We start from the raw sequence: 42,334 nt of genomic DNA on the forward strand, positions 1-42,334 counted from the left end.
GCCACGACCCGATCACCGGAGCCGACGCCGTCCACGCCACCTGCGATCCCATCGTGCACCCCGACGGCAGCCGGACCGCCGGACTCCGCCTGACCGACCCCCGCGCTCAAGCGCTGCTGCACCTGCTGGTGCTCTTCCGGCTGCAGATCAACGGCTTTACCAACGCCGACCTGCGAGCGCTGCTCGCCGAGCTGCTCCACCGCCCGCACATCACCGCCGGCCAGGCCACCTACGACCTGCGCCGGTTACGCCACCACGGCCTGATCGAACGCATCCCCCGCAGCCACCGCTACCGCGTCACCGACCTCGGCCTACGGCACGCGATCTTCCTCACCGCAGCCCACGACCAGTTCCTCACCACCGGCATGGCCGAACTCCACCAGCCCAGCCGACTGGCCAACGCCACCCGCACCTACCAAAGCGCGATCGATGACCTGGCCCAGCGCGCGGGCATCGCCGCCTGACCAGGCAACCCCACCTCAACATCCACAAACTTGACTCGATCTTCCCGGCTTCGCCGAATCAAGCCGGGCTAGAACCTGCCCGCCCTAAGGGGGTCAGTTTTTGCAGCGTCGCCGACACAGGTGTCCACACGATGAAGTTGATCGTTCTGAAATCTTTGACGCAGGGCTCCATCCGGTTGTATCTCCAGGTTCACCAAGCGGCCGTAAGCAGCTTGGAGAGCTCGTACAGTTGGAGCTTTCTTTTGATCGCCCTCAATTGTCGGATCTCGCCGATACCATCTGATCAGACATTCGGCCCAGTTCAGCGGCCGACGAGGCAGCACCGATTGGCGGAGTGGGCGCATGCTCGAAGGCCGGTGGACCACCGTCACCGAGTCCGAGTTCGACCATGAGCGCCGCGGCCTAGAGGCCATACGCGAAAGGTTGCCGGGCGCCGAACCATGGCGGGCCTGGTCGAACTTCACCTTCACCGCGCAGGCCGGTCATGTACGCGAAGTCGATCTCCTGGTCGTCTCCCCTGGTGGCGTCTGCATGATCGAACTCAAGGATTGGCACGGCAGTGTCACCGCGGAGAACGGTACTTGGGTGCAGACCACCCCGAGTGGCCGTCGCGTTCCACACGGCAACCCGCTTCACCTGACCGACAAGAAGGCGAAGGAACTGGCCGGGCTGCTTGGGCAGAGCGGCAAACGCGTGTGGGTCAGTGCGGCCGTTTGCTTTACCGACTCCTCGCTTCGGGTGCGTCTGCCGGCCCACGACCAGAACGGTGTCTACACCGTCGATGAGCTCGTCGAGATGCTCCGGCAGCCCGCACGTACCGATAGAGACCGGATCAGCCCAGCCAGGTCCCGGGAGATCAAGGCCGCGTTGGAGCGGGTCGGCATCCGCCGCAGCGACGCCGAGTACAAGGTCGGCCCCTATCTGCTGGAGCGCAAGTCCTTCGACACCGGCCCAACCTGGGCCGACTACCTGGCCCGGCACAGTGAGCTCCCCGAGGCGACTCGCGTCCGTATCTACCTGCGAGAACGCGGCTCGGACGCGTCGATCCGCCAGTCGGTGGAGAACGCCGCCCGGCGTGAGGCGGCCATTCTGCGCCGGTTCCGCCACCCGGGCGTCGTCAACCTGAAGCAGTACGATCCCTCCGGGCACTCGGCCGGTCCTGCGCTGATCTTCGACTACCACCCTCAGACCTTGCGGCTGGACGAGTATCTGGTCCAGTACGGGGACAAGCTCGACATCCTCGGTCGGATGGCCTTGGTCCGCCAGCTCGCCGAGACGATGCGCTCCGCGCACTCCAGCCGTATCCACCACCGTGCGCTGGCCGCCCGGTCCGTGCATGTCATCCCCCGTAACCGGGGTCCGGAGGGTCAGAGCCTCGGCGAGGAAGCCGCCTGGCTGGTGCCTCATCTGCAGATCTCGGATTGGCAGATCGCCACCCAGCGCAGTAGTGGCCAGTCGCAAGGCGCGACGCGGTTCGCCCCGACGGCCCTGTCGGCGATCCATCTCGCCGAGGACGCGGACGCGTATCTCGCGCCCGAGTTGACCGCGATGAACCCCGACCCCATCGCCCTCGATGTGTACGGGCTCGGCGTACTCACGTATCTGCTTGCCACGGGAAAGGCTCCGGGTGCGAGCCAGGCCGAACTGCTGGCCCGGCTGGAGGCCGGGGAAGGGCTCCACCCCAGCGCGGTTGTGGACGGGCTGTCGGAGGACATTGACGAACTGGTGCAGGCCGCCACCGCCTACCAGCCGACGCGACGGCTCGCCACCGTCGATGAGTTCCTGGAGATGTTGGAGTATGTAGAGGACTCGCTGACCTCTCCCGCGGTTCCCGGCGACACCGATGAACCGCAGGCACAGAGTTCAGAGAAGGACCCGGTGGATGCAGTCGCCGGCGATGTGCTGGCTGGCCGCTGGGAAGTACGGCGCAGACTGGGCACAGGTTCGACGAGCCGTGCCTTCCTCGTGCGTGACCTTCGAGCGGACTCGAGGGCGCGTGGCGCCCGCGTCCTGGCTGTGCTGAAAGTGGCCCTGTCTGACACTCGCGGCGAGGTTCTGGCCCGCGAAGCGGAGGTGATGGGTCGGCTGCGCCCCGACTCGCGCGTCATCCGGCTGGTCGAGCCGGAGCCGCTACTCATCGGCGGGCGCACGGTCCTCGCCCTGGAGTATGTCGGTGATGAGCGGGACTCCGGCGAACAGGCGGAAGCAGGCACCGGCACGCGCCGCCGCGAGGAGACGGTTGCCCGTCAACTGCGCGAGAGCGGCCGACTCCAGGTCGACCAGCTTGAGGCATATGGCGACTATCTGTTCGGCGCGGTCGACTTCCTGGAGGGTGAGGGCGTTTGGCACCGCGACATCAAGCCGGACAACATCGCTATTCGAGTGCGGCCCAACCGGACCCGCGAACTCGTCTTGATCGACTTCTCACTCGCCGGGTACGCGGTGCAGGAGACAGACGCGGGCACTGAGGGCTATCTCGATCCATTCATCGGGTCGCTGACCCGCTCGGTCTACGACGCCCAGGCCGAACGGTACGCGGTCGCCGCCACACTCCACGAGATGGCCTCCGGCGAGCTGCCCAAATGGGGCGATGGCAAGGTGTCGCCCCGGCAGACCGACCCGGACCAGTGGCCATCCCCGACGATCGCGGCCGACGCTTTCGACCCCGCTGTGCGCGACGGTCTCGTCGCCTTCTTCCAGAAGGCGTTGCACCGTGACGCCGCCCAGCGCTTCGCGAACCTCAAGCCGATGCGGGACGCCTGGAAGAAACTCTTCCTGGACATGGCGGAGACGACGCCGTCCACTCCTCGCGCCAGCCGCCACCCCGAGCCCGCGTCTGAACAGGCGGCCCCTGTGGCGATTGCCGCAGCTGAGCCGGAGTCCGCCGAGCAGCAGCGCGACCGGCTCGCCGCGGAAGCCACCCGCGACACCCACTTGTCAGCCGCGGGCCTCACCCCCGCCGCCGAGTCCTTCCTGTACGGCTTGAGCGTGACGACGGTGGGCCAACTGCTGGAATACAGCCAGCGCTATCTCGTCAACGCCCCCGGCCTGGGCGCGAAGACCCGCAACGAGATCCAGCGGCGCCAGCGCGAGTGGGGCGAGCGGCTGCGTCAGGCTCCTGTCTTCCCGCTCACCCCTGAGGGCCGCCGCGAGGCGGAACAGGAGCTGGCACAGCTCAGCGGCACGGAGTCCGCTCTCGTGAACATCCTGGCTACCGGCGAGGACGCGGAGTTGCTTCCTCCGCGTACCCTGCGCTCAGTCAGTCTGGACACCCTGGCCACGCTGTTCGTGCCGGAACTGAAGAAGAACGGCTCCAACCGCAGCGAGGTCGACATGGTGCGGTTCCTGCTGCGCTTGCCCGACGAGCGTGGCGAGCTGCCTGTCATCGGCGCGTGGCCGAAGCAGAAGGACGTCGCCGACGCATTAGGTCTGAGCCCAGGCCGAATCCCGCAGATGCTGAAGGGCCAGCGGACGCGCTGGAAGAAGCTCCCGGCCGTGCGGGCGCTCCGGGAGGAGATCCTGGAGCTGCTGACCGGGCTCGGCCGGGTGGCCTCCGCCGCCGAGATCGCCGACGCGCTGGCCGTCCGGCGTGGCACTCGCCTGCAGGGTCGCGAGCGTCGCCGGGCCCTTGCGCTAGCCGCCGTCCGGGCCGTGGTCGAGGCGGAGCAGCTCGTACCGGAAGAGGGGCCGTTCCGGCACGCCGCCAACCGCGAGGCCACGCACGAGGCGATGGGCGCGGGACTCTTGGCCTTGGAGGTCGGCGAGGACGACGCCCCTGACACGCCATCCGCTCCGGGCCTGCTCGACTATGCGCATCGTCTGGGGCGGGTCGCCGACCGTCTCGCCAAGTTCGAGACGTTGCCAACCGCGACGATCGTGCTGGGGGAGCTGGGCGCGATCAACCCGCCATCCGGCGTGGTCGAGTGGGACGAGCGCCGCATGGTCGAACTCGCCGCCGCCGCCTCCAAGAACGCCGCCGCCACCCCGCGGCTGGAGATCTACCCGCGTGATCTGCCATTGGTGCGGGCGCTCCGGCTCACTCAGGCGGGCCTGGTCCGGTTGATTCCCGGCGTGCCCGAGGAGCGTCAGCCTGGGCTGACTGGCGAGGACATCCATGAGCGGGTGCGGGCACGATTCCCAGAGCTAACGCACGGTGGACAGGATCTGCCTACCGGCGGGCCGTTGACCAGGGCCCTGCGTGAGGCGGGTTTCGATCTGACCCTGTCCACCCGCGAAGACACCAGAACCGTGCGCTACCTGCCCACGCGGATGGATGGGGCCTCCAGCTACCTGTCGGTGGCTGCCTGGCGGCAGGCCACCCAGCTCAGCGCAGCCAACCGATACGCCGATGACCCGCAGCTAGCTGGCGCGGTACGCGCGGAGGAACGGCTCACCGCATCCGCGCGGCGGGATGGATTCCGGGTCCTGACTGTGCGTGCGGGGCTGAGCCAGCTGGCGGTGGCCGAACTCGCGGGCAGCAGGTTCGGGTCCGAAGTGGTCTCGGTGACCAAGCTATTCCTGGCGGCCATGCACGACCTGGTGCCACCGGGGACGAAGCCGACGTGGGACACCATCCTGCGGGCGGATATCGCCGAACCCGGTACGCGAGCAGCATTGAAGTTCGCGGAGTACGCTCGTACGGCTTGGGGCCGGATTGAGCCGCGAATGCGGGATTCGCTCAGCGATGGTGCGGGCCCAGTGCTGATGACGGACGCGGGGGTGTTCGCCCGGTACGACGCGATGGGTGTCCTGGATCGGCTGGCGGCAGCCGCCCGGCTGGGCAGGCGTGGCCTCTGGCTGCTCTGCCCGCAGGGCGATCCTGCCCGCGAACCGATACTCGGCACGGTCGCCGTGCCGTACCAGGCGGGCCTGGGTGAGTGGATCGAGCTGCCGGATTCGTGGGTGACCAACACCCACCGAGCCGGCGGGAACGTTGAGACGATGCGACCAGGAGACACCAAATGATCAACCGCAAGCTTCTGCTCAACGACCTGAAGTCGCGGGTCAAGGCGGTTGAGATCGACCTCGGCAAGCAGATCAAGGCCGTACCTGAGGTCGGTGTACGGCTACGCGCCGAGTACGACCAGGCACGCAAGCTCGGGCGGACCGCGGCGACCTGGGGCTCCTGGCTGGACGAGCGCGTGACACAGGTCGCGGTGGCGTGGGTGCTGGGCACGGTGTTCGTGCGCTTCTGCGAGGACAACCGGTTGATCCCCGAGCCCTACCTGACCGCTCCGGACACCGAGCGGCGTGATCTGGCGCAGGCGCGCTATGAGGCATACGTCGAGGAGGATCCCGACCCGACGTATCGCGGCTGGCTGGAGCGGTCCTTCGCGGAACTGGGCGAAGGGCAGGCCGGAGAACTACTGTTCAACCGCAGGCACAACCCGCTGTTCCAGATCCCGCTGTCGCATGACGGAGCGGGCGAACTCGTCGAGTTCTGGCGGAATCGCGACGAAGCGGGCGCGCTGGTTCACGATTTCGTGGATCCGTTGAAGGAGGACGGCACGGAGGGATGGGACACGCGGTTTCTGGGCGACCTGTATCAGGACCTGTCCGAGGCGGCGCGGAAGACCTATGCGCTGCTCCAGACGCCGGAGTTCGTGGAGGAGTTCATCCTCGACCGGGCGATGGACCCGGCGGTGCGGGAGTTCGGCTACGAAGAACTGAAGATGATCGACCCGACCTGCGGATCGGGGCACTTCGTGTTGGGGGCGTTCCGGCGGCTGGTACGGCTGTGGGGGGAGCGTCAGCCCGGGCGGGAACTGCACGAGCGGGTGCGGGCGGCGCTTGACTCTGTGCACGGGGTGGACCTGAACCCGTTCGCGGTTGCGGTCGCCAGGTTCCGCTTGCTGGTCGCGGCAATGGCGGCCTCGGGCGTGCGGACGATGAAGGAAGCCGCCAAGTATGACTGGCCGATCCACCTCGCCGTTGGCGACTCGTTGATCAAGGAACGGCAGCTCCCGCTGATGTTCGGTGACGATGTGCCGAGCGATCCGCTGGTGGAGTTCGCGTACGCCACGGAGGACGTGCACGAATACCCGCGCATCCTGGAACAGGGTCGCTATCACGTCGTAGTCGGCAATCCGCCGTATGTCACGGTCAAGGACAAGAAGCTCAACGAGCTGTACCGGGACCTGTACAAAGCCTGCGCAGGGACCTACGCCTTGTCAGTGCCGTTCGCTCAGCGTTTCTTCGAGCTGGCGACGCGGGGGGACGCCGATGGGCGTGGATACGGCATGGTCGGCCAGATCACGGCGAGCTCCTTCATGAAGCGAGAATTCGGCACGAAACTGATCGAAGACTACTTTGCCCATCAAGTCGAGTTGACCGAGGTCATCGACACCTCGGGCGCCTACATTCCCGGGCACGGAACTCCGACGGTCATTCTTATCGGAAAGCGCCGCGAGGGAAACGGACGTTCTGAAAATGTTCGCACAGTCCGAAGCGTTCAAGGTGAGCCGTCCGCACCTGAGAACGGCGAGGATGGGTTGGTCTGGAACGCGATCCTGAGCCAGATCGATAAATCTGGGTCCGTCAGCCAATGGGTCACGGTGGATGATCTGAGCCGCGAAAGATATTTCGGCAAGCAGCCATGGATCTTGGCCGATGGCGGTCTGGAGCTCAATGAGCGGATCAGCAGGGCTGGCTCTCAGACCATGGGCATCGCGATCGATGTCATCGGCCGAACTACTCACACGGGTATGGACCCGGCTTACTTCTTGCCAGCTTCAGCCGCAAGGACCAGAGGCATGGCAGAATCATGCGTTCCAGCAGTGCTCGGTGATGGTGTCCGTGATTACACCATCGAGGCACCCGATTTCGCCTATCTGCCGTATGACGTTCAAGGCAACTCATCGGACCCGGGCACCGACGTATCGGTAATGTCTTTTCTGTGGCCCAATCGGACTGTTCTGCGGCAACGCATCGACTTCGGCCAGACCCCCGAGCAGCGTGGTCTCCGATGGTTTGACCACAGCATGTTCTTTCCGAAGCGATACCGTGCTCCGATGTCGATCGCGTTCGCGTTCGTGGCGACACATAACCACTTTGTGCTCGACCGAGGTGGAAAGGTATTCAATCGATCCGCGCCGGTGATCAAGTTGCGCGAGGGGGCGAGCGAGGAGGAGTACGTGGGACTACTCGGACTGCTCAACAGCTCCACCGCTGGTTTCTGGCTCAAGCAGGTGAGTCACAACATGGGAAGCACTATCGATTCAAAGGGGGCTCGGCAGAGCACGATCCCCTTTGACGACTTCTACCAGTTCAACGGGACACCGATGGGCATGTTTCCTCTTCCATCTGGCCGTCCCACCACCCTTGCCACGGCTCTCGACGCTCTGGCCCAACAGCTCGCCGCCACAAGTCCTTCTGCCATCATCGCGTCCGGCATCCCTACGGCGACCACCCTTCGCGAGGCGAAGGCGGAATGGGAATTCACCCGTGCACAGATGATTACCCTTCAGGAGGAGCTGGACTGGCAGGTCTACTCGCTATACGATCTTCACCCCGAAGATCTGCGTGCCGCAGACACCACGGAGGTGCCAGCGCTCGTTCTCGGCGAACGGGCTTTCGAGATTGTGCTCGCTCGCCGCGTGCATACAAATGAGGCGTCTGATGAGTGGTTCAAGCGACACAGGTCCACCCCGACCATCGACATACCTGCTCATTGGCCTGAGCCATACAAGGAGATAGTCCAGAGGCGCATTGACGCCATCGAGTCATCCCGTGCGATCGGCATGGTGGAGCGGCCCGAATACAAGCGTCGTTGGGCGACCGAGGGCTGGGACGTTCTTCAGGAGAAGGCGCTTCGCTCCTGGCTGCTGGACCGCATTGAGGCTCGCGAGCACTGGTACGAAGAGAACGAATTGCCTACTCTTCTCACGCTTGCCCGGCTTACCGACGCGCTCTCGCGTGATGAGCACTTCGTCTCCGTCGCCCAGCTCTACGGGCCCCGTAAGGAACTGGCGGCTGTCGTTGCAGGCCTTCTCGCTGACGAACATATTCCCCTCCTCCCAGTCCTGCGCTACAAGCCTTCCGGGCTGAAGAAGCGCGCTGATTGGGAACACGTCTGGGACCTCCAGCGCCAGGAGGATGCCGCCCCGGATGAGCCCGCCAAGCGGAAGATTCGGGACTCCATCCCCGTGCCGCCGAAGTACGCTTCGGCGGACTTTCTGCGTCCCTCCTACTGGCGGGCACGCGGCAAGTTGGACGTGCCGAAGGAGCGCTTCATCTCCTACGCATCGACCAATACCCTCACACCCGATCTCTATGGCTGGGCGGGCTGGGATCACCGGGAGCAGGCGCAGGCGTTGGCGACGTACTTCACCAACCATGCGCTGTCGACCGAGGAGATCACCCCGTTCCTCGCTGGCCTACTGGAGCTCCAGCCGTGGCTGGACCAGTGGCACAACGAGTTCGACCCGATGTACAGCGGTTCGCCCGCCGACTTCTTCGCGGGTTACCGGCAGCAGATCCAGGGTGAGCACGGTCTGACCGACAATGACCTGCGCTCGTGGGTTCCTGCCGCGCCCGCTCGCGCTGGCCGTACCAGCAAGAAGCAGTAAGCGAAGAGGAAGTGAAGGAGATCGAGCACGTCATGGCACAGCAGCCCCCCCCGCTCCGGGATGTCATCGACATCAAGGAGTCGATCTCCACTTCGGACTTTGTGCTGAGCTTGGCCGAGGCGGTAACGCCTGAGGGGGCTGAGCACGCGCTCAAGGACTACGTGGTCACCGAGCGACTGCTGGACAACTTCGACGAGGCGCTTGGGCTGATCAAGTCGGCGCTTGATGGGCGCGCGTCGAAGGCGGCTTACCTGCACGGTTCGTTCGGTTCTGGTAAGTCGCACTTCATGGCGGTGCTGTACGCGCTGCTCAGTGGTAATCATACGGCCCGGGCCAGGAAGGACTTCGACCCGGTGTTGACCCGGCACGAGTGGCTGGTCAGCGATGGCAAGAAGTTTCTGCTGGTGCCGTACCACATGCTTGGCGCGAAGGCCCTGGAGCAGCGGGTGCTCGGCGGTTACGTCAGCCACATCAAGAAGGTGCACTCGGATGCGTCGACGCCGCAGGTCTACCGCACGGACTCGCTGTTCACCGACATCCGGGCCATGCGGGCGCGGATGGGAGACGCGGCGGTCATCGGCGGCCTCGGCGCTGAGGATGGCGGCGAGGACGACGAGTGGGGCGAGTCGTTCGCCTGGACGCCAGACCTGCTCGACGCCGCTCTCTCCGCGGAGGAGGCGCACGATGGCGGTGAGTCGCTGAACCTGGTGCATCCGACGACTCCGGCGGAGCTGCGGGCCAAGCTGGTGCAGGACGCGAGCACGAACCTGCTGCCCGGGTTTGCGAAGAACGCAGTCGAGGACGAGCACGGCTTCGTGTCCCTGGACGCCGGTCTGTCGGTTATCGCCCAGCACGCCAAGGCACTCGGCTACGACGGGCTCATCCTGTTCATGGACGAGCTGATTCTCTGGCTGGCGACGCTCATTCACGACCAGAAGTTCGTGGCCCGGGAAGCCAGTAAGATCACGAACTTCGTCGAGGGAGGGGACGCGCGGCGGGCCATCCCCATCGTGTCGTTCATCGCGCGCCAGCGTGACCTGCGTGAACTGGTCGGCGAGGAGGTGTCGGGCGCGGCGGAGGCGTCGATCCAGGACACGCTGAACCTGGCCTCCGGACGGTTCGACAAGATCACATTGGAGGATCGCAACCTTCCGCAGATCGCCCACGCCCGCCTGCTTACTCCGAAGGACGGCAAGGCGGAACTGGTCACCGCGGCCTTCGAGCAGACCAAGAAGCTCGGCCCGCAGGTGTGGGACACCCTGCTCGGCTCGGACAGCGGGACCACGGGCGCGGATGAGGAGTCGTTCCGGCTGACATACCCCTTCTCGCCGGCCTTCATGGACACCCTGGTCCACATCTCCTCGGCCTTGCAGCGCTCCCGCACGGGCCTGAAGCTGATGGGGCAACTGCTGGCCCGCCATCGCAACGACCTGCGACTCGGACAGCTGATCCCGGTCGGCGAGCTGTACCCGGTGATCGCCGACGGCGGTGACAAGCCGTTCGTGGACAGCCTGAAGGTGGTCTTCGAGGCCGCCGACAAGCTGTACAAGACCAAACTCCGGCCCTACCTGCTGACCGCCGCGAACCTCACCGAGGACGAGGTCGAGCAGTACCTCCACCGGCCCGAGACCATCGCCGACCCCCAGCTCGCTCAGCGCTGCAAGGTGTTCGTCGGCGAGAACCAGCTCGTTTGCACCCTGCTGCTGTCGGCACTGGCGCCCAGTGTCCCCGCGCTCAGAGACCTGACGATTCGTCGTCTTGGCGCGCTGAACTACGGCTCGGTGACCGCGCCGATCCCGGGCAGCGAGGTCGGCATCATCAAGAGCAAGGTGGCCGAGTGGGCCGCCCGCTTCCCCGAGATCAAGGAGACCGGCACCGACGTCAACCCGGGCGTGCGGCTGGAGCTCGCGGGCGTCGACGTCGACTCGGTCATCGCCAACGCGGCCGTCAACGACAACCCGAGCAACCGGATCGCGCTCGCCAAGCGGCTGCTTATCGAAGAACTGGGAGTGGACCGTACCGACGGGCGACTCGGGGCCGACGAGCTGCGCCTGGTGTGGCGCGGCTCAACCCGTTCAACCGAGGTGATCTTCGGAAACATCGCGGACGAGGACGAGTTGCTCGATCATGATCTGCAGCCACAGATCGAGGGACAGTGGCGGATCATCGTCGATCTGCCCTTCGACGAGAATGACTACGGTCCTGTGGATGACATCAACCGTCTTCGGGGCCTGGGTGAACGGCAGCGCGAGCGGACCCGGACGGTCGCCTGGGTGCCGACCCATCTGTCCGCCCAGCGACTGGCCGACTTCAAGCGGCTGGTCATCATCGACAAGGCGCTCTCGGACGACAACCGGTTCGCCACGCAGTACGCGGCGCATCTCAATGCCGACAACCGGGCCCGCGCCAAGGGCCTGTTGGAGACCCAGAAACTGGCGTTGCTCAAGCAGGTAAAGGGCGCCTTCAAACAGGCCTATGGGCTGATGACGAAGACGACCACCGACGTCGAGTTGGGCTTCGACGAACATCTCGTGTCCCTGCGCGAGGTCAGCGGCCTGCGGGTCTCGTTTGGGCAGTCGATGCACGAGGCAGTGCGAGGGATCGCTGGCAAGCTGTTGGCTGCCCAGTTCCCGCAGCACCCTAATCTCGATCCAGATGGGACGCGGGTCGCGGTGAAGGCGGCCGACGCGAGGATCGTCTTCACGCACGTCCGAGGAGCCGCCGAGGCCCGCGACGGACGGGTTGAGGTGCCGGCCAAGGACCGCAAGCTGATGGAGCGAGTAGCCGGGCCGCTCGGCCTCGGGCAGCAGAAAGAGGCGTACTTCGAGCTGTCCAACCGCTGGGCCGATCACTTCCGGAGGCTGGCGCAGACCGAAGGCATAACCGGGGACCTGAGCCTGATCCACCTCATCGACTGGATGGACAAGCCGGAAAAGCGCGGTCTGGAAGCGTTCCTCGCGAACCTGGTGGCCGCCTCGTTCGCAGAGATGGACGACCGAGTGTGGGTGCGTGGGGGTGTCCCGCTCGACCCCGCACCCGAGTTGGCGCAGATCAAGCCGGGTGACGCGCTGCGCAGCCAGCCCTTGCCGGGGGAAAGCAACTGGAACACGGCCAGGGAGCGGTTCGAGACCATCTTCGGTGAGAAGGCGCCGACGCTTCGGCGCGGCAGGATGGTGCACCAGCTCGCCCGTCAGATCCTGACCACTGCGCGCTCCTACCAGGAGCACGCGGCAGGACTGGTCGGGCAGTTGGAGGATCACGCCGCGTTTCTCGGCTTGGACGAGACCGACGAGAGCGGACGTCTCGTGGTCGCCCGGCGGTCGCTCGAACTGCTGAAGGCGCTGGTGGACACCGGGCAGGCCGGTGCCGGGGCGTCCTCGGCGAAGAAGACCATCGAGACGCTGGCCCGCTTCGCTCTCGACCCGGTGAGTCCTGACCGGTATGGGACCTCCATTAAGAAGGCTCAGGCGGTCGCCCAGGCTCTCGCCGGGGCAGCCTGGGACACGCTGGACCTCGCGGAGGGGCAAGGGCCCGACGGCAAAGCCCTGCTGGAGTCCCTGCGCGGGATAGCCCGCGCCGACCAGCGTACGGCCGACCTCATCGAGGCGCTGGACCACACCCGTCGCGACGTCACCGCGCTGATCAAGCGCAACCAGAGGGACCCGCAGCCCTCGCCGCCCTCGCCCGGTCCCACCCCACTGCCTCCTGGACCGGAAAATGTGGACCTGGACACGGTCACCAGCGACCCGCGAGTGCCGGTAGACGGCCCCGCGCGCCGGTCAAGCGGTCGCCGCACGACTACGGCGGCCAGGGCGGTGGCCGATCTCCGGGCCGATTTGGCGGAGTTGGTGGCTCAGCAGCCAGGCGTCACCATCGAGATCACTTGGCGGGTTGTGGACGAATGAGCATCACAGCCACCGCGGGTACGGCGCGGTTGAACGTCGCGACCGTCACCCAGTACCTGTCATCGCAGTCGTCTTTGGCCACGTCCTTGACGGGCGGTGGGAAACGACGTGTCGTGCTCCTTCGATCCGCGCCCCAGTGGGACGGTCCCAGCGATCTGGCCTGGGGTGACGGGCGGCAGGCCCTGGTGGCGACGGCGTCCTCGCCGCTGGCCGTACACGAACTGGTGCTCGGCCATGAGGCGGTCGGCTCCCGGACACCAGCGGTGCTGGTCGTGCTGACCGACCGTGAGCAGCCAGAACTCGACCCGGCGATTCTTTCCCGCGTGCACAAGCAGCGCATCGACACCGTCGACAGCTGGAACGTCGTCAGGGAGGCGTTTGGCGCTGAGCAGGTCGATGCCCGGTTGCGGGATGCCAACTGGGCGGCCGAGGCACTCCTGGACGCCGCTCCCCCAGGAGGTTGGCCTCCCCTGGCCGGTGGGGTGCTGTCGCGCCGGGCCGCGCTCTCGGCGCTCGTGATGCGTCGCCTGCGACTCGGGCGCTATGCCACAGACGACAATCAACTGCTCGATGACGACCTGAACATTTACACCTTGCTGGCGTGGTCCCTTAGCCCGGGAGGCCCGGAGCGGCTGCTCGCGCTGCGCGGGCCGGAACGGGCGGGCTTGGCAGCTTTCCTCGGCGAGGAGGACCAGGCTGGGGCGTCCGGAAGGGCGTTGCTCGCGCTGGTCGAAGCCGAGCATGGAGCGGACGCTGTGCCATACGGGCTAGTGTGCGCGGCACTGTGGCTGCACGCCGAGGCTGACGCGCAGACTAACCGGGCGCGCGGACGGGCCGAGCGGTGGCTCGGTGAGGGACCACCCGCAGTCGGCGAGGCATTCGACCTGTTGATGACGGCATTCGCGCTGGACTGCGAAGAGTTCGTGTTGAGGTTGCTCGGCGCTGGCCGTACGGAAGGGGACGAAGAAGCGGCGCGCGAAGCGCGACGGCTCACCGGCACGGTCCTGGATCGAGCGGGTTCCCTGGCTCGGCAGCTCGGCGCCGAGACCGCGGTCGAGGCCAGCCCCGTACTGGCCGCCGGTCTCAGGGCACGGTTCGTGACGGCTGGCCAGGCGCTGGCAGCCGGAGAGCCTCAAGAGATCGCGAAGGCCGTCCGGAAGCTGGACGCGCACCACCTGGCGGTCGACCCAGACGCGCGAGTGCGGATCGAGCGGGCCAAGATGGGACAGCGGCTCGCCCAGTGGCTGGCAACGGACCCCGCCGTGGAGGCCGAAACCGTCGCGGCCGCGGTGGAACGGCACATCGCCGAGACCGGCTGGGCGGATCAGGCGCTGGAGCACGTCGAGGCGGGGGGCGACCCCGATCCTGTGCTGAAAGCGGCATACGACACTCTGGGTACCCGCGCCCGCAAGCGGCGGCACGAGATCGACCGATCCTTCGCCCGGACACTGGCCGCGTGGACGGCGGCAGGTACGGACCCCGGCTCGATGCTGACCGTAGAGTCCTTCCTCGTTCGCGTGGTCCGGCCGCTGGTGACGCTCAGGGCGGGGCGACGAATCTTGCTGCTGGTTCTGGACGGCATGAGCGCCGCGATCGCCGCCGAGCTGAGCGAGGAAATGCGCCGACACTGGGCGGAGTACGACCCCATACCGGACATCGAAAGTGCGCCGGCGCGCCGGCGCGGGATGGCTGCGGCGATTCCAACTCTGACCACGGTGTCCCGAACTTCACTGTTCGCGGGGAAGCTCTCGAAGGGCGGTCAGGTCGACGAGAAGCGGCACTTTCCCACGCACCGCTTCTGGGGAGGGGCTCCGGCCGCTGTCTTCCACAAGGACGACCTGCGCGGCGACACGGTCGGTGACCCATTTGGGCCGGAGCTGACCGAGGCGCTCGCGGATCAGCGTACGCATGTCGCGGTTGTGCTGAACACCATTGATGACCGGCTCGCCAAGGAGCAGAAGCTCGGTGACGGCGCATGGCGGCTCGACCAGATCGGCAAGCTGCGAGAGCTGCTGTGGATAGCCGCCGAGCAGGGGATGGCGGTGATCCTCACCAGCGACCACGGACATGTCGTGGACCGCCACGGGGTGAAGGTCGAAGGCGAAAGTGTCGGCTCCGCCCGGCACCGCGCGCCCGGCGGGCCGTTGGGCGAAACCGAGATCACACTGTCCGGGCCGAGGGTGGTGTGGCCGGAACCAGGAGCTGAGATCGTGGCGCTCTGGGACGCCGACTCCCGCTACACGATGCAGAAGGCCGGTTACCACGGGGGGGTCTCGCTCGCCGAGTTCACCATCCCGGTCCTTGCCTTCTTGCCCTTTGGCGCAGAGCCTCCCAGAGGCTGGCGTGAGCTGGGTGATCAACGTCCGGCGTGGTGGTCCCTGGATGTGGCGCCCCCGCAGATTGATGCGGCATCCCCGCAGATTGAGGTGGCTGCCGCGCCGAGGAAGCGGACAGGATCGTCGAAACCACCGGTTGAGATGACGGGCGCGCTCTTCGATGTGGCCCCCATCCCTGCCACTCCCGTTGTGCCTCAGCCGGGTCCGCCCGATGACGATTTGGCCCGTCAGCTTCTCGGCTCGGATATCTTCCAGGCGCAGGTTGGTCTGCTGGCCAGGAAACCTCCACTGGACAAGATCGAGACCGCGCTGCGAGCGCTGCTCGACACCAGCACTCTCCCTGCGACCGCCTTGGCGCAGCGCGTCGGCTACCCGGCGACTCGCGCTGACGGGTTCGCGGCCGTCCTGCGCCAACTTCTCAATTACGACGGGGTTCAGGTCCTGGAGACTCTCCCAGACGGGCGCACGTTGCGACTCAACATGGGATTGCTCAGGGATCAGTTCGAGCTGAGGTAAGGGGCCGCAATGGGAGACTCGAAGGCGTGAGTACCGCTCGATCGTCCCGCCCCGCGCAGGTCAGTGCCGCGCGTCGCCGTGCTGTGATCGACGCGTTGCGGCGCGGTGCCGTGCCAGAAAGCGGGCTCGATCTGCTCGCTACGGGACTCGACCGGTTCGAGTCCGCCCTGGACGCCGAGCTGGACGCGGTCGCCTCGGGTTCGTCGGTGTTCAAGGCAGTTCGGGGAGAGTACGGATCCGGCAAGACCTTCTTCACCAGGTGGCTCGGGGAACGGGCTCAACGGCGGAACCTCGCCGTCGCGGAGATTCAGATCTCGGAGACCGAGACTCCACTGCACAAGCTGGAGACCGTATACCGGCGGTTGACCGAACGTCTCACCACTGCCAGTTTCCCGCCGAGCGCGCTGCGGCCGGTGGTGGACGCGTGGTTTTACGCGCTGGAGGAAGACGCCCTCGCCGCTGGCGCTGCGGAGGACGAGCTACCCGCCAAGGTGGAGAAATTACTGACCGACCGGCTTGCCGAGGTATCGCGGCATGCGCCGTCCTTCGCGACTGCGCTGCGCGGCTACCGGGCCGCGCTCCTCGAAGAGGATGAGACTACGGCAGCGGCAGTGTTGTCCTGGCTCGGCGGACAGCCGCACGTTGCCGCAGCAGCACGCCGGGCGGCAGGTGTACGCGGAGACCTCGACCACTTCGGGGCGCTCGGCTTCCTGCAAGGACTCCTCACCGTCCTGCGCGACTCCGGGCACCCGGGGCTTCTCGTCGTCCTGGATGAGGTCGAGACCCTCCAGAGAGTCCGCTCTGATGCACGCGACAAGGCGCTCAACGCGCTCCGGCAACTCATCGACGAGGTGCACTCGGGCCGCTTCCCCGGCCTGTACCTCGTGATCACCGGCACCCCGGCCTTCTACGACGGGCAGCAAGGGGTACAGCGCCTCGCACCACTAGCGCAGCGACTGGCGACCGACTTCCAGACCGACCTGCGCTTCGACAATCCTCGTGCCGTCCAAGTTCGGCTGCCGGGGTTCACATTGGATTCGCTGGTGGGTCTTGGGGTGACCATTCGGGACTTGTACGCCGCCGGAGCGTCTGAACGAATCAAGGTCATCGTCGATGACGCCTATGTTGCTGATTTGGCGCAGGCGGTCGGTGGAGCGCTCGGCGGCAAGGTCGGAGTGGCGCCCCGGCTGTTCCTGAAGAAACTCGTCGGTGACGTGCTCGACCGCGTCGACCAGTTCGAGGACTTCGACCCCAGGCAGCACTACGCGCTGACCGTTTCACCCAGCGAACTCACTGCCACCGAACGGAACCTCGCCGCCTCCGCCGATGACATCGACCTGGATGTGTGATGGCGGATCCGTTGGAGCGACTCGATCCGGTCGTCCTCCATCACATCGTCAACACACTCGGCTGGCCCGATCTACGCTCCCTGCAACGGGCGGCAGTCGAACCGCTGATGGACGGCCAGGACGCGATCCTTCTCGCGCCCACCGCGGGCGGCAAGACAGAGGCGGCCTGCTTTCCGCTCCTGTCCGCGATGGCGAGGGAGCGATGGACCGGCACATCGGTGCTGTACTTGTGTCCGCTCAAGGCGCTGCTCAACAATCTGGTCACCCGGATCGACTCGTACGCTCACTGGCTTGGGCGCAGAGCCGCACTCTGGCACGGGGACATACCGGAATCACAGCGTCGGCGGATTCGCTCCGATCCGCCGGACATCCTGCTCACCACGCCCGAGTCAATGGAAGCGATGTTGATCGGAGTGAAGACCGATCACTCACACCTACTCGGAAACATCCGGGCGGTGGTCGTGGATGAGGTGCATGCCTTCGCTGGCGACGATCGCGGCTGGCACCTGCTGGCAGTTCTGGAGCGCCTGGAGCGCGTGACCGGCTCCCCAATCCAGCGGATCGGCCTGTCGGCGACCGTAGGCAACCCTGATCAACTGCTTTCCTGGCTGCAAGGATCCGGGACTGGAAAAAGGGCTGGGCATGTGGTGGCGCCGGACTTAACGCCTTTGGCGGATTCTCGTCCGGCAGGAGAAATCGAACTCGACTACGTCGGCTCACTCGACAACGCCGCCAAGCTGATCGCAACGTTGCATCGGGGCGAGAAGCGGCTGGTGTTCTGCGACTCGCGCCGACAGGTCGAGCAGCTGAGTGCGGCCCTCCGCGCCCGCGATGTGACCACGTTCCTATCCCACGCTTCGCTCTCCGCCGACGAGCGCGCGAGGTCGGAGCGAGCCTTCGCGGAAGCGCGTGACTGCGTCATCGTCTCCACGTCCACCCTCGAACTAGGCATCGATGTCGGTGATCTGGATCACGTGATCCAGATCGATTGCCCCAGTACGGTGGCGTCCTTTCTACAACGCATCGGGCGAACCGGGCGTCGTCGCGGCAGCGTGCGCAACTGCTTGTTCCTCGCGACGCGGAAAGAGACCCTGCTCCAGGCCGCGGGCCTGCTGGTCTTGTGGGGACGCGGCTGGGTCGAGCCGGTCACCCCGCCGCCCGAGCCACGCCATCTCGTCGCACAACAGCTACTCGCTGTCACCCTCCAGCAGCGGAAGATCGGCGATCAACTGTGGCCGGAAGAATGGAACGGCCTGGCACCTTTCGACCGATCAGCTGCCCCGATCCTGCGTCACCTGGTTGGTCAGGGTTTCCTCGACGAAGACGGCGGGCTGCTCTTCATCGGCCCCGAGGCCGAACGACGCTTCGGGCGACGCCATTTCATCGATTTGACCGCCTCCTTCACTGCTCCACCGCAGTTCACGGTGCTGGCAGGTCGTCAGGAGATCGGGCGAACCGACACGTCAGTGCTGACCGAGGAGAGACCAGGGCCACGACTGATCCTGCTCGCCGGCCGGAGCTGGCGGGTTACCTTCATCGATTGGGGACGCAAGAGAGCCTTCGTCGAACCCGCTGACAGCGGGGGCGTCGCCAAATGGACAAGCAGCGGCATTTCAGGACTGTCATATGCCTTGGCCCGTGCCATGCGGGACGTACTGCTCGGCGCAGACCCTCCGGTGTCACTCACCCGTCGGGCTCAGGCTGTTCTGGCCGAATGGCGCGAGGATGAGGCGCCCAGCATCGTGCATCCTAGTGGGACGCTGGTGACTCGGGTAGACGACGATGTTCGCTGGTGGACCTGGGCTGGCTATCGCGCGAACGCGACGCTTGCGGCAACGCTCCCGTCGATCGCCGATCCGGTCCAGCGGCCAACCGATTTCTCCGTACGGCTCCGCCAAGACTTGACTCCTCACGCCTGGCACGAGGCCCGCGCAAGCGCGGGTAACGGTGAAGTCCTGGTGTTACCCGACGTAGATCGTCGTGCGGTTCACGGACTGAAATTCTCCGTCGCGTTGCCGGAACGACTAGCGGTGGCAACGGTCGCGGCTCGATTGGCTGATTTCGACGGTGCTCGGGCTGCCCTTCTCGAGCCGATTCGCCTGCAGCTCAGGTCTCCTGTTGATGGATAGAGTAATTTACCCGCCTGCCCGGAGGCGTGGCTGATGGCTGTGGTGCGCCGCATGTCTCTGTGTGCACGCGACCGCAGGGAGGTCCTCTAAGTTCACCCTGGCCCAGGAGGGACTTATTGGTCAGCGTGAAAGCATTAAAGCCCCTGCTCAGCGGGCTTTCTTCATGTCGGGTGGCTATGACGGTTCGAAATGGGATCTGACCCACATTTCGTGTGGGCTTGATCCGGTTTGACGACACTTTGGTCCTGCCCTGGCGCAAGCTCAGTAACTGAGTGAGCAGCGGTTAGTGAGCCTGGGTATGCGGAGGTAGCGTCGGTTGTCTGGCCGTCCCCACCGCGTACGACCGGTCAGGGGGAGTTCGGCACGGATGGGTGGAGCGACTCGGGGATGTAGTGTTCGTAGCTCGCCACCAGGTGCTGAGTCACGCGCTCATCGGTGGCCTCGTAGTTGAGCTGGCGCTGGAAGAACGACAGCTTTCGTTCCGCAGTGTCGAATATCTCTCCCCAACTCTTTACCCACACCTCGTACTCGGGCTGATCATCTGCAAGGCCGTCCGGCTTGCCTTGTTGCCGAATGTCGCGAAGGATCGCGTGATCAAACTCATACGTGACCAGGTAGAACCGCCACTTGCACTTCGTTCCTCGATACTGAGGGTTATCAACAATGGCACGGGCGTAGGACTTCACCTGGTCCAGCTCCTTCCTCCCAATGATCACGGAAGGGCGCTTGAGCTCGACGACAAGTCGCTCATTGGAGCGTTCGTCGCCAATGCCGCGGAACAGGACGATGTCCACTCTGCCGGCCCGGCCATCCTCGCGTCGCACGGTGTTGAGTTGGTTCTCCAGAACAGCATCTTCGCCAAGAAGATCGAGGTGTGTTCTAAGGACTGCCGTGAGGCCGACCTCGGGACGAGCGAGTGTCCACTCTTCGCCGAAGAGCCATAGATTCTGGGCAATCATGGGATGGAGTTGATCGACCTCTCGGAGCTCCTTGCGTAGGAGATCACTAGCAAAGATCTTCCGCAAACCGCCGATGAAGTCGAGGCGATTGGCTACGGTGGCAGCCGCTCCGATGACGTCGGACAACTCGGTGCGATCAAGAAGCCGGGCCAGGTTGCCGCGATCTTCGTCGTTCAAGGACAAGACGCTTTCAAGGATCTTCTGGAGATCTCCGGGTCCACGTTCCAGAGCGGTGCGAATGAGATTGACAGATAGCTTCCTCGCGGCGCCGCGCTGGGGTAGCGCATTTCGCGCGACAGTAACGACAACATCGAAAGTGCGGCGTTCGATGATCTCTGTGGCGCTGGGGTTTTCGGTTTTGTAGGGGTAGATGCCCTCGTCCTTCAACTGGCGGACGACTTGGGTCTCGATCGCCCTGCTCCGCTCGCGAAGGTGATCCCGGATCGCCTTCGTCGCTGCATCGAGGAGAGCGCTGTGTGTCATCGTCAGCATGTGCAACTCAGCGACAGCTAGATCGTTGAACCGATTCGAGCGCAGGTAAGGCGTGAAGTTGACCACGGCGTCTGACCAGTCGTCGCCATATTCGGCGAGAGCGATGCCGTCGGAGTTGCAAACGAGCATCTTGCGATCGCTCATCCGCTCCTTCCATTCCACGAAGGTGATGAACGGGGGAGGGGCGTCCTGGGCGTACTCCTCGGGCAGATCCAGCATCAGATCCCGCGAATCCTCAATGATTTCGTCCGGATCTAGGCGCACTCCATCGAACTCGACTGTGGCCTCTGGATACGCCTTGAGGTAGAACGCGAGCTTCGCGGTGAGGTTGGCGGCAGCGTCACTTGCCTCCAGCGGACGGAGCCGCTTGTCATCAGGTACATGAATGTGGACGGTTGTCCCAGGCGCCGCCGAGGTCGCGGTGGGCTCTTCGACATGCCACTTCGTTGCGCGACGGACGTCGGCCGTGATGCGTGTCGCAACGGGCTTGCCCTCAACAAGGGCAACGCTTTCCCAGACGAACTCCGTGCCTAGTGCGAAGACGTACAACCGGCCCTCGCCCAGGCGGCCATGCAGAATCCGCCTGTTGCCCTCTGTGTGGGTCTTGCTCGACTTCCATGATGCGCCGTACTGGCGGAAAGACTCACGCGCGCGTTCCGGGGTTATCCCGTGGCCATTGTCCGTTACGACGATCTCTGTGATGGCGTCGGTTACGCTGCGGCGGAGTTCAACCACCACCGATGTCGCATTGGCGTCAAGCGCGTTCCATACGAGTTCGGCGATAGCGGGGATTTTTTGCTTTTGGGTGAATTGGAGGATTTTGGGTTCGCCGACCTCAAGCAGAATCTCCGTAGCATGTGGAGGTGCAGGCCGAGGAACCGGAAGGACGTCGCCCTCTGCCGCCCCCTGGGGGGCGTTAACGGCGTCTGCAGCCACATGCTGGTCAGTCATGCGCCTGACGGTACATCTCATACTGCTCATCAGTCACACGGACACAAAGGTTGCCGATCATCCAATCTCAGGACTGCGCATGCCGCGAAGCTGGATAGTTCAGATCAGCGCGACGATGCTCGAAACCACAGCGTGACTACGACGGGGTGATACTCGCTGATCACCAGCGATCACGGGACGGTCGGCGACGCGGTTATTCGACATCGCCTCGGCTACACCCCCGATCCGATGACAGCAACTGATCATCTGGCCCTGATGTTTCGTGATGCTGGTCGGGTCGCGTGACGAGTCGACCAGCTGATGCCTTTCGCTGGCGGGTCAGCCTGGCGGCCCGACTTTCGCGTCGGGTGAGCGGGTTCCACGAGGCCCGGCCTGTACTCCTTCCTGGGGTTGTCGGGACGGGATCTGCGATGATCAGGGTGGCAGGGTCTGCAGCCGGGTGATCACAGCGGGGATCAGACCGGCCCATCGCCAATGCCTGGGCCAAGTGGAGCCGGACACGTCTGCCACGCGGAAATCTCGAAGGCCGAAGCCGCCGGATCCAGGTCCGGGTTTGCGCCGCGATGGCAGCCCAGACCGAGCTCGAAGGGCGGTTCCTGGGCGGGCGGCGGCCGTACGGCTACTGCCTGGCCGAGGCCGGACCCCACCCCAACCCGCACAAGGTCGCAGCGGGGGAAACGGATCTGTCGGCTGATCCTGGATCCGCCGGCGGCCGCCGTAATGAAGAAGATCTTCATGCTCCGGCTCTACGGGCTGGGTGCCGGGCGGATCGGTTGCCGTGGTTGGGGATCCCGCGATCGGCAGCCACGGCCGGGATGGGACTTAGGTGGACGCATGCCCATTGACAGACTCGGCGGGCACGTTCAGGCCAGCCGCTATCACCGTCTCGCTCGTCTTCACGGCTGAGAAAAGGTCGGATATCAACGGGCAGGGATGGCGCCAAGTCCGAGCCCGGCATTCTGTACCGCTGAGCTGAGTTCGCGCTGCTCGGCAAAGCTGAGCAGCGCCCTGGCCCGCTTGTGGGCCAGGACTTCCCGCGCTGCGTACCCGTCCGCCGCGGTGATGACGTCAATCACCGGCCAGGAGGGATGAGGTGAAACATCGAGCTACGACGTCGTGGCGCTTTCGTCATCGTTGTCGGGCAGCGCCGAACGGAGTTCCTCCATCACCTGGGTGATGACCGCGCGAGCGCTTGCACCGTAGGCCGCGACGGACGCCATCGCCCCAAAGACCTTCTCGTGCAGGTCTATCTCCTGGGCCTGGGTCAACGTCAATTCGGCCGAGAAGATCTCCACGAGTACCTGACGGTCATCGAAGACCCAGAAGCCGCACCCAGGGGCAATGATGAACGGCGTGCCGAACGGGATGACCCCGAGCCGCACGTTGGGCAGCGTCGAGGCGGCTACCAGCCGATCGAGCTGGGGCAGCATCAGCTCTGGCGGGCACAGTCGGTACCGGAGAACGGCCTCAGTGATCACGAAGTGGAAGCGTTTCCGTGGATCGTAGAGGATCTCTTGACGGGCCAGCCGGGCGCGAACGGCGTCGTCGATGTCATTCGTGATCCCGAACACGGTGATGGCCTGAGCCAGCCGATGACGGGCGTATCCCGCTGTTTGAAGCAGCCCGGGAACGAAGGCGGGCTCGAAGACTCGAATCCGAGTAGCCCGCCGTTCCATATCGGCCCACGTGCCCTGATGATGCCGGGTGCCCGCGCTCAGGAGACGCTGCCACTCCGCGTGCGCAGACTCCATCGTGCGCAGCATGGCCAGCACCGAGGCACTGTCCTGTTCGTCGCCGGTCGTCGCGCCGACCCAGCTGATGACGTCGGCCTCGGTGGGGGTCTGCTTCCCCGTCTCCAGCTTCGAGATCTTCGAGGCAGGCCAGGAAAGACGCTCGGCAAGTTCACGGCCGGTCAAACCGACGGACGCACGCAGGGTGCGCAGTCTGTTTCCGAGCGCCTCTCTGGCTTGCTGGACGCTGGTCACGCCCCCTTTTTTACTCAGCCGTCCTACTCTCGTGCCAAGTCGGCGAGGAACTGCTCGCGAGTGACCGCCCGATGCCGGGCGTCGTCACGAGCCGCTGCCAGCTCGACCACGGTGGCTGGGTCGGTGACGATCTCGGCACCGAGCAGTACATCATTCTCGTCGAACTCCAGCCGAGCGGCCCACTTGGAGTCGAACAGCCAATAGTCGAACTCCGGCAGACCGGCCGCCTGCGCCCGGTTCAGATAGCGAATGTCCTCCCCGGCCTCGATGGCGAACTCCGCACACCATAGGCCGAAGCGGGAGTAATCCGACAGCGGGACGGAGACAACACGCACGCGGTGGACGAACTTGCCCTTGGCCGCGTGCTCGGCCATGAGATCGAGCCAGGGCCGATTCCAAGCCAGGTCGTCGGGCTCACCGGCGATGAATCTGCGGAGCGGCTCGTGCTCGCCCGAGGAGTTGTAGCGCTCCCTCGGCTCCAGCCGGAACGCGGTGTGCTCGAAAGACCTGAACAGATCCCCGAACGCGTCGCCGGAAACCAGGGTCAACGCCCCTCCCCGGCGCTTTCGTCGGCCTCAGCGGTCGTAGCCGCGTCGTGAGTGGCGGGGGCCTGGTAGAAGCTCAGGAGCTCCAGGGGGATTTCGATGTCGGCCTCACCGGAGGGCACCTCCCCCAGATCGGCGAGTGCCTGCGGGTCAGTGATGCGGTAACCGCGCACCACGAGACTGCCCCGGTCTGTTGCGTACAGCGTGGGGGAGCCGCCGTTCTGCGAGGTCGAACCGAGGAACGTAACCCTCATACCTGCCTCCGCGGAGAAGATTTCGAGAACATTCACCATGAGGGGACTACGACTCGACGTGGCCATCAACCCTCCAGACGCGATCGCTCTAGGGCGTCGTACATGGCCATCCGGGAAGTCAACTCCACCATCTGGCGAGTCATGATGGCAGCGCATCGCATCGGCTTCCCCTCGGCTTGCGAAAGGGAGAATCTCAAAGTCCTAGTGACTTGCCGCTGATCCATTCGGCGAGCCGGGTTCGGTCGATCATGACGACGTGCCCGTGGCCTTCCTCGATCGTCGGGCGGGTGAATCGGGCAGAGGTGACCGAGACTGCCTGATGGCCGGTGTAGGCGCAGCGTACGGTGCCGATGAGGTTGCGGATGCGGTCTGCTCTGACGGGGCCGTGCGAGTCGCCAGAGCTTCTGCCGCGCTCCACGGCCGGTCAGGTGACGGGCACGATCTTCACCTCTGTGAGCGTGCCGTTCTCGATCTGCAGCAATCCCAGCGTGCCGTGCGGCTGGCGCCTGGGGTCGGTGGGTGAGCCCGGGTTGAGGATGCGCAATTGGTCGGTGCTCTGGTCGATGGGGATGTGGGAGTGGCCGAAGATCACCAGTTTGGCTTCGGGGAATCTGGCCCGCATTCTGGCCAGCCGCCCTTTGGCCTGGCCGCTGTCGTGGATCATGGTCACGCGCAGGCCGCCGAGCGTCAGTTCCAGTGTCTGCGGGGCGTGGACGTCTGGGCCGTCGTTGTTGCCCTTGACGGCGTGGACGGGTGCGTAGGCGGCCAGTTCGTCCAGGACCCGGCCGACGCAGAGGTCACCGGCGTGCCGGATCGCGTCGGCGCCGCGCAGGTGCTCGGCCACCCGGGGAGGACACGTCTTCCAAAAGCGCGGCGCGTGCGTGTCAGACAGAACGACGACCTTCATCACTTCCATGATGCGGCAGAAGGCCTGCGGTCAGGACGGTGAGGCGGCCGACCTCCTTACAGTGTTTGGGCGTTGGCGTCTGGATCGGACTGTTTGGCGGGTTGCAACCTCTGATGCAACCCTGCGAGCGACCCCGAATGTGGGCCAGTCGTCGATCGGCCGTCAGCGTCGCGGAAGAGCGAGAACCTTCTTCGCGCGTGCCGATGGGGCTGAATTAGCACGGATTTAGGCCACGCCCACGACGTCTAGGATCTCCTCCACATGGGCTAGGTAGGGATTCTGGCGCAGTTCCTGGTGCGCGGTGTACAGCATCGACATGGCCCGAATCGAAGCGAGCCGGTGGAATTCGAGAAACTCCGTGAACAAGACCCGGGCTTCCTCCGGCTGACCCTTAGCCCGGACCAGCACGTGTTCCCCCGCAAGCCGGCAGACGAGCGTGATCTGATTCCTTGAGGCTGTGGCCTCGACGAACCCTTCTCTGATCAATGATCTCCTGATCAGCTCAAACGTCAGTATGAGGTCAACCACCGGGATAGTGAGGTACCTGCGCTGAATGCTCAGTTGCGCAATGGCTAGGTCCACTGCCACGTGGAAGTAGTCGAACAGGAACGCGTACTGGTCCACCTCCTGCGGGGGCACGTTCCTGCCGTTGCTACGCGGACTCCATTTGTCAGTCCATGAATCATCGGAAGCAGATGGGGTGTATTCGAAGGTGATCACGTCAGGGGGCTTCCTAGTAGCCGCGTGTGGGAAATGCGCTCCTCATTCTCCCCTAATCGTCCACGGACACACGCAGGCCGTATTGGTTGTTTCGGCCGACTGCGTCGTCGAAGTGTGTCCTCCGCGGTCGTCGTCCCTGCTGCGGTCGACCGGCTCACCGTTATCGAGAGTTTCCTGGATCATCCGGAATTGATCCTCTCTGTCCGCTGGCTCAGGGGTGATCAGGAAGCGGGCAACGGGCACACCGCAGGCGGTCCGCTCCATCCTGAGCGAACGTCTCGTCTCTTCAAGGCGAGGATTGCCAAGCATGGGCTGCCAGACGTACGGCTGCACGATCTCCAACACACCTGGGCGACGCTCGCTCTCAAGGCGGCGTGCCCGTGAAGGTCGTTCAGGAACGGCTCGGACATGCCAATTTGTCGATCATGTAGAAGATCTACGCGCACGTCATCAAGGGCATGCAGGCGGAAGCCGTCGAAACCGTGTCCGCTCTCTTCGTATGACGTCGATCAGGCTGCGTTGCAACCTCGACATGAAGAAAGCCCCGCTGAGCAGGGCTTTTCATGGTGTCCGAGGGGGGACTTGAACCCCCATGCCCATCACTGGGCACTAGCACCTCAAGCTAGCGCGTCTGCCTATTCCGCCACCCGGACGTGGTGCCTGCACGCGGGACCGTCATCCCGCGTCGGCTGTTAAAGGTTAGCACTCGCGGGCCTGTGGTTCATCCCGCTATCCGATCGGCCAGGATGGGAGGCGCAAGCCGTACCGACTCTGGAGGAAACAGGATGGCCGGCCTTGGTGAGGATGAAGTTGCAGGCCTGTGCGGCGATCTGATCCGGATCGATACGCGCAACGCGGGGGACAACGCGGGGCCGGGTGAGCGGGTCGCCGCGGAGTATGTGGCGGAGAAGCTCGCCGAAGTAGGGATCGAGGCGCGGATCCTGGAGAGCGATCGGGGGCGGGCCAATGTGGTGGCCCGGATCGCGGGGGAGGATTCGACGCGGGACGCGCTGGTGCTGCATGGGCATCTGGACGTGGTGCCCTTCGATCCGGGCGACTGGCGGGTGCATCCGCTGAGTGGAGAGATCGTCGACGGGTGCGTGTGGGGGCGCGGGGCCGTCGATATGAAGGATATGGACGCCATGATCCTGGCGGTCGTCCGGAAGCGGCTGAGCGAGAAGCGGCGCCCGCCGCGGGATGTCGTGCTCGTGTTCACCGCCGACGAGGAGGCGGGCGGGCGTTACGGCGCGCAGTGGCTGGTCGAGAAGCACGCGGACGTCTTCGAGGGATGCACCGAGGCGATCGGCGAGGTCGGCGGGTTCAGCGTGACCGTCGGGGAGCGGCAGCGGGTCTATCTCATCGAGGCGGCCGAGAAGGGCATCGCCTGGATGAAGCTGACCGCTACCGGTCGCGCGGGGCATGGATCCATGCTGAACAGCGAGAACGCGGTCACCGAGCTGGCCGAGGCGATCGGGCGGCTGGGCCGCTATGAATGGCCGGTACGGCTCACGCCCACGGTCCAGGCCTTCTTCCGCGAAGCGTTCGACATCGAGATCAAGGCCGACGACGCGGAACAGGCCGTCGCCAAGCTGGGACCGCTGGCCCGGATGGTCGGGGCGACACTGCGGAACACCGCCAATCCCACCATGCTCGACGCCGGATACAAGGCGAACGTGATCCCGCAGACGGCGACTGGGCATGTGGACGGGCGGTTCCTGCCGGGGTTCGAGGAGGAGTTCTTCGCCACCATCGACGAGCTGCTCGGGCCGAATGTGACCCGGGAGCACGTGTATCACGATGTCGCGGTCGAGACGGCCTTCGAGGGGCGGCTGGTCACGGCCATGTCGGAGGCGCTGCGGGCGGAGGATCCGTGGGCGAAGGCGGTGCCGTACACGCTGTCGGGGGGGACGGATCTGAAGGCGTTCAGCCGGCTGGGGCTGCGCGGGTTCGGGTTCGCGCCGCTGAGGTTGCCGCCGGAGTTGGACTTCTCAGGGATGTTCCATGGCATTGACGAGAGAGTTCCGGTGGATTCGCTCAAGTTTGGGGTCCGAGTTCTTGACCGGTTCCTCGATTACTGCTGAGAAAGCCGTTGCGTTGACGGTGGGTGGTGCTAACGTAACGCTCCGTTGAGGGGTTGATCCGCATCGGGCGGCTCGACGGAGTTCGGGAGGTCGCGTGGCACGCACGCAGGGGGTTCAGCAGGGGGCGGTTTCGCCCTCCGCTGACCTGTGCGTGCCCGCGGCCGACCGCCGTCCTGCCCGGGACGATCGGATGGCGCGGTTCGCGGCCGACTCCCGGCTTGCTCGTCTGCTGGTCATCGGCGGTCTGATCGCCGTCGGATGGCTGGTCGGCGTGATCTTCGGTGTCTTCGGCACGGCTTCGGCCGTGGCCGAGACGGCGCCCTCAGCTGTCGTCTCCGAGCCGGTGTCGCACACCGGCGGTTTCCCCACGGGCGGCGGCATCCACGCCTCGGTCAACGCCGAGGCGATGGCGGGTCGGAACGTCGACGGGCTGACCAGCCAGTCCACGCCCGTCCTGCCCGCTCCGTCCACCGCTGACCACACCCCGGGGAACGGTCTGATTCCCCAGAGCAGCGGTGGCTTGATCCTGTTCGGGGATGTCGCGAGGTCCTTCGCCGACCCGCGGCTCACGCACTCGCCCGCCCCACTGGCGGCGCTCGTGCCCCCTGTCGTCCGCACTGCGGCGGACGACCCTTCCTTCTCTCCTGACTGACCCCGCCTCCATACCGGTCCCTCGTCCAGAGCGACCGGTGGCGGAGCGTGCCCTTCGACTATCTCCGTCGAGCCGCTCCGACGCGGGTGACGCGGAAATCACACCACCCTCGCGACGTTCCACGCCTGCTGGCCTGGGACATCTCTCGCGAGCTGTCAGGTAACCCCCAAGAAGAACCACTAGGAGCATTCATCATGCGAACGTGGGCGAAGGGCTCAGCCCCCGCCGCGCTGCTCGCGGCCGGCGTCATGGCCCTCGGCAGCGGTACGGCTATGGCCGACACCTCCGGCACCAACTCCGTCGGTGGCGGCAACCAGGTCAACCTGCCCATCTCCCTGCCGATCGACATCAGCGGAAACGCGGTCGGCGTGGCGGGCGACGCGACCGCCGGGTCCAAGGGCGGCGCGTCCGTCGAGAACACCACTAAGGGCATTCCCGGCAAGACCTCCGGTAACGGCAGCGTGCTCGGCGGCAACCAGGTGAACGCGCCGATCAGCGCGCCGGTCAACGCCTGCGGCAACGCGGTGTCGCTGTTCGGTGGTTCCGACGCGGGCTGCCTGGGCGGCTCGTCGGTCAAGAACTCCGGCCAGGGCGGCGCCGGTGGCAACACCACCAACGGCGACCACAGCCTGCTCGGCGGCAACCAGATCACGGCGCCGATCAGCGCGCCCGTCAACGCCTGCGGCAACGCCATCGCGATCTTCGGGGACGCCGTCGCCGGGTGCAAGGGCGGCTCGTCGGTCAAGAACACCGGGGTCGGCCCGGGCGGCAACACCACCTCGGGGCGGTCCTCCGCGCTCGGCGGCAACCAGATCATCGCGCCGATCAGCGGCCCGATCAACATCTGCGGGAACACCGTCGCGATCTTCGGTGAGGCGTTCTCGGGCTGCAAGGGCGGCTCGTCGGTGACCAACACCGGCAAGCCCGGCAAGCCCCGACCTCGCTACCACACCGCCGCGGGCTCGACCGGGAACGACACCGACGGGCGGTTCGGGGCCGGCAGCGGCAACCAGGTGATCGCGCCGGTCAGCCTGCCCATCAACCTGTGCGGCAACTCCGTCGGCGGCGCCATCTCGGGCTGCAAGGGCGGCACCGACGTGCAGAACACCATGCCGGGCACGGCCGCCGGTGGCAACCGTACGGACGGGAAGTCCGGGGTGCTGGCCGGGAACCAGGTGGTCGCGCCGATCACCGCGCCCATCAACATCTGCGGCAACGCCGTGGCTATCGCGGGGGAGGCCTTCGCGGGCTGCATCGGGGGCTCGTCGGTGAAGAACGGCGGCAAGGGCGCCGGGGGCAACACCACGTCGGGGCGCTCGGGCGTGCTGGCGGGCAACCAGGTCGTGGCGCCGATCACGGCGCCGATCAACGCCTGCGGTAACGCGGTGGCCGCGCTGGGCGCCTCCGAGGCGCACTGCAAGGGCGGGGTCTCCGCCGATGGCGGGCCTGGCGGCGGCGGCAACCGTACTGACGGGAAGTCCGGGGTGCTGGCCGGGAACCAGGTCGTGGCGCCGATCACGGCGCCGATCAACGCCTGCGGCAACGCGGTCGCCGTCCTGGGTGACGCCGCCGCGGGCTGCCTGGGCGGCTCGCGGGTCGGCCCGGCCGCGGTGGCCCAGTCGGCCGTGGACGACGGCTACGCGTACTGGACCAAGAGCTGGGGCAAGGTCAACGCCGCCCAGGCGAGCGGCATGCTGCCCGGCCTGCCCTCGGTCCCGGCCCTGGCGGGGGTCAAGGACGTGGGCAACTTCACGCAGAAGATGAGCGCCGCGGGCCTGCCCGCGCTGCCGGTCGTGGGTGACCTGCCGAGCATGCTCGGCCTGCCCGCGCTGCCCGGCCTGCCTGGTCTGCCCGGTTCGCCCGCCGCTCCCGCGGCCCCGTCCCGTACGGCTGCCGCCGCCAGTCCGGTGAGCGATCTGGCCGGTTCGCTGCCGTTGGCGAGCTCGCTCGGCCAGGCGGCCGGTGCGCTGCCGGTCGGCGGTCTCGGCCTGATGAGCGCCGCCCAGCCGGTCGGCGTGACCGGGATGAACGCGGGCTCGCTGGCGGCCCTGCTGCTCGGCGCGATGTTCGCCGCCTCGGCGGCGCTCTTCGCCTCCACCCGTCGCTTTCGTCCCGGCCGGAGGTAACAAGGCCGTCGGTCGAAGGTAACGGTTTTCTCACCCTTATCCGGGTGACCACAGACGCTCCCCGCATCCAGCGGATGGGAGCAGAGAAGCTTTGCCCGTTCCGGGGGCGCGGCCCGGGACGGGCAAAGCCTTTTTCACGCGGAACTGGCGTGACTTGGGACGATCACATGGTTCGGGCGACACGTATGATCTTTCGCCGTAGGCGTACGCGCCGGCTTCCGTCGGGATACAGTCGCAGCCGGTCCAGTTCCCAATGCCCGTACTCCGCATGCTCGGTCAGTACCTGGCGGGCGGTTTCGCGTGATGTTCCGCGCGGCAAGTACAGATCCATGTAGGAGTACTCCTGCATCTGCGATTAGTCTCCCGTTGGGACGGTGGAACCTCTTGGGCTCTATTCTGCGTCCTCGTGGAGAGACGGGTCCAGGCGGTGACCGATCCGGGTAGCCCGTGGGGGTAGGACTACCGGAGACGGGTTACCGTCGAAACGGAGTCGGCAGAGTCACGACTCCGGTAAGTACGGGGATACGACAGCGAACAGCGAGGTAGGTAGCAGCGTGCCAGCCAACAACGGCAACGCCGGCGGAACCCGCCTGGTGATCGTCGAGTCGCCCGCGAAGGCGAAGACGATCGCTGGGTACCTCGGGCGCGGCTACATCGTGGAATCCAGCATCGGTCACATCCGTGACCTGCCAGGCAAGGCCGACGACATCCCGGAAAAGTACAGGGGAGAGTCGTGGGCCAAACTCGGCGTGAACGTAGACCACGATTTCGAGCCGCTGTACGTCGTGAATCCGGACAAGAGGTCCCAGGTAACGAAGCTCCGGGCGCTCCTCAAGGACGCCGACGAGCTCTACCTCGCGACGGACGAGGACCGCGAGGGCGAGGCCATCGCGTGGCACCTGCGCGAGGTGCTCAAGCCCAAGGTCCCGGTGCACCGCATGGTGTTCCACGAGATCACGCCGCAGGCGATCCAGGACGCGGTCTCCAACCCGCGTGACCTGGACCTGCGGCTTGTCGACGCCCAGGAAACCCGGCGAATTCTCGACCGTTTGTACGGATACGAGGTCAGCCCGGTCCTGTGGAAGAAGGTCAAGCCCCGGCTGTCGGCCGGGCGAGTGCAGTCGGTCGCGACCCGGCTCGTGGTCGAGCGGGAACGCGACAGGATGGCGTTCACGTCGGCGGCCTACTGGGATCTGGCCGCCGTCTTCGACACCGGCCGCAAGGCCGACGACCCGAGCCGGTTCGGCGCGACGTTGACCGGTGTGGCCGGTAAGCGGGTCGCGCAGGGGCGTGACTTCGCCTCCACCGGGCAGCTGAAGAACGGCGATGTCCTGCATCTGGACGAAGCGGCGGCGACCTCGCTGGCGGGGCGGCTGGCCGGGGCGTCGTACGCGGTGCGGTCGGTTGAGCGCAAGCCGTACACGCGGAAGCCGTACGCGCCGTTCCGGACGACCACATTGCAGCAGGAGGCCAGCCGGAAGCTGGGGTTCTCCGCGAAGTACACGATGCAGGTGGCGCAGAAGCTGTACGAGAACGGCTTCATCACCTACATGCGAACCGACAGCATCACGCTGTCGGAGACCGCGGTGGCGGCGGCGCGGAGCCAGGCGGTCAAGTTGTACGGCTCGGCGTATGTGCCGGACAAGCCGCGGGTGTACGCGAGCAAGGTCAAGAACGCTCAGGAGGCGCACGAGGCGATCCGGCCATCCGGGGAGGAATTCCGCACGCCTGGCGAGACCGGGCTCTCTGGGGACATGTTCCGGCTGTACGAGCTGATCTGGCAGCGGACCGTGGCTTCGCAGATGAAGGACGCGGTGGGCGAGTCGGTGTCGGTGAAGGTCCTCGCCGATCGGGAGGAGGCCGAGTTCAGCGCCACCGGGCGGACGATCACGTTCCACGGGTTCCTCAAGGCGTACGTGGAAGGGGCCGATGATCCGTCCACGGATCGGGACGACTCCGAGAAGCGGCTGCCGAACCTGGCCGAAGGGGACGCGCTGACCGCGCTGGAGCTCAACGTGGCCGGTCACGCGACCAAGCCGCCCGCGCGATACACCGAGGCGTCGCTGGTCAAGGAGCTGGAAGATCGGGAGATCGGACGGCCCTCGACGTATGCGTCGATCATCGGAACGATCCTGGATCGCGGGTATGTGTTCAAGAAGGGCACGGCGCTGGTGCCGTCGTTCCTGGCGTTCGCGGTGAACAACCTGCTTGAGCAGCATTTCGGGAATCTGGTCGACTACGACTTCACGGCCGAGATGGAGAAGGTGCTCGACGACATCGCCAATGATCGGGCGGAGCGGGTGCCGGAGTTGCGGCGCTTCTACTTCGGCGAGGGCGAGGGGGACGAGGGCCTCAAGGAGATGGTCAGCGATCTTGGCGACATCGACGCCAAGGAGATCAGCTCGTTCCCGATCCGGGGGAGTGACATCGTGATCCGGGTGGGGCGGTTCGGGCCCTATCTGGATCGGGACGGGGCTCGGGTCAATGTGCCGGAGGACATGACGCCGGATGAGCTCACGGCGGAGAAGGCCGAGGAGTTGTTCGCGCGGCCGAGCACTACGCGTGAGCTGGGTAAGGATCCGGAGACCGGGTTCGTGATCCAGGCGCGGGACGGGAAGTACGGGCCGTATGTCACGGAGGTGCTGCCGGAGCCGGTGCCTGCCGCGGATGGGGCCAAGAAGCGGACGAAGAAGGCGGATGTTCCCAAGCCGCGGATCAGTTCGTTGTTCAAGTCGATGGATCTGCAGGAGATCACGCTTGAGGATGCGCTGATGTTGCTGACGATTCCCCGGGTGGTTGGGGAGATCGAGGGCGAAGAGGTCGTGGCGTATAACGGGCAGTTCGGGCCGTACATCAAGAAGGGGACTGATTCTCGGTCGTTGGGGGCTGAGGAGGAGCTGCTCACGGTGACGATCGAGCAGGCCAAGGCGTTGTTCGCGCAGCCGAAGCCGCGGGGGCGTGGGCGGGCTGCGGCGCCGCCGTTGCGGGAGTTGGGGGATGATCCCAACTCGAATAAGCCGGTTGTGGTGAAGGACGGGCGGTTCGGGCCGTACGTGACGGATGGGGTTACCAACGCGTCCTTGCGTAAGGGGGACACGGTGGAGGAGATCACGATCGCGCGGGCGGCTGAGTTGCTGGCGGAGCGGCGGGCGCGGGAGCCTGCGCCCAAGCCGAAGCGGGCTACGCGGGCGCGGCCGGCGGCGACGAAGAAGTAGCTTTGCTGGGTGGTTCTGGGCTCGTGGCCGTTGCTGGCTGCGGGCCCTGACCTTTGGGGGCGCCGGTGCGCCTGAACCCTTTTTCCCTGGTTGATATTGGCTGATATTTCGGGCTAAGGGGTTGGGGGTCCGGGGGTCTTTGTGGGTTCTCGTGTGGTTGATGGCTTTTGTGGGTTGGGGTTGCCTGGTGGTTAGGGTGGCGTTGACCTGCGGATAAGTGGGGGAGATTCTGTCGGAGGCGGTGTCTAGGGTCGTCGGGTAGGAACAACGTGTCCCCCTATTCGACTCGTGGAGCCGGGCATGACCTTGAACGATCTGCGCCAGACGATCAAAGGCCGCGTGGTGTTGCGTGGCGATGAATGTTTTGACGAGGCCAGGAAGCCGTGGAACCGGGCGATCGATCAGTGGGTGCTGGCGGTGGTGGAGGCCTACGACGCCGATGACGTGGCCACTCTGGTGACGTACGCGCGGCAGGAGCGGTTGACCGTCGCCGCGCAGCGGGCTGGGCATCGGCCCAGCGGGGACGTGGATGGTGTGATCCTGCTGCGGACCGATCGGTTGAACGATGTGGCGGTCGATCCTGTGACGCGTACGGCTCGGGTCGGCGCGGGGGCGACCTGGGGTCAGGTTCTGGCGGCGGCCAGCCCGCATGGGCTGACCGGCCTGGTCTGCAGCTCTGCCACGGTCGGCGCGCTCGGCGCTGTTCTGAGCGGGGGTGTCGGCTGGTTCGGCCGCAAGTACGGCTTCGCCGCGAACACCGTCCGGGCCTTCGACGCGGTGGACGCCGACGGGCTTCCGGTCAGGGTGACGCCGGAAACCGATCCCGATCTGTTCTGGGCGCTGCGCGGGGGCGGCGGTGACTTCGCCGTCGTCACCGCGATGGAGTTCGACCTCCCGCCCGCTCCGAAGTTGTACGGCGGGCGGATGCTCTGGGCGGCTGATCGGGCTTCTTACGTTCTGGACGCCTATCGTGAGGTCACCGCGACGGCTCCCGAGGACCTGGCGGTTTGGTTCAATCTGTTCCAGCCGCCCGATGCCGCGCCCTCGGTCGCTGTCGATGTGACGTTTCTGGGGGAAGCTGGTGAGGCGCAGAGATTGCTGAGTCGCCTCGAAGCGGTTGAGGGGGTGATCTCGGATAATCGTGGCGTCATGCCGGTAGAGGAGTTGGGCGGCATTTGCGCCGAACCCATTGAGCCGAGCCCTGGGCTGTGGCGCAGCGAACTTCTCACCGTCCTGGACGACACGGTGGCCCAGCTCCTGCTCGCCAACGCCAAGTCCATGGAGCCGCTGACCAGCCTGCAACTCCGCCAGCTCGGCGGAGCCGTAGCTGTGGATCGGCCTGATGGAGGGGTGGTTCCGCCCTTGATCGAGCCCTTCCTGCTCTCCATGTTCGGAGTTCCGTCGGATCCCGAGGCCAGGATCGCCGTCGAGGCCAAGATGGCGGAGATGGCGGGTGCTTTTGAGGGGTATGTCAGCGGGACCAAGCCGTATATGTGCTTGGCTCCTGGCGAGGACGCATCCAAGGCTTTCCCGGAAGCTACACTGCTCCGGCTGCGCGAGCTGAAGCGTAGCCGCGATCCGCATAACGTCTTTCGCGGCAATTTCCCGATCTTGCGATAGCGGCGAACGGGCCGACCGTCTGTGGGGGGCGGCGGCCCGTGGGGTGGTTATGGGTGGAGTTCGAGTAGAGAGATTTCTGGAGGGGCGCCTATGCGGACTGGAGGGCCCCAGAAGCCGGCGCCGCGGGTGACGTAGATCTGGGTTCCGTCGACTACGTCGAGGCCTTGGACGACTGGTTGTTGTAGGGGGACGATGAGGTTGAAGGGGGCCATTTGGCCGCCGTGGGTGTGGCCGGAGAGTTGTAGGTCGACGCCGTAGTTTGCGGCGTCGTGGACTTGGACCGGCTGGTGGGAGAGGAGCACGACTGGGCGTGTGGTGTCTCGTCCGGTGAGGGCGTTGGCCATGTTGGGGCCGTCGTCCATGGTGGTGCCGTTGATGTCGTTCACGCCGGCCAGGTCGAGGGTGGCGCCTGCGTGAGAGATCTCTACGCGTTCGTTGCGCAATGAGCGCACGCCAAGCGTGTTGAGCTCGTCGATCCACTCCTTTGGTCCGTTGGCGGTGTAGTACTCGTGGTTTCCTGTGACGAAATATGACCCATAGCGTGATTCGAGGTTCCGCAGGGGGCGGGCCAGTGGGCCCAGTTCGGCGACCGTTCCGTCTACCAGGTCGCCAACGATCGCGACGATGTCGGCCTCCAGGCCATTGATCATTCGGACGATTCGTTCGGTGTGGTTGATGCCGGTGAGCGGGCCGAGATGGATATCGCTCACGACGGCGATGCGGAAACCGTTCATCCGCGGATCCAGCCGGGCCAGCCGTACGGGGACTCGCTCGATGATGGGATCGCCCAAGGCGGTGCGCATGCCGTACCCGACCGTGGCGATCGCCCCCACGCCTGCGACGGCGGCAGCCGTACGAGAAAGGAACAGGCGTCGGTCGAGTTGTGGCAGGACAGGGCTCTCGTCAGGCGCGATCTCGACGGGCGGCGCGCCGCCGGCGGGCACCGGAACCGGGAGCGCCTGGCTCGGCTTGTGCTCGCGGCGCCTGAGGATGATCAGTGCGATCGCCCTGGGAATCTCCAGCACGAGCAGGATGACCGCCAGGTAGAACATGATCGCCAACCAGAGGTACCCAGGCCAGGCGAGTGCGTGTCCCGTCTCCGAGGGGAAGATCCTGGTGCCGATCAAGGCCGCAACCAGCAGCCCGGCGAGCACGACCAGCGTCCATGTCAGGATCCGCCTGTTCCGCCCTGGGGCCGTGGTCCCCCGGATCAGCCGCCGCCACAAGTAGTAGTGGATCCCAAAGACCGCAACCAGAACGAAAGCGAGAAATCCCACGACCTGCCCCACTCCGACCTCCGCCGCCCCGGGCGGGCCGGCCGCCATGTCCCCCGCAATGCTACGAGCCACCCGGCGGCCCAGCCGCAGCCTCTCAGCTGCCCCTCAGGATCCCCCGTCACCCCGCCAGCCGGCCGGTGCGCCATCGCGAACGGCCCGGCCTGCTTGCGGACATCAACCGAGTGCCCGATCTTGCCGGAGCATGGACCGTGGGCGACCGCGGCGGTCCGCGTCTTCGGCGGCATCGTCACCGACGCCCGCAAGGTGATCATTGGCGCGCTGCTGGGCTTCCTGCTCGGCTGGATCGGGTTCGGCCGAGGCGATCGCGAGTTCAATGTCGTTGAATCATGACGCTGGATTTGCAGCCAAATTTCAACACTGCTGTAACATTGACGCCTTTCGGGGCGCGTAAGCCACGTGATAGGACTTCATCTGTACTGAAGTCGGTACAATCACACCGCATACAGATCGGTGATCAACATGGACCAAGCCCCGTCGGCAACTTTGGCCATCGGCATCGAACAGCGACTCTCGGCCCCCAGGACCGGGCTGTTCGGCCTTCAGCACCTGCTCGCCCTCACCGGAATCTGGATCTTCCCGGTGCTCATCGGCCAGTCCCTGCAGCTGTCGCAGGTGCAGGTGAGCTACATCGTCCAGGGTTGTTTCCTGATGACGGGGATCATCACCGTCCTCCAGTCGAGCCGCCTGCTGAAGCTGCCCATCGTCCAAGGCCCCACCGCCGGGTTCTTCGTCGCCCTCAGCGCGGCAGGCGCCACCTTCGGGCTCGGCACCGCCTTCGGGTCCATGATGGTGGCCGGGCTGATCTGCATGGCCCTCAGCATCCCGATCAAGCAGTTCGGGCTGTTCGGTCACATCTCCAAGCTCTCCTCCTCGCCCATCGTCTTCGGCACGCTGTTCGTCATCATCGGCGCGCAACTGGCCAGCATCGGCGTGAGCGGCTGGTTCGGGGTGTCGGGAACCCCCGGATATGGGGCGCCCAACTTCTGGGTCAGCGTCGTCACCGTCATCACGGTGCTCGGCTGCCTGATCTTCGGGGGCAACTCGGTGGTACGGCGCGCGGCGATCGTCTGGGGCATCGCCGCCGGGACCCTGGTCGCGGCGGTCGCCGGCCTGTGGACCCCGTCCGGCGCCGGGTCCGTTCCGCTCGTTCACGCCCCGACCTGGCTGCCCTTCGGGTTCGGCGTCGAGTGGTCGGTCGTCGTCGTGATGATGCTCGCCTTCTTCCAGGCCGGCGCCGAGTCCGCCGGGATGTACAGCCTCGTCGGTAGCTGGGGTGGGCAGCGGGTCGGGCTGAGCCGTACCAACCGGGGCCTGTTCACGGAGTTTTTCGGTACGACGGTGGGCTCGCTCTTCGGCGGGATCGGCACCACGTCCTACCCGGAGAACGCCGGGATTGTCCGGGTCACCGGCGTGGGCAGCCGCTTCGTGACGGCCGCGGCGGGTGGCGCGGCCATCGTGCTGGCGTTCATCCCGGGCATCAGCCTGTTCATCGCCGGGCTGCCCTCGCCTGTCCTGTCGGCCGCGTCCACGATCCTTTTCGGGATCATCGCGATGAGCGGCGTGCAGTTGCTCTCCACGGTCGAATGGGATGACCTGAACCTGGCCGTCGCGGCGCCGGCGTTCATCATCGCCCTGGGGCTCCAGTTCCTGCCCGCCAGTATCATGGCCGGGATCTCCCCGAGCGTCGCCGCCATCGTCGGCAGCCCGATGATGCTCGGGATCATCATGCTGGTAGTCCTCCACCTGATCGTAAACGTCGGCATCCGGCCGATGCTCGAGCGCGGGAGGCCCGCGGACGCCGTACCGCCCGCGGTCACCGCGCTGGCCGTCCCGCCCTCGTCGAACGTCTGAAGGCCCACACCATGCCCCATCACTACGTCTACGAAGAACGCAGGCCGCTGCCGGACGACGGCCGCTACCACGACTTCGTCGTGCCGGACAGGACCGCTGTCGTCTCCATCGACATGCACCAGGGGCACCTCTCGGACTCGCCGCTGTGCCCCTGTCCCGCCCCCAGGGGGCGCGACATCGTCGCGGGGATCGACGACTTCCACCGGGAGGCGAGGGCGGCCGGCATCCCGATCATCCACGTACGGTCGGAGTTGCGCTCCTCCGGTGTCGACGACGTACGTGGCATTCCGAGCGCCTGGCGCACGACGTTCCCCGAGTTTGTCGGCGACATCCCGAACGCGGCGGAGCACGCGCTCGCCGGCAGCCCGTGGACCGCGTTCGCCACCGAGATCGACCCACGGGACGAGATCGTCACCGGCAAGAAGCGCCTGTCCGCCTTCTACCCCACCGACCTGGACTTCCTGCTCCGGCAGATGGGTGTCACGGCTGTGGCGCTCGACGGCATCATGGCCGACTGCTGTGTGCTCAACACCGCCTTCGACGCCTCCAACCTCGGCTACCGCGTCCTCGTGGCCCGCGATCTCGTCCGCGGCACGGACGAGCGGCTCGAACGGGCCGCCCTGAGCATGATGTCGCTGCACATGGCCCTGGTCATGGACGCGGACGACATCCTCGACGCCTGGGGCGCCACCACCGACCGGCTACCTCCAGGGCCTGAGAATCCGAGATCAGCCCGCCCCGTACGTGGGGTCGGTTGATTGGGGTTGGGGTCTATCTGGTGGGTGTGAGCAGCCGGAACGGGTGTGGCGGGCTGGGGGATTGATCGAGGTCAGGGGCTGGCTGGCTGAGGTGAGCAGGGGGAATGGAGGGGCGGAGGGGCTAGAAAAAGGGGATGACGATCGCGTTGACCTGACTGCGCTAGACAGCTGTGACGTAATACCCTCAGGCGATGAGCAGGCGGGGCAAATCCGGCCCGCTCACACCCCCCAAGCCCAGCGAACACCTGGATACGCTGACATCATGAGCTCCCCTGGCCGGGCGGTCCCTCGCCGCAAGCCGCCGCATGTGCTGGCGAACGCGCCTTTCCGCAGGTTGTGGACGGCGATGTCGGTCTGCAGCCTCGGTGACTGGCTCAACATCATCGCGCTCACGGCCCTCGCCGGTAACCTCACGCAGGACGACGGTTACCAGACGCAGAGCCTGGCCATCGGCGGTGTCTTCATCGCCAAGATGCTGCCCGCGATCCTGCTTGGCCCGGTGGCCGGAGCCTTCGCCGACCGGTTCGACCGGCGCCTCACCATGGTCCTGGCGGACGTCTCCCGGTTCGCCGTCGTGCTGTCGATTCCGCTGGTCGGCAGCTACCAGTGGATCGTGATCGCGACATTCCTGGTCGAATGCGTGAACCTGTTCTGGGTTCCGGCCAAGGACGCGACCGTCCCCAATCTGGTGCCCAAGGATCGGCTGGAGGAGGCCAACCAGCTGAACCTGCTCGTCACGTACGGCACCGCGCCGCTGGCCGCTGCGCTGTTCGCGCTCCTGTCGGTGACGGTGAACGTGATCGGCTCGTTGACGCCGTCGTTCAGCGGGCAGCCCACGGATCTGGCGTTGGGGATCAACGCGCTGGCGTACCTGGTGTCGGCTGGGTTGATTTTCACGTTACGTGACATTCCGAAGGGGCATGTCGGGGCCGCGGCGCCGTCGGTGCTCCGGCAGATCGTGGAGGGATGGCGGTTCGTGGGTGCGAACCGTACCGTCCGGGGATTGATCATTGGGATGTTGGGGGCGTTCGCCGCGGGTGGGGCCGTGGTGGGGGTCGCCAAGACGTACGTGGAGGTGCTTGGGGGAGGCGACGCCGCGTATGGAACCGTGTTCGGGGCCGTCTTCGTCGGGATGGCGCTGGGCATGTTCTTCGGGTTGCGGCTGCTGAGGGAGCTGTCGCGGCGGCGGTTGTTCGGGTTGTCGATCATTCTCGCGGGCACCGTGCTGGTGGCGATCGCGCTTGTCCACAACCTGGTGATCGTGGTCATGCTCACGGTGGTGCTGGGAGCGTGCGCGGGGATCGCCTGGATCATCGGGTACACGATGATCGGGCTCGAAGTCGAAGATCAGTTGCGGGGGCGGACGTTCTCGTTCCTGCAGTCGCTGGCCCGCGTGGTGCTGCTCCTGGTGGTCGCGTTCGGGTCCACGCTGGCGGGGCTGTTCGGCAGCCATCCGTTCACGATCGGCGGGATGAGTTACCGTTTCGACGGGTCCAACCTGGTGATGCTCATCGGGGCGCTGGTCGCGGTGATCGTGGGCGTGCTCGCGCTCAGGCACATGGACGATCGGCGTGGCATTCCGATCAGCGTCGATCTGCTGGCCGCGTTGCGGGGCGAGAAGTTCGTGCCCGCTGAGGACGAGCAGGCGCGCGGCATGTTCATCGCGTTCGAGGGCGGGGAGGGTTCGGGCAAGACCACACAATCCCGGCTGCTCGCCATCTGGCTGCGCGACCAGGGCTTCGATGTCGTCCAGACGCGCGAGCCCGGTTCGACCAAGATTGGCATGCGGCTGCGGGCGATCCTGCTCGACTCCACCCATCAAGGGCTTTCCGCCCGCGCGGAAACCCTGCTGTACGCGGCTGACCGGGCCGAACACGTAGAAAAGGTCATCCGCCCGGCTTTGTACCGGAATTCGATGGTCGTCTGTGATCGATATGTGGATTCGTCCCTCGCGTACCAGGGCGCCGGGCGTTCCCTCGACACCGAGGACGTGGCCAAGGTCAACGCCTGGGCCACCGGCGGCCTGGTCCCCGACCTGACCGTCCTCATCGACGTCCCCCCCTCGGTGGGCCTGCGCCGCTTCGCCTCCCCCGCGGACCGCATCGAATCCGAACCAATGGACTTCCACGAACGAGTCCGCCGCGAATTCCGCTCCCTCGCCACGGCCGAGCCCGACCGCTATTTCGTCGTCGACGGCACCCTCGCTCAGACCGACGTCACCCGCTTGATCCAGGACAAGGTCCGAGAAATCCTTCCTGACCCTGTCCCACTTGAGGCAGAGGCCAACACGGGGACCATGCCGGCCATTCGCGATTAGGCAGTCCCGGCAGAGCGCGCGCGAAGCCAGGCGGAGCGTGTGGGCTGTTCTGGAGGGCGAAGCCCCGGAGGGCCGTCAGTTCCGGGTGAACCCTATGGGGCAGTTTGTAGGGCGAAGCCCGCAGGGCGGTCTGGAGGGCGAAGCCTCTCGGGCAGGCAGTTCTGGGGAGCTGCGGAGAGCGGGCGGAGCTTGTGGGGGCATTCTTTGGTGGCAACGCCCGGCGGCGGTCAGTTCCGGGCGAAGCCCCGGGGGACGGGTAGTCCGGGCGAAGCCCCGGAGAGCGGGCGGGGCCGGGCGGAGCCCGGGGAAACAATAAAGGGTGGGTGGGTGGGAGAAC

25 protein-coding genes and 1 tRNA gene are annotated in these 42,334 nt (G+C 66.0%); 16 read left to right on the forward strand and 10 right to left on the reverse strand.

What is annotated here, in order from left to right; genetic code table 11:
- The 7 genes from Amac_RS53785 to Amac_RS23235 all read left to right on the forward strand — a co-directional run.
- The coding region (locus Amac_RS53785) for a hypothetical protein (protein ID WP_218041241.1) at nt 1-464 on the forward strand (464 nt) is incomplete at its 5' end.
- 342 nt (nt 465-806) lie between these two features.
- Entirely contained in the window at nt 807-5,429 is a 4,623-nt protein-coding gene (pglW, locus tag Amac_RS23210) for a BREX system serine/threonine kinase PglW (protein WP_155356500.1), read from the forward strand.
- Nucleotides 5,426-9,031: a BREX-2 system adenine-specific DNA-methyltransferase PglX gene (pglX, locus tag Amac_RS23215; RefSeq protein WP_155356501.1), complete on the forward strand. Its 3,606-nt coding sequence runs from the start codon at nt 5,426-5,428 to the stop codon at nt 9,029-9,031. The genes pglW and pglX overlap by 4 nt, the downstream gene beginning before the upstream one ends.
- Before the next feature lie 32 nt (nt 9,032-9,063).
- Entirely contained in the window at nt 9,064-12,936 is a 3,873-nt protein-coding gene (pglY, locus tag Amac_RS23220) for a BREX-2 system ATPase PglY (protein ID WP_155356502.1), read from the forward strand.
- A complete protein-coding gene (pglZ, locus tag Amac_RS23225; RefSeq protein WP_155356503.1) occupies nt 12,933-15,788 on the forward strand; it encodes a BREX-2 system phosphatase PglZ in 2,856 nt (951 codons plus the stop codon). The genes pglY and pglZ overlap by 4 nt, the downstream gene beginning before the upstream one ends.
- 26 nt (nt 15,789-15,814) lie before the next feature.
- Nucleotides 15,815-17,137, forward strand: a complete 1,323-nt coding sequence (gene brxD / locus Amac_RS23230; protein ID WP_155356504.1) for a BREX system ATP-binding protein BrxD — start codon at nt 15,815-15,817, stop codon at nt 17,135-17,137.
- Nucleotides 17,137-19,266 (forward strand): DEAD/DEAH box helicase, encoded by a 2,130-nt coding sequence (locus Amac_RS23235; protein WP_155356505.1) that lies wholly within the window; start codon nt 17,137-17,139, stop codon nt 19,264-19,266. Before brxD ends, Amac_RS23235 begins: the two co-directional genes overlap by 1 nt.
- A 347-nt stretch (nt 19,267-19,613) precedes the next feature.
- On the opposite strand, the gene Amac_RS23240 is transcribed toward Amac_RS23235, so the two are convergent.
- The 8 genes from Amac_RS23240 to Amac_RS23275 all read right to left on the reverse strand — a co-directional run bounded on the left by Amac_RS23240 (nt 19,614) and on the right by Amac_RS23275 (nt 26,732).
- Entirely contained in the window at nt 19,614-21,668 is a 2,055-nt protein-coding gene (locus tag Amac_RS23240; RefSeq protein ID WP_155356506.1) for an ATP-binding protein, read from the reverse strand.
- A gap of 1,106 nt (nt 21,669-22,774) precedes the next feature.
- Nucleotides 22,775-23,653 (reverse strand): helix-turn-helix domain-containing protein, encoded by an 879-nt coding sequence (locus Amac_RS23245; RefSeq protein WP_218041242.1) that lies wholly within the window; start codon nt 23,651-23,653, stop codon nt 22,775-22,777.
- Between the two features lie 23 nt (nt 23,654-23,676).
- Nucleotides 23,677-24,201, reverse strand: coding sequence for a DUF6879 family protein (locus Amac_RS23250; protein ID WP_155356508.1), 525 nt, complete (start codon nt 24,199-24,201; stop codon nt 23,677-23,679).
- Nucleotides 24,198-24,452, reverse strand: a complete 255-nt coding sequence (locus Amac_RS23255) for a hypothetical protein (protein WP_155356509.1) — start codon at nt 24,450-24,452, stop codon at nt 24,198-24,200. Before Amac_RS23255 ends, Amac_RS23250 begins: the two co-directional genes overlap by 4 nt.
- 193 nt (nt 24,453-24,645) lie before the next feature.
- The gene (locus Amac_RS23260) at nt 24,646-24,870 is read right to left on the reverse strand and encodes a restriction endonuclease (RefSeq protein ID WP_155356510.1); all 225 of its coding nucleotides are present in this window, start codon (nt 24,868-24,870) and stop codon (nt 24,646-24,648) included.
- A gap of 6 nt (nt 24,871-24,876) precedes the next feature.
- Nucleotides 24,877-25,359, reverse strand: a complete 483-nt coding sequence (locus Amac_RS23265; protein WP_155356511.1) for a metallophosphoesterase family protein — start codon at nt 25,357-25,359, stop codon at nt 24,877-24,879.
- 225 nt (nt 25,360-25,584) lie between these two features.
- Nucleotides 25,585-26,079, reverse strand: coding sequence for a hypothetical protein (locus Amac_RS23270; protein WP_155356512.1), 495 nt, complete (start codon nt 26,077-26,079; stop codon nt 25,585-25,587).
- Nucleotides 26,080-26,643: 564 nt separating this feature from the next.
- Nucleotides 26,644-26,732 (reverse strand) — tRNA-Leu (locus Amac_RS23275).
- Nucleotides 26,733-26,864: 132 nt separating this feature from the next.
- Here Amac_RS23275 and Amac_RS23280 point away from each other — a divergent pair.
- The 3 genes from Amac_RS23280 (at nt 26,865) to Amac_RS23290 (ending at nt 30,938) form a co-directional block, all read left to right on the forward strand.
- Nucleotides 26,865-28,160, forward strand: a complete 1,296-nt coding sequence (locus Amac_RS23280) for a M20/M25/M40 family metallo-hydrolase (RefSeq protein WP_155356513.1) — start codon at nt 26,865-26,867, stop codon at nt 28,158-28,160.
- 94 nt (nt 28,161-28,254) lie between these two features.
- Nucleotides 28,255-28,812, forward strand: a complete 558-nt coding sequence (locus tag Amac_RS23285) for a hypothetical protein (RefSeq protein WP_246268603.1) — start codon at nt 28,255-28,257, stop codon at nt 28,810-28,812.
- A gap of 194 nt (nt 28,813-29,006) precedes the next feature.
- Nucleotides 29,007-30,938: a chaplin family protein gene (locus tag Amac_RS23290; protein ID WP_155356514.1), complete on the forward strand. Its 1,932-nt coding sequence runs from the start codon at nt 29,007-29,009 to the stop codon at nt 30,936-30,938.
- 163 nt (nt 30,939-31,101) lie between these two features.
- Here Amac_RS23290 and Amac_RS55295 read toward each other — a convergent pair whose 3' ends face one another.
- Entirely contained in the window at nt 31,102-31,287 is a 186-nt protein-coding gene (locus Amac_RS55295) for a DUF5703 family protein (protein WP_155348430.1), read from the reverse strand.
- A 205-nt stretch (nt 31,288-31,492) separates the two neighbouring features.
- On the opposite strand from Amac_RS55295, the gene topA reads away from it, so the two are divergent.
- Together topA and Amac_RS23305 are read left to right on the forward strand one after the other, a co-directional pair.
- Complete coding sequence (topA, locus tag Amac_RS23300) at nt 31,493-34,153, forward strand: type I DNA topoisomerase (protein ID WP_155356515.1); 2,661 nt, start codon at nt 31,493-31,495, stop codon at nt 34,151-34,153.
- 300 nt (nt 34,154-34,453) lie between these two features.
- Entirely contained in the window at nt 34,454-35,773 is a 1,320-nt protein-coding gene (locus Amac_RS23305; RefSeq protein WP_155356516.1) for an FAD-binding oxidoreductase, read from the forward strand.
- Nucleotides 35,774-35,820: 47 nt separating this feature from the next.
- Here Amac_RS23305 and Amac_RS23310 read toward each other — a convergent pair whose 3' ends face one another.
- The gene (locus tag Amac_RS23310; RefSeq protein WP_155356517.1) at nt 35,821-37,098 is read right to left on the reverse strand and encodes a metallophosphoesterase; all 1,278 of its coding nucleotides are present in this window, start codon (nt 37,096-37,098) and stop codon (nt 35,821-35,823) included.
- Nucleotides 37,099-37,242: 144 nt separating this feature from the next.
- Here Amac_RS23310 and Amac_RS23315 point away from each other — a divergent pair, with 144 nt between their 5' ends.
- The 4 genes from Amac_RS23315 (at nt 37,243) to tmk (ending at nt 41,997) form a co-directional block, all read left to right on the forward strand.
- Entirely contained in the window at nt 37,243-37,401 is a 159-nt protein-coding gene (locus tag Amac_RS23315) for a hypothetical protein (protein ID WP_155356518.1), read from the forward strand.
- A gap of 129 nt (nt 37,402-37,530) precedes the next feature.
- Nucleotides 37,531-38,922 carry a uracil-xanthine permease family protein gene (locus Amac_RS23320; RefSeq protein ID WP_155356519.1) on the forward strand — a complete coding sequence of 464 codons (1,392 nt, stop codon included), beginning with the start codon at nt 37,531-37,533 and terminating at the stop codon, nt 38,920-38,922.
- An 11-nt stretch (nt 38,923-38,933) separates the two neighbouring features.
- Nucleotides 38,934-39,680, forward strand: a complete 747-nt coding sequence (locus tag Amac_RS23325) for a cysteine hydrolase family protein (protein WP_155356520.1) — start codon at nt 38,934-38,936, stop codon at nt 39,678-39,680.
- Between the two features lie 262 nt (nt 39,681-39,942).
- Complete coding sequence (gene tmk / locus Amac_RS23330; protein ID WP_155356521.1) at nt 39,943-41,997, forward strand: dTMP kinase; 2,055 nt, start codon at nt 39,943-39,945, stop codon at nt 41,995-41,997.
- Nucleotides 41,998-42,334 lie beyond the last annotated feature (337 nt).

Origin of the sequence: Acrocarpospora macrocephala (genome assembly GCF_009687865.1) — a bacterium.
GTDB classification, from domain to species: domain Bacteria; phylum Actinomycetota; class Actinomycetes; order Streptosporangiales; family Streptosporangiaceae; genus Acrocarpospora; species Acrocarpospora macrocephala.

Bases quoted from the DNA above. Each gene is read 5' to 3' on its own strand.
- pglW (WP_155356500.1), top strand. From the start codon at position 807: ATGCTCGAAGGCCGGTGGACCACCGTCACCGAGTCCGAGTTCGACCAT.
- pglX (WP_155356501.1), top strand. From the start codon at position 5,426: ATGATCAACCGCAAGCTTCTGCTCAACGACCTGAAGTCGCGGGTCAAG.
- pglY (WP_155356502.1), top strand. From the start codon at position 9,064: ATGGCACAGCAGCCCCCCCCGCTCCGGGATGTCATCGACATCAAGGAG.
- pglZ (WP_155356503.1), top strand. From the start codon at position 12,933: ATGAGCATCACAGCCACCGCGGGTACGGCGCGGTTGAACGTCGCGACC.
- Amac_RS23235 (WP_155356505.1), top strand. From the start codon at position 17,137: ATGGCGGATCCGTTGGAGCGACTCGATCCGGTCGTCCTCCATCACATC.
- Amac_RS23240 (WP_155356506.1), bottom strand. From the start codon at position 21,668: ATGACTGACCAGCATGTGGCTGCAGACGCCGTTAACGCCCCCCAGGGG.
- Amac_RS23255 (WP_155356509.1), bottom strand. From the start codon at position 24,452: ATGAGGGTTACGTTCCTCGGTTCGACCTCGCAGAACGGCGGCTCCCCC.
- Amac_RS23265 (WP_155356511.1), bottom strand. From the start codon at position 25,359: ATGAAGGTCGTCGTTCTGTCTGACACGCACGCGCCGCGCTTTTGGAAG.
- Amac_RS23280 (WP_155356513.1), top strand. From the start codon at position 26,865: ATGGCCGGCCTTGGTGAGGATGAAGTTGCAGGCCTGTGCGGCGATCTG.
- Amac_RS23290 (WP_155356514.1), top strand. From the start codon at position 29,007: ATGCGAACGTGGGCGAAGGGCTCAGCCCCCGCCGCGCTGCTCGCGGCC.
- Amac_RS55295 (WP_155348430.1), bottom strand. From the start codon at position 31,287: ATGCAGGAGTACTCCTACATGGATCTGTACTTGCCGCGCGGAACATCA.
- Amac_RS23305 (WP_155356516.1), top strand. From the start codon at position 34,454: ATGACCTTGAACGATCTGCGCCAGACGATCAAAGGCCGCGTGGTGTTG.
- Amac_RS23310 (WP_155356517.1), bottom strand. From the start codon at position 37,098: ATGGCGGCCGGCCCGCCCGGGGCGGCGGAGGTCGGAGTGGGGCAGGTC.
- Amac_RS23320 (WP_155356519.1), top strand. From the start codon at position 37,531: ATGGACCAAGCCCCGTCGGCAACTTTGGCCATCGGCATCGAACAGCGA.
- Amac_RS23325 (WP_155356520.1), top strand. From the start codon at position 38,934: ATGCCCCATCACTACGTCTACGAAGAACGCAGGCCGCTGCCGGACGAC.
- tmk (WP_155356521.1), top strand. From the start codon at position 39,943: ATGAGCTCCCCTGGCCGGGCGGTCCCTCGCCGCAAGCCGCCGCATGTG.